Here is a 57671-nt window from a genome sequence, read left to right on the forward strand (position 1 = left end):
ACCGCAGTTGTTACCGTCGGTAAAACCGTAATATGGGGCTGTTGAAATCGAAAAGATCATCCTCATATACAGTAGCAACCTGAACGAATATGAATTTAAGTGGAGACGTTTTAGATGGGTAAAATTATTGGGATCGACCTGGGCACCACCAACTCTTGTGTAGCTATCATGGATGGCACGACTGCTCGTGTACTGGAGAATGCTGAAGGCGACCGCACCACTCCTTCCATCATCGCTTATGCGGCAGATGGCGAGACTCTGGTAGGTTCTCCGGCTAAACGTCAGGCAGTGACCAACCCGCAGAACACCTTGTTTGCGATCAAACGCCTGATTGGCCGTCGCTTCCAGGATGAAGAAGTACAACGCGATAAAGGCATCATGCCTTACCAGATCGTAGGCTCCGACAACGGCGACGCCTGGATCGACATTAAAGGTCAGAAAATTGCACCTCCGCAGATCTCTGCTGAAGTGTTGAAGAAAATGAAGAAAACTGCTGAAGATTATCTGGGCGAACCAGTAACTGAAGCTGTTATCACCGTACCTGCATACTTCAACGATGCACAGCGTCAGGCAACGAAAGACGCCGGCCGTATCGCAGGTCTGGAAGTCAAACGTATCATCAACGAACCCACCGCTGCGGCACTGGCTTACGGCCTGGATCGCGAAATCGGTAACCGCACTATCGCGGTATACGACCTGGGTGGTGGTACTTTCGATATCTCTATTATCGAAATCGACGAAGTTGACGGTGAAAAAACCTTCGAAGTTCTGGCAACCAACGGTGATACTCACCTCGGTGGTGAAGACTTCGACAGCCGTCTGATCAACTATCTGGTTGAAGAGTTTAAGAAAGAACAAGGTATGGATCTGCGTAATGATCCGCTGGCAATGCAACGTCTGAAAGAAGCGGCTGAAAAAGCGAAGATTGAACTGTCTTCTGCTCAGCAGACCGACGTTAACCTGCCGTATATCACTGCGGATGCAACCGGTCCAAAACACATGAACATCAAAGTGACCCGTGCAAAACTGGAATCTTTGGTGGAAGACCTGGTTAACCGTTGTATTGAACCACTGAAAGTGGCTCTGAAAGACGCAGGTCTGTCTGTATCTGACGTTCAGGACGTGATCCTGGTCGGTGGTCAGACGCGTATGCCAATGGTTCAGAAGAAAGTGGCTGAATTCTTTGGTAAAGAACCACGTAAAGACGTGAACCCGGACGAAGCTGTGGCAATCGGTGCAGCAGTTCAGGGTGGTGTGTTGGCGGGTGATGTTAAAGACGTTCTGTTGCTGGACGTGACTCCGTTGTCTCTGGGTATCGAAACCATGGGCAGCGTGATGACTCCGCTCATCACCAAAAACACCACTATCCCGACGAAACACAGCCAGGTGTTCTCTACTGCGGAAGACAACCAGTCTGCAGTAACCATCCATGTGTTGCAGGGTGAACGTAAACGTTCGAGTGACAACAAATCTCTGGGTCAGTTCAACCTGGACGGTATTCAGGCAGCGCCACGCGGTCAGGCACAGATCGAAGTGACCTTCGACCTTGACGCCGACGGTATCCTGCATGTGTCTGCGAAAGACAAAAATACCGGCCGTGAGCAGAAGATCACCATCAAGGCATCTTCTGGTCTGACGGAAGAAGAGATCCAGCAAATGGTCAACGATGCTGAAGCGAATGCTGAAGCTGACCGTAAGTTTGAAGAACTGGTTCAGACCCGCAACCAGGCGGACCACCTGATCCACGGAACCCGTAAGCAACTGGAAGAAGCCGGCGACAAACTGCCAGCTGAAGACAAAACTGCGGTTGAAGAAGCCCTGAAAGCACTGGAAGTTTCTGCTAAAGGTGAAGACAAGGCTGATATCGAAGCGAAAATCCAGGCGCTGGTTCAGGTTTCCGGCAAACTGATGGAAATGGCTCAGCAGCAAGGCCAGACCGAAGGCAGCGATAACAGCGCGAAGAAAGATGACGACGTTGTTGATGCTGAATTCGAAGAAGTTAAAGACAAGAAATAATCGCCCTTTAGCGGGCACAGTAAGAGTTCATTACTGAAAACCAGCACGGGCGTCGAGGAAACTCTACGCCCGTGCACGCATGTTGAGGGCAGGAAAAAGCATGGCGAAGCAAGATTATTACGAGCTGTTGGGCGTTTCCAAAACGGCCGATGAGCGCGAAATCAAAAAGGCCTACAAGCGCCTGGCAATGAAGCATCACCCTGACCGTAATCAGGGCGATAAAGAGTCTGAAAGCAAATTTAAAGAAATTAAAGAAGCTTACGAAATTCTGACCGATGCGCAAAAGCGCGCGGCCTATGACCAGTACGGTCATGCAGCCTTTGAACAGGGCGGCATGGGCGGTGGCGGTGGTTACGGCGGCGGCGGTGCAGATTTCAGCGACATCTTTGGTGACGTCTTTGGCGACATCTTTGGCGGCGGTCGCCGTCAGCGTGCCAGCCGGGGTTCAGATCTGCGTTACAACATGGATCTGACTCTGGAAGAGGCCGTTCGTGGTGTCACCAAAGAAATCCGCATCCCGACACTGGATGAATGTGACGTTTGCCACGGCAGCGGCGCGAAAGCGGGTAGCTCACCAACGACCTGTCCAACCTGTCACGGTGCGGGCCAGGTGCAGATGCGTCAGGGCTTCTTTACTGTGCAACAGGCGTGTCCGACCTGTCAGGGGCGCGGTAAAGTTATCAAAGATCCGTGCAACAAATGTCACGGTCATGGCCGCGTAGAACGTTCGAAAACGCTGTCCGTGAAAATTCCTGCGGGTGTAGATACCGGTGACCGTATTCGTCTGGAAGGTGAAGGCGAAGCGGGCGAGCATGGCGCACCGTCAGGTGATCTGTACGTTCAGGTTCAGGTCAAAGCGCACAAAATCTTTGAGCGTGAAGGCAACAACCTGTACTGCGAAGTGCCAATCAATTTTGCGATGGCAGCACTGGGTGGCGAAATTGAAGTGCCAACGCTTGATGGCCGCGTGAAACTGAAAATTCCAGCTGAAACGCAAACCGGTAAATTATTCCGTATGCGTGGACGTGGTGTGAAATCAGTCCGTGGCGGCGCGCAAGGCGATTTACTGTGCCGCGTTGTGGTTGAAACCCCGGTGAGCCTGAGTGAAAAGCAAAAGCAATTGCTGCGTGATCTCGAAGAAAGCTTTGGTGGCGTGTCGGGCGAAAAAAACAGCCCGCGCTCTAAAAGCTTTCTGGACGGCGTGAAAAAGTTTTTCGATGATCTGACACGTTAACCGGTTCCTGCGAACAGGAACGGCAGTCCAGATAAATCCCCGGCAGCAATTCGCGCCGGGGATTTTTTTATGGTTTTTTTTTGAAAGTAAGCAAAAATCACTGAAGCCAATGATTCGTAAAAACCGAAGTATAATTCAGAAATAATCGAGTTTTTACGAAGTGAGTCAGTGCGTATAATTCGCGCATTCCATTGTGGCGCACCATTTTCAGCCACGCTTATTCTACAGGAGAGTCAGAATGTCGAATTTAATTCGTCGTTTTTTGCGTATGGAAGCCGCGGGCGGAGTTGTGCTCATCATTGCTGCCGTCGTGGCACTGGTTATGGCGAACAGCCCGTTGCAGGGTGTTTACCAGGCTTTTTTAGATATTCCGGTCACGCTGCGTTTTTCTGAATTGCTGATCGACAAACCGCTTCTGCTGTGGATTAACGATGGCCTGATGGCGGTGTTTTTCCTGATGATTGGCCTGGAAGTAAAACGTGAAATGTGTGAAGGCGCACTGGCTAATCGCGAGCAGGCGCTGTTTCCGGCAATCGCTGCGCTGGGTGGTATGATCGTTCCGGCGCTGATTTATCTGTTGTTTAACGGCAATGACGAAATTGCGCGTCAGGGCTGGGCCATCCCGGCGGCAACGGATATCGCTTTTGCATTGGGCGTTATGGCGCTGTTGGGATCACGGGTACCGACCGGACTAAAAGTTTTCCTGCTGGCGCTGGCCATCATTGATGATCTGGGTGCCATCGTGATTATCGCACTGTTCTACAGCCACGATATCTCGATGATGGCGCTGGGGTTGTCGGCAGTTTGCATCGCCGCGCTGGCCTGCCTGAACTGGCGCGGGGTCACTAAACTGACGCCATACCTGCTGATTGGCGCAATTTTCTGGGTATGTGTTCTGAAATCAGGTATCCATGCGACATTAGCGGGTGTGATCCTTGGCTTCCTGATCCCGCTGAATACCAAAGAAAATAAGGCTTCACCGGCACGCCGCCTGGAGCACGGTATTCATCCGTACGTTGCCTGGTTTATTTTGCCAATTTTTGCTTTTGCGAATGCGGGGATTTCTTTGCAGGGCGTGACGGCTTCCGGGGCATTTTCCCTGCTGCCGATGGGGATTGCGGCGGGCCTGCTGCTGGGTAAACCGCTGGGCATCATGTTGTTCAGCTGTGCGGCACTTAAACTGGGCATCACCCGTTTACCGTCAGGGATTTCATTCGGCCAGATTTCAGCCGTTTCCGTGCTGTGCGGCATTGGCTTCACCATGTCGATTTTCATTGGTTCACTGGCCTTCGCCCTGAGGGATCCGGCACTGCTGACTTACGCGAAAATGGGCATCCTGATGGGGTCGGTGGCTTCGGCGCTATTGGGATATGCGCTGTTGAATCGTGCTTTGCCAAAGAAAGTTGTTAAACACTGACTGACAGGCTGCGCGCTGAGTCGTGCAGCCTGATAGCAATCTCGCGCTTCAGAGAAGGATGAAAACATGCCTCATATTAATTACAACCATTTGTATTATTTTTGGCACGTGTGTAAATCAGGTTCTGTAGTGGGGGCCGCCGAGGCGTTATATCTGACCCCGCAGACGATTACCGGCCAGATCAAATCACTGGAAGAAAGGCTGGGCGGAAAGCTTTTTAAACGGCAGGGCCGCGGGCTAGTCCCTTCTGAGCTGGGCCAGCTGGTCTATCGCTATGCGGACAAAATGTTCATCCTCAGCCAGGAAATGCTGGATATCGTGAACTATCGCAAAGAGTCTAGCCAGTTGTTTGATGTTGGCGTTGCGGACGCGTTATCTAAGCGGTTGGTCAGCCGGGTATTAGAGGCAGCCGTTCCCGACAACGCACAAATCCATCTACGCTGTTTCGAATCGACGCATGAAATGCTGCTGGAACAACTGAGCCTGCATAAGCTGGATATGATTCTGTCTGATTGCCCGGTGGACTCCACGCAGCAGGAAGGGTTGTTCTCGGTGAAGTTGGGTGAAAGCCCGGTCAGCTTCTTTTGCTGTAATCCGCCGTCAGGTATGGATTTTCCTGCCTGTCTGGAACAACGTTCATTGCTTATCCCTGGTCGCCGTTCGATGCTTGGGCGTAAATTGCTAAACTGGTTTACCACGCAGGGGCTGAACGTCAATATTCTCGGTGAGTTTGATGATGCGGCGCTGATGAAGGCCTTCGGCATGAACAACGATGCCATTTTTATCGCCCCGGCTATCTACTCATCAACAGAATTTCAGGACGAGAAAATAGAAGAAGTCGGGCGGGTAGACGGGATTATGGAAGAGTATTACGTGATTTTTGCGGAAAGGATGATTCAGCATCCTTCGGTACAACGGATTTGTCACACTGATTTTTCGGCGCTATTTTCCTGAAACTTAACAGCCTGAAAAGACTCAAATTTCAGATATAAAAAAACCGGCATAAGCCGGTTTTTTTATCAAGCATTTCAGCGTAATGCGATTATTGCATTGCGTTGATTTGCGCAGTCAGGTTTGACTTATGACGCGCTGCTTTGTTTTTGTGGATCAGGCCTTTGCAAGACTGACGGTCCACAATTGGTTGCATTTCGTTAAATGCATTTTGTGCAGCAGCTTTGTCGCCTGCTGCAATAGCCGCGTATACCTTTTTGATAAAGGTACGCATCATAGAACGACGGCTCGCGTTGTGCTTACGGCGTTTTTCTGACTGTACGGCGCGTTTCTTAGCTGATTTGATATTAGCCAAGGCCAACTCCCAAATATTTTTCTATTGATGAACAATTCAAAGGCCGAGGAATATGCCTTTTCGGTCTTCTTTTGTCAACGGATTTGTGCAAATAAGCGGCGCTTTTAAGCGTGAACTTTAATCGTCGCTTGTTACGTTGTGATGGCGCAGGATTTTAACAGCTTCCGGCATCGGAATACAGTCTTTCGCGAGAAAAATCGACAGGAGAGTGTACAAACTGCCCACTGCGGCCATTAACGCTTTGTTTATGCGAAAAGTCACGCATTCCCTGCATGCAACGAAAGATTTTCATCGCCACGCCGCCATTTGAACCGCAATATCTGCCGTATGCAAGAGAGAATGGTGTGATCCTGCTAATCGCTGGTTAACCTTGGAGGCTGTACAAGGTATAATCCGCCGATTTCCATCGTTATGAGTCAGCATTGGATTTGAGCCAGCTATGGAGCTAATTCGCGGAATACACAATATTCGAGCACGTCATCATGGATGTGTGCTGACTATTGGCAATTTTGATGGTGTACATCGTGGTCATCAGGCCCTGATTGAACAGCTGAAGCTGGAAGGTCAACGTCTGGGACTGCCGGTGATGGTAATGATTTTTGAGCCACAGCCGCTTGAGTTGTTCGCAGGCGACAAAGCGCCGGCGCGGCTGACCAGTTTGCGTGATAAAGCCAGATATCTGGCCGAGTGCGGGGTAGATTACTTGCTATGTGTGCGTTTCGAACCCCGGTTCGCGGCGCATATGGCACAGGAATTTATCTCGGCATTACTGGTTGAGAAGCTGGGTGTCAGGTTCCTCACTGTTGGGGATGACTTCCGCTTTGGTGCAAACCGTCTGGGGGACTTTGAGCTGCTACAAAAAGCCGGTGAAGAATACGGTTTTGAAGTGATCAGCACGCAAACTTTCCGTGAAGGTGCTAATCGAATCAGCAGCACGGCAATACGCAATGCGCTGCGTGACGATGATTTGTCACTGGCCGAAAATTTGCTGGGCCACCCGTTCAGCATCTCTGGCCGGGTTGTTCACGGCGATAAGCTGGGGCGTACCATCGGTTTCCCGACGGCCAACGTGCCGCTGAAACGCGTGGTTTCGCCTGTGCGCGGTGTTTATGCCGTGGATGTTTTCGGTCTCGGGCCTGAGCCTTTACCGGGCGTAGCCAACATTGGCATACGGCCAACGGTCGGCGGTGTGCGCAAGCAGTTGGAAGTGCACCTTCTCGACACCACATTAGATCTATACGGGCGCCACATTGAGGTGGTGCTTCGCGCGAAATTGCGCAACGAACAGCGTTTTTCCTCGCTTGATGCTTTGAAGCAACAAATTGCGAACGATGAGGTGACGGCCCGGGAATTCTTTGGGTTAAAGACACCACGCTAAACATGTACTGACAGGCGTGTAACAAAGCCTGGAATCCAGCCGAAAAACGGAACCGAGAATCTATGAGTGACTACAAGAACACCCTGAATTTGCCGGAAACAGGGTTCCCGATGCGTGGCGATCTGGCCAAGCGTGAACCTGACATGCTGAAAAATTGGTATGACCAGGATCTGTACGGGATTATTCGTGCTGCCAAGAAAGGCAAAAAAACCTTTATTTTGCATGACGGCCCTCCGTATGCGAACGGCAGCATTCATATTGGTCACTCAGTAAACAAAATTCTTAAAGATATGATTATCAAGTCCAAAGGGCTTGCGGGCTTCGACGCGCCGTATGTTCCGGGCTGGGATTGTCATGGTCTGCCGATTGAGCTGAAAGTTGAACAACTGATCGGCAAGCCGGGTGAGAAAGTGACGGCGGCTGAGTTCCGTGAAGCGTGCCGTAAATATGCCGCAGAGCAGGTTGAAGGCCAGAAGAAAGATTTCATCCGTCTGGGCGTGCTGGGCGACTGGGATCACCCGTACCTGACTATGGACTTCAAAACTGAAGCCAACATCATCCGTGCGCTGGGCAAAATCATCGGTAACGGTCACCTGCATAAAGGGGCGAAACCTGTTCACTGGTGTACCGATTGCGGCTCTTCACTGGCTGAAGCGGAAGTTGAGTATTACGACAAAACGTCCCCGTCTATCGATGTGACGTTTAACGCCACTGACGCAGCGGCTGTGGCAGCGAAATTCGGTGCGGCTTCCTTTAATGGCCCGATTTCTCTGGTCATCTGGACCACCACCCCGTGGACCATGCCTGCAAACCGCGCAATTTCCCTGAATCCTGAATTCTCTTATCAGCTGGTTCAGGTGGAAGGTCAGTGTCTGATTCTGGCAACCGATCTGGTTGAAAGCGTCATGAAACGCGCCGGTATCGCAGAATGGACTGTGCTGGGCGAATGCAAAGGTGCAGATCTTGAATTACTGCGCTTTAAACACCCGTTCCTGGGCTTCGACGTTCCGGCTATTTTGGGCGATCACGTGACGCTCGACGCCGGTACAGGTGCTGTACATACCGCGCCGGGCCACGGTCCTGATGACTTTGTTATCGGCCAGAAGTACGGCCTGGAAGTGGCTAACCCGGTTGGCCCGAACGGTTGTTATCTGCCGGGAACTTACCCGACGCTGGACGGCAAGTTTGTCTTTAAAGCCAATGATTTGATCGTCGAACTGCTGCGTGAAAAAGGCGCATTGCTGCACGTTGAGAAAATCACGCACAGCTACCCTTGCTGCTGGCGTCACAAAACGCCAATCATCTTCCGCGCAACGCCGCAATGGTTCATCAGCATGGATCAGAAAGGCCTGCGTAAGCAGTCACTGGAAGAGATCAAAGGCGTTCAGTGGATCCCAGACTGGGGTCAGGCGCGTATTGAAAACATGGTCGCTAACCGTCCTGACTGGTGTATCTCCCGTCAGCGTACCTGGGGCGTACCGATGTCTCTGTTTGTCCACAAAGACACTGAGCAACTGCATCCGCGCAGCCTTGAGCTGATGGAAGAAGTCGCAAAACGCGTTGAAGTTGACGGCATTCAGGCGTGGTGGGATCTGAACCCTGAAGATATTTTGGGTGCGGACGCCGCCGATTACGTCAAAGTGCCGGATACGCTGGATGTGTGGTTCGACTCCGGTTCTACGCATTCTTCTGTTGTGGATGTGCGCCCTGAGTTCAACGGCCATTCCCCGGATCTGTATCTGGAAGGCTCCGACCAGCATCGCGGCTGGTTCATGTCTTCACTGATGATTTCGACAGCGATGAAAGGCAAAGCGCCTTACAAACAAGTTCTGACGCACGGTTTCACCGTGGACGGTCAGGGCCGCAAAATGTCCAAATCCATCGGCAACACCATTGCGCCTCAGGACGTGATGAACAAGCTGGGTGGCGACATCCTGCGTCTTTGGGTCGCGTCAACGGATTACACCGGTGAAATCGCCGTGTCCGACGAAATCCTCAAACGCGCTGCTGATTCTTACCGTCGTATCCGTAACACCGCGCGCTTCCTGCTGGCGAACCTTAACGGTTTCGATCCGGCGCTGCACAGCGTGGCTCCGGAAGACATGGTGGTTCTGGACCGCTGGGCCGTTGGCCGCGCGAAAGCTGCACAGGAAGAGATCATTGCCGCGTATGAAGCCTATGATTTCCACGGTGTGGTTCAGCGTCTGATGCAGTTCTGTTCCATCGAGATGGGTTCTTTCTATCTGGATATCATTAAAGATCGCCAGTACACCGCAAAAAGCGACAGCGTTGCACGTCGCAGCTGCCAGACCGCGCTGTATTACATCAGCGAAGCTCTGGTCCGCTGGATGGCGCCGATCATGTCCTTCACAGCGGATGAAATCTGGGCCGAATTGCCGGGCCAGCGTGAGAAATTCGTCTTTACTGAAGAATGGTTTGACGGTCTGTTTGGCCTGACCGGTAACGAATCCATGAACGATGCGTTCTGGGATGAGCTGCTGAAAGTTCGTGGCGAAGTGAACAAGGTGATTGAACAGGCGCGTGCCGATAAACGTCTGGGCGGTTCTCTGGAAGCGGCGGTTACGCTGTATGCCGATGACGCTCTGGCGGCCGATCTGCGCTCACTGGGCAATGAACTGCGCTTCGTACTGCTGACTTCCGGTGCGAAAGTGGCTGCGCTGTCAGAAGCTGACGGATCCGCTCAGCCAAGTGAATTGCTCAAAGGCCTGAAAATTGGTCTGGCAAAAGCAGAAGGCGACAAGTGCCCGCGCTGCTGGCATTACACGACTGACGTCGGCCAGAACGCGGAACACAGCGAACTCTGTGGCCGCTGTGTGACCAACATTGCCGGCGACGGCGAAGAGCGTAAGTTTGCATAATGAGTAAATCGATCTGTTCCACCGGACTCCGCTGGCTCTGGCTGGCGGTCGTGGTCATCATCGTGGATCTGGGCAGTAAGTTCCTCATCATGGGGAACTTCCAGCTTGGCGAATCCATGCCGCTGATCCCGTATTTGAACCTGTTCTATGCGCAAAACCACGGGGCAGCGTTTAGCTTCCTGGCGGATAAAGGCGGCTGGCAGCGCTGGTTCTTTGCTGTGATTGCACTGGCAATCGTCGTGGCGCTGGTGGTACTGATGTACCGTGGTACCGCGAAGCAAAAACTCAATAACATCGCGTTTGCGATGATTATCGGCGGGGCGTTAGGTAATTTGTTCGACCGCCTGTATCACGGTTTCGTGGTCGACTTTATCGACTTCTATGTCGGCAACTGGCATTTCGCGACGTTCAATCTGGCTGACAGCTTTATTTGCGTCGGTGCAGCGCTGGTCGTGCTGGAAGGTTTTCTGGCAAAACCTAAAGAAGCGGAAAAGAGCAAAGGATAAGTATGATGTCTCAACAGGTGAAACATGACAGCGCCGTGCTGGTGCATTTTACGTTGAAACTGGAAGACGGTTCGACGGCAGAATCGACCCGCGCGAACGGCAAACCCGCGCTGTTTTGCCTTGGCGATGGCAGCTTGTCTGACGCGCTGGAAAATCAGCTGTTAGGCCTGACGGTGGGCGACAAGCGCGCATTTACCCTTGCACCTGAATCGGCGTTTGGCGGCAAAAGCCCCGATCTGGTTCAGTTCTTTTCACGCCGTGACTTCCAGGAAACAGGCGTGCCGGATGTCGGCACGATTATGCTGTTTTCCGGGCGTGATGGCAGCGAAATGCCGGGCGTGGTGCGTGAGGTGACGGAAGATTCGATCACTGTAGATTTCAATCATCCGCTGGCGGGACAGCATATCGATTTCGATATTGAAGTGCTGGAAATCGATCCGCAACGGGAGGAGAAGCATGCAGATATTGCTGGCTAATCCGCGAGGATTTTGTGCGGGCGTTGACCGTGCAATCAGCATCGTAGAACGCGCGCTGGAAATTTACGGCGCGCCGATTTACGTTCGCCATGAAGTGGTGCATAACCGCTATGTGGTTGACAGCCTGCGTCAGCGCGGCGCTGTTTTTATTGAGCAAATCAGCGAAGTGCCCGATGGCTCGATTCTGATTTTCTCCGCTCATGGTGTGTCTCAGGCCGTTCGCGCAGAAGCGAAAGCGCGTGACCTGACCATGCTGTTTGACGCCACTTGTCCGCTCGTGACCAAAGTGCATATGGAAGTTGCACGTGCCAGCCGTAAAGGCACCGAAGCGATTCTGATTGGTCATGCCGGTCACCCGGAAGTGGAAGGCACGATGGGCCAGTACAGCAACCCGAACGGGGGAATGTATCTGGTCGAGGCGCCGGAGGATGTCTATAAATTGCAGGTGAAAGACGAAAATAACCTGTGCTTTATGACACAAACCACGCTTTCTGTTGATGATACTTCTGCGGTGATTGATGCGCTGCGCGATCGTTTCCCGAAAATTATCGGGCCGCGTAAAGACGATATTTGCTATGCGACAACCAACCGTCAGGAAGCCGTGCGTACGCTGGCGGATGGTGCGGATGTCGTGCTGGTGGTCGGCTCAAAGAACTCTTCCAACTCCAACCGTCTGGCAGAACTGGCACAGCGTGTGGGGGTTCCTTCTTATCTGATCGACTCTGCGGCAGATATCCAGGAAAGCTGGCTGAAAGACGCCAAAAGCATCGGGTTAACCGCGGGTGCGTCAGCGCCGGATATTTTGGTACAAGATGTGATCAGCAAGCTGAAGGCTTTTGGCGGGCTTGATGTGATTAATATCGAAGGGCGCGAAGAAAATATCGTGTTCGAAGTGCCGAAAGAGTTGCGTATGGATGTACGTCAGATCGACTGATGAAAAGCATAAAAATGAAAAACCGGCTCATGTAGCCGGTTTTTTTTCGTCGTTTGTCAGGCACCCGTTAATGATTTTCGAGCCTGAACAAATTCTGCGGCGCGCCGACGGTCGTCGTTTTGGCGTGCAGCAAAGCGCCTTCCAGTGAGTGCGGGGCATCAAGATTTTTGCGCGCCGACGTGATAAATATTTCCGTCATATCCGGGCCACCAAAGGTGCAGCAGCTGGGCTGCGTGACGGGAACCGGCAGAGTGTCCAGCGTCAGCAATTCTCCCTGATTAATTTGCTGGCGTAGCAGGCACTTTGAGCCCCAGCAGGCAGTGATAAGCCAGCCGTTTTGCGTCAGTGCTGAACCGTCGGGGATTTTGTCGCCGGAGGAGAAACAGGAAATTTTCAAAGGATTAATGCGGCGGGCGTTAGCGGAATAAAAGCGGTTTTTCCGGCTGTCTGCAAACCAGACTTTGCCTTCATGCCAGACCAGCGTATTGGTTGTCCCCACGTTATCGAGCATGATTTCAGGCTTTTCAGCCCCGGCCTCAAAACGATACCACGCGCCGGTCATCTGCTCTTCTTCAATATCCATCGTGCCAAACCAAAGTGAGCCATCAGGCGCGACAGCGGCTTCATTCGGACGCGTGCCTTCCACCCCGGGGTAATCGCAGAGTTTTTGCCGGGTTTGAGATTCATAATCGTAGAGATGAACGCCATCCTGAGAAACCAGCAAAAAGACATTTCGCTTTTGCGTGAGTAACACACCGCTGGTCAGCGTCGGAAGATCATGAATTTCAGTCAATCCGCTGGCGGGCCAGTAGCGCAGAACGCGCTGAGCCAGAATATCGACCCACAGCAAAGATTGTGTGCGCTGGCACCAGACGGGAGTCTCACCCAATTCGGCTCGATAGTCGCCAATGGCTGTTATGTCGGACCGGAAAAATGCTGACATCGCAAAGCTCTCCTGCTGGCTGTAAAAAGGATACAACGAAATACTCGGTATATTGAGTCTAGTCCGGCTTTGCCCTCCGGTAACAGAACAAATGGTGTAAAAAGAAAGGGCCTGCCCGTCAATAAGACGTAAAGCTGGCCCCAAAAGTTCAGTGGCTAAGACTTAGAAATCGTATCTCAGACGGATCAGGTTCATATCACCGAGGTTATCGGTAGAGGATGTGAACACATGTTCGTAATCAACACGGAAGCCGTAATCCAGCTGGAACGAAATGCCCAGACCGTTATCGATGCGCTGATAGTCACGGCCGGTCACATAGGTTATACGGTCACCCATGAAGTAAGGCTGAATGGTTTTCACCGCATACTGGTTGATTGGGAATGCATAGCCCAGGAAGTATTCCAGACCGTACGCATCACCCGCGAAGAAGTGATCTACGTTTTTCTGGCCAGTCATCGTGAAGTCGTGGTAGTAACCGCCACCGAAGGATGCTGTCCAGTTGCCCGGTTTCCAGCTCAGAGCGGTACCCATGATGCTCTGGTTGTATTCTTTGGATGTGTTCGCGCCAGGGTTTCTCATTTCTGCGTCGGTGTAGTTGTACGCAGTACCCCATGTCAGGTCTTTGGTGATGTGGTAATCCACACCCACAGAACCGCCACCCTTACGTTTGTAACGCAGGCCGTTTTTACCGGTCAGCAGCTCACTGTCTGCGAACAGATAAGAAGCATATACATCGGCGTTGCCGAAGGTATTTTTATATTTAAGCATCTGACGGGAGCGGTAAGAACCATCGTAGTCACCGTTAACACCGTTGCCTGGTGCTTGAGCAACCATGTCGTAGTCCCAGATATCAGTTTTCGCGCCAACAACATCATAATAAACGCTGTTCTGCTGGCCGAAAGTCAGCTGACCGTAGGTTTTGCTTTTCAGACCGGTGTACAGCATACGACGGCTCGTGTTACGTGCACCTTTCTGGTAGTGATTATCCCAGCCAGTCAGCGCAGGAATGTTAACACCCAGCTCGTAGTAGTTAATCCAGCTGATATCATCAAACAGATAATAATCAGTTGAGAAACGGAAACGTGTACCACCGTCAAAACCGTTGGTTTTGTAGTTTTTAACGCCATTCTGGAACTGGAACTGCGGACGAATACTCCCGCCAACCTGGAATTGCAGACGGCTCAGCGGATCGTTAGGCTGTGGGTCTTGTTTAATCAGTGTGATTTCTGCGTGTGAAGCAAAAGATGCCAGACCAAACAGCAGGCCAGCGGTCGCCACTTGCGTGACTTTGTTAAGTTTGAATTTCATGTTATGTCCCTGTGCCAATATACTGATCCGAATAAATCAGCAACAAAATTGGCAGCGTATTTTTTAATATTTCCCCTCACTCATGACTGTCTGGTAAGGGTGAAGACGCGCCTTATGGTGCCAGGCTACCCATCTTAGCTATCCTTAAATCAAATTTAGATAGTTAAAATTAGGTGGCTATTTATTATCACAATCATTGATTTTATCAATATTATTTCGCCACATATAATAAAAATTTAATGTTTAAAATCTAAGAAAAGGAGGATTTGCGGCGTTTTTCGGCACAGGGGGATAAGGGGAAAGAGGACGAGACCCTGAGTGTTTATCCTCAGGGCAGTTTTTCAAACGTGTGACCAATAATCCGAGCTGTTAATCAGGTGCATATTTTCTTTCATCTGCTCGGGCTGCATTGCCGATACATCTTGCCCGGCAGAAAACACCGCCATTGCTTCCACGAGAAGCTGTACCTGGGTACTTTCAAGATACTGACCATCATCAAGCATGATTTTTTTATTTTGATAATTTGCACCATTGAACCAGTTTTCGAGAGTCACTGAGTCAGCTGACCCGATCTCGCAGATCAGTAAATTTTTGTTTGTCTTCGAAAACCAGAGGTCATGTGTTTGGGCGTCGGTGAAAAGTAGGGTATCGCTTTCACCTGCCGTACTGAGAGAGTCATATACCACATCCTGCCCATGCCCTTTTGCAAAAAGATAGGTATCTGAGCCTGACCCACCATTCAGGGTGTCATTACCCGTGCCGCCGTCGAGGATATCGCTGCCCGCGTTGCCATAAAGAGTGTCGCGACCGGCGCCGCCGGTCAGGATATCCGCAGTATACCAGCCGTTGAGGGAGTCATTGCCCTCTGTCCCGTTCACCACCATCAGCATGGTTTCAAGGTCGGCGACGCCGAGGGTTTTGTCCTCAAAGGCAAAGCGGAGGAGACGGTGACTGGCATAGTTGAAATAGTCGGGAAGGGTGACGGCATCGTCGTCGCCGTAAGCCTGAATAATCAGATTGCTGCCCTGCTTGCTGAAACGTGCCTCAGCGGCGCGGGCCCCGGCGAAGCGCAGGGTATCTGCCTGTTCGTCCTTCGTGGCAGAATCAATGACGGAATCCTTCCCGTGACCGGCGGCGAAGAGATAGGTATCAGACTCATTGGTGCCACCGTTCAGGGTGTCATTGCCCGCGCCGCCGTCAAGGATATCGCTGCCTGCGTTGCCGTTCAGGGTGTCATTGCCTGCGCCACCGGTCAGGATATCTGCCGCATACCAGCCGTTAAGATAGTCATTGCCTGCCGTACCGTTCACCACCATGAGCTTGGCTTCAAGGTCGGCGACGCCGAGGGTTTTGTCCTCAAAGGCAAAGCGGAGGAGACGGTGACTGGCATAGTTGAAATAGTCGGGAAGGGTGACGGCATCGTCGTCGCCGTAAGCCTGAATAATCAGATTGCTGCCCTGCTTGCTGAAACGTGCCTCAGCGACGCGGGCCCCGGCGAAGCGCAGGGTATCTGCCTGTTCGTTCTTCGTGGCAGAATCAATGACGGAATCCTTCCCGTGACCGGCGGCGAAGAGATAGGTATCAGACTCATTGGTGCCACCATTCAGGAAGTCATTGCCCGCACCGCCGTCGAGGATATCGTTGCCCGCGTTGCCATAAAGAGTGTCGTTACCGGCACCGCCGGTCAGGATATCCGCGGTATACCAGCCGTTGAGGGAGTCATTGCCTGCCGTACCGTTCACCACCATCAGCATGGCTTCAAGGTCGGCGATGCTGAGGGTTTTGTCCTCAAAGGCAAAGCGGAGGAAACGGTGACTGGCATAGTTGAAATAGTCGGGAATGGTGACGGTATCATCGTCGCCGTAAGCCTGAATAATCAGGTCGTTCCCCTGTTTGCTGAAGCGGGCCTCAGCGGCGCGGGCCCCGGCGAAGCGCAGGGTATCGGCCTGTTCCTCTTTATCCGCAGTTTCAGAGATCGTATCCTGGCCATGCCCGGCGGCGAAAAGGTAGGTGTCAGATTCGTAGGCGCCGCCGTTCAGGCGGTCATTGCCCGCACCGCCGTCAAGGATATCGTGGCCTGCGTTCCCGTAGAGGTTATCGTTACCCTCACCGCCGGTGAGCATATCGCCCGCATACCAGCCGTTGAGGGAGTCATTGCCCTCTGTCCCGTTCACCACCATCAGCATGGCCTCAAGGTCGGCAGTGCCGAGGGTTTTGTCATCAAAGGCGAAGTGGAGGAAACGGTTGCTGGTATAGCTAAAATAACCGATGAGGGTGACGGCATCTTCGGCACCATAAGCCTGAACGATCAGGTCGTTTCCTTCTTTGCTGAAGCGTGCGCTGGCAGCATTTGCTCCGGCAAAACGCAGGGTATCGGCCTGCTCCTCTTTAGTTGCAGTTTCAACGATCGTATCCTGGCCATGACCGGCAGCGAAGAGATAGGTGTCTGCGCTATAGGTATGCCCCGCAAGCCTTCCATCTGTCGAGTCACTCAGTATATAAAATTGGGAATATGAAGATAATAAATCTATCTCCTCATAGAATTGAGGCATATATGTCAGCAGGCTGGAAGCCGTCGAGGTCAGGCTGATAAAATACAAAGGATCGCTTTTCTTAATGGACTCAAGGAAGCTATTGAACGTATTGAAATTAAGTGAAAAACCACTGAGATCATTTTTGATAGTGGGTGTAATAAGTGAAAATTCTTCTTTGTAGATTGTTTGGTAAAGCAGCTGGGCAAGGATGTACTGATGAAATTTTTGGTACTCATCGGTAAGAACTGCACCGGCCTGACTTAAAGGGTTAACGGTATTATTTGTTTTGTTGAGATAATTTTCGCCTGATGCCATTTCTAACACAGCCAGTTTTTTAGCATCTACATAGATTCCCCTTGAGCCATTTTCAACATGATTAATACCCGACCAGGAATAGATTATCTCATCTACGAGAGTATTAATGTTGCTACTGGTAGGGCTGGAAATAAAGCTATCTACAAGGGCCTTAAGTTCTGTATTTTTTGCAATTGCAACGTGGAGATCTACAATGTTTCCAAATCCTCTGATATAGGGCATAGCAAGGACTTCACTCGATAAGTCTGCTTCAGGGATATAATGAGTATTACCTCTATCCATTTCAAACCAGACATCTGACGATTCGCCTGTACTCCCCTCGGTGAACATGAAATGACCATTTTGGCTATGGCTATTTCCATTCTTGTCAACTGCTGATGATGTAGTATAACTGGTTGAAATAGAGTCTACTTTCAATTCACGCAAAGACAATAATTCCCCGGTGTCTACTTTACCGTTACTGTTTTTATCCTGCCAGATATTGAGTTGTTGCCATATAGCATCGGCACTGTCGATTTTCCCATTATGATCATCATCTAACTCCTGTAATGCAAGATAGCCGTTTTTTGCTAACGTTCCATCCTTAAGATAAGTGTTATTACCAAACAGCTCACTGCCGGAATCTATATTACCATCATGGTTAATATCAAGAACCAACAAGCCATCATCTTTTCCAACCCAACCTGTTTTTTCGGCAAAGCTATTGTTGTCATGGTCAAAATAAACACCATCGGATAAGCTGATGGTTTCAACACCGTCGCCGTCGAGATCCAGGATAATTGGGGATGTAGTACGTTCAGCATCTGACAAGCTTGGTCCAAACAATTTTCCTAAGAAGAACCCTGCCGCAGCGAACGGAAGCATGTCTGGGGTTAGGTGTGGATTGTCGTGAACAAATTTATTCGTTTCTTCAAGTGCATTTTGCAGATTATATTTTTTGCGTTTGATGTAGTCATAAATGTCCCGGCCAAGCTTAGCAAGGAGGGTACCCGCCCCATTTTTTTCGAGTTCATCAGCAGCATTAAGCAACGCATTAAAGTAGTCAATAGCGCTATTTTTATTGTCGTTTATTTTATCTAATTCTGGTTTCAATGTTGGAATATATGAAGAGAGTTGCCCCGCAAGTTCGATTATTTTATCGGAACCATAATTTTTAATGTTATCTATTTCATCTTTTATATCAAGAGCTGTCTCGAGGGAAAATATAGGATCACTTTTAGGTGTTTTACTGGGATCCATAATATTGGAGTTTGGTAGTCTATCCGTATTGTCAATACGATTGCTGACCGCATATGGGTTTTGCAGACCATCCAGATAGTGAATTCCGGATTGGGAAAGAACATAGCCTGCGGCAGTTGTGCAGTTGAAATCGCCTTCGTTGTCTGGGAAAATGTCATAGTTATGTTTGCCATTTTCAAAAGCTAGAGCATTCTTAATAATATCACTATATTGTTTATCTGTGACCTCTATGATTATTTGAGAGGTCGGAACTCGGTTTTCCATTAAATCATCTGTCATGTGCCCTTCGGCATCTAGGCCTGCGAGGCTACTTGTCGTGCTATTGGAGAAACTGAAATATTCAAGACCGGAGGATGGATCTTCTAATTTTATCCATGTATGAATAAATCCAACTCCATCTAATATTTCAGAGTCGTTCATTATAGTAATATGCCTAGTCATTTTTTATTCTCCGAGTTTTATTTAACAAAAACTTTCCTGTGAATTGAAAAGCTGTAAGTTGTATTAATTTTATCATTTGATTCAACATTTATATTAGGAGTTATTAGATATTGGGATTTTGATTTCAATGGTATTATAAACAAAACCCCGGGCGTGTTCATCATTCGGCCACTAAATAAGTTTTTATTCTCACGATTTAAATTTACCTCTGCAATTAGCTTGTCATTTCGTATGTCATAAATTGTAATATTCCCGTTTGGTCGTAAAAATTTATCTTCATCAATTCTACTGTTACTTTTATTGTTATTGGGGTAAATGCCAAAGATATAATCACCCGGCGCGTCAGTATCTATAATTATCTGAGTGAGCTTTAATTCTTTAGTTGGGCTGATAGGTAGAGGTGTGGTTGCTATTTCGTTTTGAGATGAAGAAACAGTAGTCTCATTTTTTAATGATTCCTTACTCGGGACTATGATATCTTTCTGTCCTTCTCCCTGAATTCCATTAACTGCTGAACTGACAGGCTCTGCTAACGCATAGGGATTAAAAAATAATGCAATGCACAATAGAGCATTTACTTTCGTTAAAGACAACATTTAAAAATCCTTTTGTAATTAAATTCAGTCTAAAACTTATCGGCATTAAAATTTAAAATCAATATAATTCATCGTTGAAATTTTTTGAAATAATAAGCAGGTGATTCATATCTATTAAAATAATTAATAAATATACATGTGGCTTAATTTATTGATTGTTTGTATATATCAATCCTCCGGAAATAACAGATTGACGGACAGGATGAATGCCTCATAAGATAATTTTATTACCCGTTTAATAATATTTTTTTTATAACAATAAAAATGGAAATAACGTGATTGATATATTAGGCAACGTGAGTGATGATGTTAAAAAACAACCGGGGGATTTTTCTCTCTCCGGCCTTCTTATCCTGGCCCGTTATCATGGAATTGCGGTAAACCCTGAAGATATCAGGCATCAGTTCAGTGATAACAATGACTCACTTAATTCAACACAGTGGCTTCTGGCTGCAAGATTTTTAGGTTTAAAATCAAAGTTAGTCAGCAAGAAAATAGACAGGCTTCACTTAGTCAGTCTTCCTGCCATGGTTTGGCGTGAAGATGGTTCGCATTTTATTTTAGCGAGAATCGATAACGACAAGTATTTGGTTCAGGATATTGCCCTCGGCAGGCCAGTCGTACTGGATAAAGACGTTTTTGAGTCACGCTATTCCGGCAAACTGATGCTTGTGGCCTCCCGCGCTTCGGTTCTGGGGAACCTGGCTAAGTTTGATTTCACCTGGTTTATCCCGGCCGTTATTAAGTATCGAAAAATTCTGCTCGAAGTGGTGGCTGCCTCTGCCGTTATCCAGTTTTTCGCATTGATCACACCGTTATTCTTCCAGGTAGTAATGGATAAGGTATTAGTCCATCGCAGTTTTAGTACGCTCGATGTCGTTGCCGCTGCTCTGTTTATCGTCATTATTTTTGAAGTGATGCTTGGCGGATTGCGCACGTATATTTTCGCTCATACCACCAGCCGGATAGATGTTGAGCTGGGCGCCCGTTTGTTTCGTCATCTGTTTTCCCTTCCTTTGGCCTGGTTCGAAAAACGTCGTGTGGGGGACACAATTGCGCGTGTAAGGGAACTGGAACAAATTCGGACTTTCCTTACCGGGCAGGCGCTGACCTCGGTTATGGATCTCTTTTTTTCGTTCATCTTCCTGATTGTCATGTGGTTTTACAGCAGTTGGTTAACGTTGGTCGTTCTGGCGTCCTTGCCTTGTTACGCAATCTGGTCAGCCTCTGTCAGCCCGGTTTTACGGGCGCGTCTGAACGAGAAATTTGCCCGTAACGCTGACAGTCAGTCTTTCCTGGTGGAGTCTGTCACCTCCGTAGGTACGATAAAATCAATGGCCGTTGAGCCCCAGATGATCCGCAACTGGGATCAACTCCTTGCCTCTTATGTGCATGCAGGATTGCGGGTTACCCGCCTTGCTACCATCGGGCAGCAAGGCGTTCAGCTGATTCAGAAACTGGTGATGCTCGCAATACTCTGGCTGGGGGCACGTTTAGTCATTGATGGTGACTTAACCGTTGGTCAGCTGATTGCTTTTAATATGCTCTCCGGACAGGTCGCGGCGCCTGTCATTCGCCTCGCGCAGTTATGGCAGGATTTTCAGCAGGTTGGGATCTCGGTTGCACGCCTTGGCGATATATTGAATACCCCCACAGAGTTGTCCGGGAGTCGCGCTGTTTTACCTGAGATTAAAGGTCAAATCGATTTTGAGCAGGTGACATTCCGCTACAGGCCGGATGGTTCCGAAGTCTTGCATGATTTGACCCTGAGTATTAACGCGGCTGAGGTTGTCGGTATTGTTGGTCGGTCTGGTTCCGGGAAAAGTACCGTAACTAAACTGGTGCAACGCTTGTATACCCCTGGTCGGGGGCGGGTTCTCGTCGATGGCAACGACATAGAGCTTGCTGACCCGGCATGGCTGCGACGCCAGATTGGCGTGGTTTTGCAGGACAATATTTTACTTAATCGCACCGTGCGGGAAAACATCGCGCTGTCTGAGCCGGGAATGCCACTTGAACAAATAATGGCTGCTGCAAAACTGGCCGGAGCACATGACTTTATTATGGAACTGGCCGAGGGTTATGACACGGTTGTCGGGGAGCAGGGTTCCGGTCTTTCTGGCGGACAGCGGCAGCGGATTGCTATCGCGCGGGCTTTAGTGGGGGATCCTAAAATCCTTATTTTGGATGAGGCTACGAGTGCTCTGGATTATGAATCAGAGCGCGCAATTATGCAGAATATGCAATTAATTTGCCGTGAGCGTACCGTACTGATTATTGCTCATCGTCTTTCTACTGTCAGGTTTGCACAAAGAATTATTGCGATGGATAAAGGAGAAATCATTGAGCAGGGCAGCCATGACGAACTCCTGAAAATAGAAAATGGTTATTATCGTTATTTACATGAGCTTCAGTCATTATGAATATCTGGTTACCCGCATCAGCAGAGCTTCTCAGAAAGTATTATCATATCTGGAAAGAAGTCTGGAATATCCGTGAGAAACTAGACCCGCCTAAACGCGAGGGGGATGAAAGAGTATTTCTCCCTGCGAATCTCGAAATCACCGAGACGCCTGTTTCAGTCGCGCCGAAATACATTGCCCGTCTGATTATGTTGTTCACCGTGATTGCCTTTCTATGGGCAGTGTTAGGGAATATCGACATTGTTGCTGTGACACAAGGCAAAACGATCCTCAGCGGGCGAAGTAAGCAAATTCAGGCACTGGAAACGTCGGTGATTAAAAACATCTATGTTGAAAATGGGGATTATGTTCACGCCGGACAGACGCTCATGCAACTTAATGGCCTCGGGGCTGACAGCGATTCTGAACAAACGCATCGGGCATTAGAAGCTTCACAACTGGCAAAACTGCGCAATGAAGCCATCATTGGCTCTTTTGAAAAAGAGGGCAGAGTAGAAATCAACAGGGTTAAAGCGGAACAAATAGGGTTGAGTCAGGAGGAAGTGTCTGCTGCACAATCATTAGCAATAAATCAGTATCAGGCATGGTCAGCTGAGGATGAGAAACTCCAGGCAATTTTAAACCAGCATCAGGCCGAGCTACGTTCTAATCAGGATCAGGTTTATAAACTTGAGCAGATCCGGAAAATAGAAAAACAGCGATCGAAAGATTATCAGGCACTGCTTGAGAAAAAATATCTCTCGCAGCATGAATACTATGAGCAAGACAGTAAAACTATTCAAAATGAACAAGACTTAAGAAGTTTAAATAATCAGGCTCAGCAGATTAAGGAAAGTATTCATCAGGCTGAACAGGAAAGGTTGCAGAATAAACAAACATTTATGAGGGATATTCTAGACGCTCTCCGCCAGGCGAACGAACAGATCCCGCAGTTAAAAGGTCAGATGGAAAAAGCACTGCAGCGCCAGCAGTTTATGACATTGAAAGCCCCGGTTGATGGGACGATACAGCAGCTAAGCTTCCATACGGTCGGTGGCGTGGTATCTGAAGCGCAGCCCATCATGACTATCGTTCCCCTCGACGATAAAATCGAGGTGGAATCGATGGTTGCCAATAAAGATATCGGTTTTGTCAGTGCAGGGCAGGATGTTGTTGTCAAAATTGAATCTTTTCCTTATACCCGTTACGGCTATATTACCGGGAAAGTTACGAGCGTGAGTTTTGATGCCATCGAACATGAGAAATTGGGGCTGGTGTTTAACGCGAATATTGTGCTGGATAAAAATTATCTGATCATTGAAGGCAAGCGCATCAATCTCGTTGCCGGGATGAACGTTAGCGCTGAAATCAAAACGGGTAAGCGTCAGGTGATTGATTATCTTCTCAGCCCGCTTCAAACAAAAGTCGATGAAAGCTTTAAAGAACGTTAGTATCAGATGCAGATATGCATAAAGGTGAATGCTTATGCAGTTCGGCATGATTGCTGTTTAAAAGCCTGTTTAGCATGCCCGAGTTCCAATTTTACGAACCGTTTAACACAAAATCCTAGATTACGTAACCTGAAATCAGATGGCTTTTACTGATGTTAACGGACCTATATCATAATTTTCTAATTATGAGGCAATTTCTCTGGCTCCTGGATCGCAGGGTCGATAACCTGATTCTGTTTCACGGCAGAACGACTATAAGAAGAGAGTAGTAATTATGAGTAACGCTGATATTCGCATGGCTATCGTTGGCGCAGGCGGTCGTATGGGCCGGCAGCTGATTCAGGCCGTATCTGATGCCGAAGGCGTGGTGTTAGGCGCAGCGCTGGAACGTTTGGGTTCTTCATTAGTCGGCGCCGATGCGGGCGAACTGGCAGGCACAGGAACTTTAGGCATTAAAGTGCATGCCGACCTGGATGCTGTGGTCAATGACTTCGATATTCTTATCGACTTCACCCGCCCTGAAGGCACGCTGGCGCATCTGGCTTTTTGCCAGAAACACCATAAAGGTATGATTATTGGCACTACGGGCTTCGACGACGCCGGTAAGGCCACAATTAAGCAAGCTTCAGAAAGTATTCCTGTGGTTTTTGCCGCGAACTTCAGTGTGGGCGTGAACGTCGTGCTCAAGTTGCTGGAAAAAGCGGCGAAAGTGATGGGCGACTACACGGATATTGAGATTGTAGAAGCGCATCACCGTCATAAAGTTGATGCACCATCAGGTACCGCACTGGCGATGGGCGAGGCAATTGCCGACGCATTGGGTCGTGATCTGAAAGAATGTGCAGTGTATGCCCGTGAGGGATATACCGGCGAACGTGATCCCAAAAGCATTGGTTTTGCGACAATTCGCGCCGGGGACATTGTGGGTGAGCATACTGCAATGTTTGCAGATATTGGTGAGCGCGTAGAGATTACGCACAAGGCTTCCAGCCGTATGACTTTCGCAAATGGTGCGGTTCGTGCAGCAAAATGGCTTTCTGCGCATAAAAGTGGTCTTTATGACATGCGGGATGTGCTTGGATTAGATGATTTGTAGAATTTGATTTAGATGTGATGTGGTTGTTTTGGTCATAATCTTTTGATAAAAGGGCAGTTCCTTGATTGCCCTTCTCTTTTTATTTATAAATACTCATCTTTATTTAATTTTTTTCTGTAGCTCTCATTTTTATGAGTTTCGTGCCTAAATTTTCCGTTACCTGTGTGTTTTTTGAACACGACACCTTCTGCGACTTGCGATAACCTCGTTTACATCACCAATTTTCAGACATCACTCTCCGCAAACGGTTACTATACTGACTTAGGCTATGTTTTTATGGCGGTAAGAAGGCCTTTTCGCTGAGTTGTGCAAAAAACAGAGAAATAATGGTGCTTTTGGTGGACAAACCTCATCGCCCTCTCTAAAATGCCGCCGTTTGCCAAAAATTGGCTTCGGGAGCGATTTTTGCATTGATTTAGATCTCGTTATCTGAATTAATATGCAGATATTGTGATTTATTATTCTTGGAGGATGCTTTGATAAAGTCAGCGCTATTGGTTCTGGAAGACGGAACCCAATTCCACGGTCGGGCCATCGGGGCAGAAGGGTCGGCAGTGGGGGAAGTGGTCTTCAATACGTCGATGACCGGTTATCAAGAAATCCTCACTGATCCTTCCTATTCGCGCCAAATTGTCACTCTCACTTATCCCCATATCGGTAATGTCGGCACCAATGCCGCTGATGAAGAATCCTCCGCAGTACACGCTCAAGGTCTGGTCATTCGCGATTTACCTCTGATTGCCAGCAACTACCGCAGTGAAGAAAACCTCTCTGATTACCTTAAGCGCCATAACATCGTGGCCATCGCCGATATTGATACCCGTAAACTGACCCGCCTGCTTCGTGAAAAAGGTGCGCAAAATGGCTGCATCATCGCGGGCGATTCACCGGATGCTCAGCTGGCGCTGCAAAAAGCCAAAGCATTCCCGGGGCTGAAAGGAATGGATCTGGCAAAAGAAGTCACCACCGCGGAATCCTACAGCTGGCAGCAAGGTAGCTGGACGCTGGAAGGTGAGTTGCCTGAAGCGAAGAAAAATGAAGAATTACCGTTCCACGTTGTGGCTTATGACTACGGCGCGAAACGCAACATCCTGCGCATGCTGGTGGATCGCGGTTGCCGCCTGACGGTGGTTCCGGCGCAAACTCCGGCTGCCGACGTGCTGAAACTCAATCCGGACGGCATCTTCCTGTCCAACGGCCCGGGCGACCCGGAGCCTTGCGATTACGCCATCGCCGCGATTAAAACTTTCCTCGAAACCGACATTCCGGTGTTCGGCATCTGTCTCGGCCATCAGTTACTGGCGCTGGCAAGCGGCGCGAAAACGCTGAAAATGAAACTCGGCCACCACGGCGGTAACCACCCGGTTAAAGATATCGATAACAACGTGGTGATGATTACGGCGCAGAACCACGGCTTTGCGGTAGATGAAAATAATCTGCCAGCGAATCTGCGCGTGACGCACAAATCGCTGTTTGACCACACCGTTCAGGGCATTCACCGCACCGATAAAGCGGCGTTCAGCTTCCAGGGACACCCTGAAGCCAGCCCGGGCCCGCACGATGCGGCGCCATTGTTCGACCATTTCATCGAACTGATTAACGCTTACCGCGCTTCTCATAACAACAACGCCACTCTTATAAGCAAATAAATCAGGAGCGAATAAAAAATGCCAAAACGTACAGACATAAAAAGCATCCTGATTCTGGGCGCAGGCCCGATTGTCATCGGCCAGGCGTGTGAGTTTGACTACTCCGGCGCACAGGCGTGTAAAGCGCTGCGTGAAGAGGGTTACCGTGTCATTCTGGTGAACTCTAACCCGGCAACGATTATGACTGACCCGGAAATGGCCGATGCGACATACATCGAGCCGATTCACTGGGAAGTTGTGCGCAAGATTATTGAGAAAGAACGTCCGGACGCTGTGCTGCCTACCATGGGTGGCCAGACTGCACTGAACTGTGCACTGGAACTGGAACGTCAGGGCGTGCTGGCAGAATTCGGCGTGACCATGATTGGCGCGACCGCAGACGCCATTGATAAAGCCGAAGACCGTCGCCGTTTCGATATCGCGATGAAGAAAATCGGCCTTGATACCGCACGTTCAGGCATTGCGCATACCATGGAAGAAGCGCTGGTGATCGCGGCTGACGTCGGTTTCCCGTGCATCATTCGTCCTTCATTCACCATGGGCGGCACCGGTGGCGGTATCGCGTACAACCGTGAAGAGTTTGAAGAGATTTGCGAACGCGGTCTGGATCTTTCCCCAACCAAAGAGCTGCTGATTGATGAGTCGCTGATTGGCTGGAAAGAGTACGAGATGGAAGTGGTGCGTGACAAAAACGACAACTGCATCATCGTCTGTTCAATCGAAAACTTCGATGCGATGGGCATCCACACCGGTGACTCCATCACCGTTGCGCCCGCGCAGACCCTGACCGATAAAGAATACCAAATCATGCGTAACGCCTCGATGGCAGTACTGCGTGAAATCGGCGTAGAAACCGGCGGTTCAAACGTCCAGTTCTCGGTGAACCCGAAAAATGGTCGCCTGATTGTTATCGAAATGAACCCGCGCGTTTCCCGTTCATCAGCACTGGCATCTAAAGCAACCGGCTTCCCGATTGCAAAAGTCGCTGCGAAACTGGCGGTGGGTTACACCCTCGATGAACTGATGAACGACATCACTGGCGGCAAAACGCCTGCGTCGTTCGAACCGTCTATCGACTACGTTGTGACGAAAATTCCCCGCTTCAACTTCGAGAAATTTGCCGGTGCAAACGACCGTCTGACCACGCAGATGAAATCCGTCGGCGAAGTGATGGCGATTGGCCGCACCCAGCAGGAATCTCTGCAAAAAGCCTTGCGCGGTCTGGAAGTTGGCGCAAGCGGCTTCGACCCGAAAGTGAACCTGGATGACCCGGAAGCGCTGACGAAAATCCGCCGCGAGCTGAAAGAAGCGGGCGCGGAGCGTATCTGGTACATCGCTGACGCCTTCCGCGCCGGGATGTCCGTTGACGGTATCTTTAATCTGACCAACGTCGACCGCTGGTTCCTGGTGCAGATTGAAGAGCTGGTGAAACTGGAAAATGAAGTTGCCGAAGGCGGTTTCAACATCCTGACCCATGACTACCTGCGCATGCTCAAACGCAAAGGCTTTGCTGACCTGCGCCTGGCTAAGCTGGTCGGTGTATCCGAAAGCGAAGTGCGCAAACTGCGCCACAAATACAATCTGCATCCGGTTTACAAACGTGTGGATACCTGTGCGGCGGAATTCTCGACTGACACGGCGTACATGTACTCCACGTACGAAGAAGAGTGCGAATCTAACCCGACCAACGACAAGCCAAAAATCATGGTGTTGGGCGGTGGTCCGAACCGTATCGGTCAGGGCATTGAGTTCGACTACTGCTGCGTACACGCTTCACTGGCGCTGCGTGAAGACGGTTACGAAACCATCATGGTCAACTGTAACCCTGAAACAGTTTCTACCGACTACGATACCTCTGACCGTCTGTACTTCGAATCCGTCACGCTGGAAGACGTGCTGGAAATCGTGCGCATCGAGCAGCCGAAAGGCGTCATCGTGCAGTACGGCGGCCAGACTCCGCTGAAACTGGCGCGTGAGCTGGAGGCCGCTGGCGTACCGATTATCGGCACCAGCCCGGATGCCATTGACCGCGCTGAAGACCGTGAACGTTTCCAGCAGGCGGTTAACCGTCTGGGCCTGAAACAACCGGCTAACGCCACGGTAGCAACCATCGAACAGGCTGTCGAAAAAGCAGCCGGTATCGGTTATCCGCTGGTGGTTCGTCCGTCGTATGTTCTTGGCGGCCGCGCGATGGAAATCGTTTATGACGAAATCGACCTGCGCCGTTACTTCCAGAATGCCGTCAGCGTGTCCAACGACGCACCCGTGCTGCTGGATCGCTTCCTGGATGACGCAATCGAAGTGGACGTTGACGCAATCTGCGACGGCGAACGCGTGCTGATTGGCGGCATCATGGAACACATCGAACAGGCGGGCGTTCACTCCGGTGACTCCGCATGTTCCCTGCCTTGTTACACGCTGAGCCAGGAAATTCAGGATGTGATGCGTCAGCAGGTCGAGAAACTGGCCTTCGAGCTGAGCGTTCGCGGCCTGATGAACGTCCAGTTCGCGGTGAAAAACAACGAAGTCTACCTGATTGAAGTTAACCCGCGCGCCGCACGTACCGTACCATTCGTGTCCAAAGCGACCGGTGTGGCACTGGCGAAAGTGGCGGCCCGCGTTATGGCCGGCCAGACGCTGGCGCAGCAGGGCGTGACCAAAGAAGTGATCCCGCCTTACTACTCCGTCAAAGAAGTGGTGCTGCCGTTCAACAAATTCCCTGGCGTTGACCCGATTCTCGGGCCGGAAATGCGTTCAACCGGTGAAGTCATGGGCGTTGGCCGCACCTTCGCAGAAGCATTCGCGAAAGCGCAGCTGGGCAGCAACTCCGGCATGAAGAAAGGCGGTCGCGCGCTGTTGTCAGTGCGTGAAGGCGACAAAGGCCGCGTCGTGGATTTGGCCGCGAAACTGCTGAAACGCGGCTTCGAGCTGGACGCGACGCACGGGACTGCCGTTGTGCTGGGCGAAGCCGGGATTAACCCTCGCCTGGTCAACAAGGTGCATGAAGGTCGTCCGCACATTCAGGACCGTATTAAAAACGGTGAGTATGTTTACATCGTCAACACCACGGCTGGCCGTCAGGCGATTGAAGACTCCAAGCTGATCCGCCGCAGTGCGCTGCAATATAAAGTGCATTACGACACCACGCTGAACGGTGGTTTCGCCACGGCGATGGCGCTGTCTTCTGACCCGACAGAGCAGGTGACGTCGGTGCAGGAAATGCACGCGAAAATCAAAGGCTAATGGCATAATTGGTTGGCAAAAGGCGTGGCGAAAGCTGCGCCTTTTGTCTTTTATACCCGTCATACTTCATTTCGCAGATGCGTTGGCTGCATTCAGTCACCCGAATCACTTACCTGAGTAAGCTCATCGGGATTCCATCACTTGCCGCCTTCCTGCGAACCGAATTATTTGGGTATAACGTATGGGCTTTTTTCCAGAAAGCTAAAAATTGCGTATGCTGAAGTAAATGAAATAAGACAAGAGACCTGCATGATATTAATAATTTACGCCCATCCTTATCCGCGCCATTCGCGGGCTAATCAGGGACTGCTGTCAGCAGTAAAAGACTTACCGAACGTGGAAATCCGTTCGCTGTATGACCTCTACCCCGATTTCAACATTGATGTCGATGCTGAGCAGAAAGCGGTTGAACGCGCCGATCTGGTGGTATTTCAACATCCGGTCCAGTGGTACAGCCTGCCACCGCTGATGAAATTGTGGATAGATAAAGTGCTGGAACACGGCTGGGCATACGGCCACGAAGGCAATGCGCTTAATGGAAAACATTGCCTGTGGGCAGTGACCACCGGCGGCAATGAGCACCACTTCGAGCTGGGCGATCACCCGAATTTCGATGTGCTGGCGCAGCCGTTGCAGGCGACGGCCGTTTACTGCGGCATGCACTGGCTGCCGTATTTTGCGGTGCATAACACGTTCATTTGCGACGAAGTGGCGCTGAAAGCAGCCGGTGAGGAATACCGCCGGCGCCTGACGGCCTGCCTGAGTTTGAAAGAAGGCTGCCCGCCGGAGGTGAATCATGGATAACCATAACCTGATGATTGAGGGGCTGATTTATCTTGGCTCCGCGGCGCTCTTTGTGCCGATTGCCGTCCGCCTCGGGCTGGGTTCTGTACTGGGCTATCTGATCGCAGGCTGCATTATCGGGCCGTGGGGATTGAAACTGGTTTCTGACGCCGAGTCGATTCTGACGTTTGCGGAAATCGGCGTGGTGCTGATGCTGTTTGTGATAGGTCTTGAACTGGACCCGAAACGCTTATGGACAATGCGAGCCTCCGTTTTTGGCGGCGGCAGTATTCAGATGGCCGGTTGCGGCATCGTGCTCAGCGCGTTTTGCTATTTCCTCGGGCTGGACTGGAAAATTGCGCTGCTGATCGGCCTGACGCTGGCGCTGTCTTCCACTGCGATCGCCATGCAGGCGATGAGTGAACGCAGCCTGACGCCGTCACCGATCGGCCGCAGTGCGTTTGCCGTGCTGCTGTTCCAGGATATTGCCGCGATCCCGCTGGTGGCGATGATCCCGCTCCTCGCCAGCACGGGCGAAGCCACTACGCTGATGAGCTTCGGCCTGTCGGCGGCAAAAGTGGCCGGTGCGCTGGTGCTGGTCGTGCTGCTCGGGCGTTATGTCACGCGGCCTTTGCTGCATTTTGTGGCCCGTTCCGGCATGCGTGAAGTGTTCAGCGCCGTCGCGCTTTTCCTGGTATTCGGCTTCGGCATCCTGCTGGAAATGGCCGGCATGTCGATGGCGATGGGCGCGTTTCTGGCGGGCGTATTGCTGGCGAGCTCTGAGTATCGCCACGCGCTGGAAAGCGATATTCAGCCGTTTAAAGGTTTGCTGTTGGGGCTGTTCTTTATCGGCGTCGGGATGTCTATCGACTTCGGAACGCTGGTGCATCAGCCGTTGCTAATCGCTACGTTGCTGGTGGGCTTTATGGCGCTCAAGGCGGCGATGTTGTGGCTGATTGCACCGTGGCTGGGTGTACCGAAAAAACAGCGTGGTCTTTTTGCGATCTTAATCGGGCAGGGCAGTGAATTCGCCTTCGTGATTTTCAGTGCTGCGAAAATGGCTGGCGTGATGCCTGACGAATGGTCGAAAGCGCTGACGCTTGCCGTTGCGCTTTCAATGGCTGTAACGCCGCTGCTGCTGGTGATTGCGAACCGCATGGAGCGCAATGCGCCGAAAGATGACCGTCCGCAGGATACCATTGACGAAGAAAATGCACAGGTCATTATCGCCGGGTTTGGTCGTTTTGGTCAGATTGCCGGTCGTTTGCTGCTGGCCAATAATGTTCATACCGTCGTTCTGGACCACGATCCGGATCATATCGAAACGCTGCGAAAATTCGGCACCAAAGTGTTTTACGGTGACGCGACCCGCGTGGATTTACTCGAATCTGCAGGCGCAGCGCAGGCCAAAGTGCTGATTAATGCCATCGACGATGTCGACGCTAATCTCCAGCTGACGGCGCTGGCGAAAGAACATTTCCCTCATCTGAAAGTTATCGCCCGTGCCCGCGATGTCGATCACTGGTATCAGTTGCGCCAGTTAGGCGTGGAAGCGCCTGAGCGTGAACTGTTCGAAGGCTCTCTGCGCGTTGGCCGCGATGTGCTTGAAGCGCTCGGGCTGGATGCCTACGAAGCCCGAGAGAAGGCCGATCTGTTCCGCCGCTATAACCTCAAAATGCTGGAAGCCACGATCGAGAATTACGAAGATACCGAGTTCCGGATCGCCAGTATGCAACGTGCGAGAGATATGCTGAGTTCAGCCATTGAGCAGGATCAGGAGCGTCTGTCATCAGTTCACTCAGGCTGGCGTGGGAGTATTGACGGTAAAGCGCCGGAAAAGGATGTGATAGAAGCGAAGGGATAAACTTAGGAATAAATAGAAAACCGGTGCCAGATGCACCGGTTTTTCTTTGTGATTCAGCTCAGAGCGACTTTAATGCCTAAACCAATCAGCACGCCGCCCAGCAGTTTATCGATAATTTTCTGCGCTTTTGCCAGACCACGGCGAACCGGTGCACTCTGGATTAACAACGCCAGCGAAGGCCACCAGATAGCAGACAAGCCGACGATAATCGACGCATACCACAGCTTTTCGCCAAGGCTTGAGTTGATCTGTAAAACCTGTGTAAACATCGCCAGGAAAAACAGTGTCGCTTTCGGGTTCAGCAGATTGCACAGATAGCCCTGTACGAATGCAGTACGCAGTTTGACCTGCTGTGGCTCCAGCCCGTCGAGATTCATCTTACTGTTGCTGCGCGAGAACAGCGCCTGAATACCGACCCAGATCAGATAGGCGGCACCGACGTATTTCAGCAGATCGAACAACCACGGCGTTGTTGTGATCACCACCGCCAGACCGGCCACACAGTAAGACATATGTGTTATCACGCCACAAATCACGCCCAATGACGTCATAAGTGCAGCGATGCGCGGATAGCGGGCCGCATTTTTGATGACCAGAAAGAAATCAGGGCCAGGAGAGAGCATGCCGAGAAAGGCGATACTGGCAACAAAAAGGGTGGTTTCAAGCATGAAAATAACCGTCGTCAATGTTCAGAACAAAAGAAGGCGGCATGATACGCCAATCCTCAGTAAGTTAAATCACTCTTGCCGATTTTTTTGGGCAGCTATACTGAGGGAGTCTGTGGCTGTGTATCGTAAACACCCCGTTGTGTAAGCGTTGTTGTACAACACGGACAGACAGCAAAAGGTGCAGGTGGCCGGATTCAGAATTTTCGACTGAATTAATGACAAACTATCCTGATTTTAACCGCACTTTACGACAGAGGCTGGCACTTTAGCGTGGGAATATCCCGTCAGGCTAAAGGCTCCCTTATATCTTTGTAAAGCGTGGGTCTCCCTATCGACGGCTGATGGGGCTTTCCGTATAGTGTCACCTCTTTTTTCGAGTCACGCACCAATTCCTTATTTACACAGGGCTTCACAATGATTATTAGCCTGATCGCCGCACTGGCGACCGATCGCGTTATTGGCATGGAAAACGCTATGCCTTGGCATTTACCCGGTGATCTGGCCTGGTTTAAGCGTAATACGCTCAACAAACCTGTCATCATGGGGCGCAAGACGTTTGAGTCAATCGGACGCCCGTTGCCTGGCCGGCTGAATATCGTCATCAGCTCTAATCCGGGCGGACATGAAGGTGTGACCTGGGTGACGTCTGTTGATGCCGCACTGAGTGCTGCCGGAGATGTGGAAGAAGTGATGGTGATGGGCGGCGGACGTGTTTATGAGCAGTTGCTGCCAAAGGCAGATCGTTTGTATCTGACCCATATCGATGCCGAAGTCGAAGGGGATACCCACTTCCCGGATTACGAGCCTGACGACTGGGAAAGCACTTTCAGCGAATTCCATGACGCTGACGAGCAAAACTCACACGGCTACTGCTTCGAGATCCTCGACCGCCGCGCCTGACAGGCCCTCTGTGTAAAATAAAAGGCACCTTTTACGGGTGCCTTTTTGCCATTCTTATCTTCACTATCCGGTCAGCCAGTGATTCGCGCAGACATCATCAGGTAGCTTTTGGGATTTCTGCCTGCTCTTTCTCATCCTGGCGATTTGAAGGCTGAGTGAAGTAAGTTTTGTCTTCCCACCGCAACATCGTTAAATCACCGCCCCAGCAGCAACCGGTATCGAGCGCATAAATGCCTTCCGGAGCCCCTTTCCCTTCCAGCGATGCCCAGTGGCCAAAAGCAATGCTGTAGCCCGCTTCCTGCAACGGTCCGGGGATATCAAACCAGGGTTTCAGAGGTCTTGGCGCATTTTCTGGCACATCTTTGCAGATCATATCCAGTTGCCCGTTTGGAAAACAGTAACGCATGCGGGTGAGCGCATTGGTGCTGAAACGCAGGCGTGCCAGACCGCTGAGCTCAGGATGCCAGTTGTTAGGCATGTCGCCGTACATCGCATCCAGAAACAGCGGATAGGTATCGCTGCTCAGAACGGCTTCGACTTCCCGTGCGCACATTTTTGCGGTTTCAAGATCCCATTGCGGCGTGATGCCCGCGTGAGCCATCACCAGTTTCAGATCCTCATCGACCTGCAGAACCGGCTGGCGTCGCAGCCAGTTGATGAGCTCATCGGCGTCTTCTGCTTCGAGTAAAGGCGTGATGCGATCTTTCGGCTTGTTAAAGCTGATGCCCGCATATACGGCCAGCAGATGTAAATCGTGATTCCCCAGCACCATTCGCACGCAATCGCCCAAACCACTGACAAAACGCAGGACTTCATGAGAAGAGGGGCCGCGGGCAACCAGATCGCCTGTCAGCCAGAGAGAATCATTTTGCGGATCAAAATCCACCTGCGCCAATAGCGCCTTGAGTTCATCGATGCAGCCGTGAACATCACCAATAAGATATGTCGACATGAGGATTAATTTATCAGCGTAGGGATGGCGAGGCGGAAGACCGGAACGGGCACACGGAAGGCCTCGCCGTCATGTGCAACCATTTCATAATGGCCTTCCATCGTGCCCAGCGGTGTTTCTAAAATCGCGCCGCTGGTGTAGTGAAATTCATTGCCAGGCAGGATCAATGGCTGTTCACCAATCACCCCTTCTCCCTGAACTTCGGTCTGACGACCGTTACTGTTGGTAATCAGCCAGTAACGGCGAAGCAGCTGCACATTAAAACGCCCCAGATTGCGGATCGTGATGGTGTAGGCGAAAACAAAACGTTCTTCTTCCGGTATCGACTGTGACTCAACGTAGATACTTTGCACCTGAACACAAACTCGGGGCGAATTAAGCATAACGCTACTCCTGAGGTTCCGGGGTTTTAGGTCGTGTAGACAACCAGTTAGCCAGTTTACAGAATTGCTCAACCGAAATATTTTCAGCACGCATGCTGAGATCCAGACCCAGCTCGGTCATTTGTTCTGGTGTGAACAAATGACCGAGACTGTTACGTACAGTCTTACGGCGCTGGTTAAAAGCATCCGTGGTCAGGCGGCTCAGAATACGAATATCAGATACCGGGTACGGAATACTTTCATGCGGTACTAAGCGTACTACCGCAGATTCTACTTTTGGCGCTGGCGTGAAGGATTCCGGTGGAACTTCCAGTACCGGGATCACGCGGCAATAATACTGCGCCATCACTGTTAAACGACCATACGCTTTGCTGTTCGGGCCTGCAACCAGACGGTTCACCACTTCCTTTTGCAACATGAAGTGCATGTCTTTGATGGCGTTGGTATAGGTAAACAGATGGAACATTAACGGTGTGGAGATGTTATATGGCAGGTTACCGAAAACGCGCAACGGCTGCCCCAGCTCTTCAGAGAGTTCGCCAAAATTGATTTTCATGGCATCGGACTGAATGACCCGCAATTTACCCTGAAATTTAGGATTGGTTTCCAGTCGTGCAGCCAGATCACGGTCAAGTTCGATCACCGTCATACTGTCCAGACGGGAGGCGACAGGCTCTGTCAGCGCCGCCAGACCGGGGCCGATCTCGACGACGGCCTCGCCCGGCATAGGGTGAATGGCCGATACGATGCTATCGATAACAAACTGATCGGTTAAGAAGTTTTGCCCAAAACGTTTACGGGCAAAGTGACCTTGGTGGACTCTACTATTCATTGTTGTTATTTATCGTTGCTGTTATTTGCCATGCGAATGGCGAGATTTATTGCTGTCTTGAAACTGCCTGCATCGGCGGTGCCGGTGGCGGCGAGTTCAAGGGCGGTACCGTGATCAACGGAAGTCCGGATAAAAGGAAGGCCAAGCGTGATATTCACTGCGCGACCGAATCCCTGATATTTTAGCACCGGAAGGCCCTGATCGTGATACATCGATAAAACAGCATCGGCATGTTGCAGATATTTAGGCTGGAATAACGTATCAGCGGGCAGCGGGCCGATAAGATTCATCCCTTGCTGGCGTAGTTCTTCCAACGCCGGAATGATGGTATCAATCTCTTCATGGCCCATGTGGCCGCCTTCACCTGCATGTGGATTCAGACCACAGACATAGATTTGCGGCTCGTCAATACCGAATTTAGTTTTCAGGTCGTGATTGAGTATGGTGATCACTTCATGCAGGCATTGGCGGGTAATTGCGCCCGGCACCGCCAGTAATGGCAAATGCGTGGTCGCCAGCGCCACGCGCAATTCTTCCGTTGCCAGCATCATGACGACACGGTCGCAATGGCTGCGGTCAGCAAAGAATTCGGTATGGCCTGTGAAAGGGATCCCTGCATCGTTGATAATACTTTTTTGCACCGGACCGGTTACCAACGCAGCGAATTCACCGCTGATAGCACCGTCGCAGGCCCGGGCCAGCGTTTCCACGACGTAGTGGCTGTTGGCGACGTCCAGCTTGCCAGCTGTAACAGGCACGGCGGTGCTGACTGGCAAAACGGTTAACGTCCCCGCGGCCTGAGGTTCTGCCGGGCTGTCTTTTTGGTATTCGCGCAGCTGAATCTTCAGACCCAGTTTTTCAGCGCGTTCAAGCAGCAGGGCCGGATCGGCACATACCACCAGCTCAACAGGCCATGCCTGCTGAGCCAGCGCCAGTACCAGATCCGGCCCAACCCCGGCAGGCTCGCCGGGGGTGATGACGACAGATTTCGTTGTCAGAGGTTTATTGTCCATTACCGTCCATAATTTTCACATACGCTTCCGCACGTTGTTCCTGCATCCACGTCTGGGCTTCTTCCGCAAATTTACGGTTGAACAACATACGGTAAGCACGTTCTTTCTGTGCAGCATCGGTTTTATCAACCTGACGGGTATCAAGCATTTGAATCAAATGCCAACCGAATGATGAGTGAACCGGTGCACTGATCTCGCCTTTTTTCAGGTTCATCAACGCGTCACGGAACGCAGGATCGTACATATCCGGTGACGCCCAACCTAAATCGCCGCCCTGATTAGCAGAACCCGGATCCTGAGAAAGCTGTTTAGCTTCATCCGCAAAGTTAGCTTTACCGCTCTTAATGTCAGCAGCCACTTGTTCGAGTTTTGCACGTGCTTGCGCATCGGTCATCACGACAGAAGGTTTCAGCAGGATATGGCGGGCGTGCACTTCAGTCACAGAGACTGTTTTGCTGTCGCCACGGATATCGTTCACTTTCAGGATATGGAAGCCCACGCCTGAACGGATTGGACCAATGATCTGGCCTTTCTGCGCAGTGCTTAATGCCTGAGCAAACAGGGATGGCAATTCCTGCAGTTTGCCCCAGCCCATATTACCGCCTTTCAGCGCCTGGGAATCAGCAGAGTAAGTAATCGCCAGCTTGCCGAAATCGGCACCATTATTCAGATCAGAAACGATCTTCTTGGCCAGCTGTTCCGCTGAATCAACCTGATCCTGCGTCGGGTTTTCCGGCAATGGCAGCAAAATATGGCTGAGGTTAAATTCAGCACCGCTGCCGTTCTGAGCCGCAACCTGTTTGGACAGCTGATCGACTTCCTGAGGCAGGATCGTGACGCGACGGCGAACTTCACTGTTACGCACTTCGCTGATGATCATTTCCTTGCGGATTTGTGCACGGTAAGTGCTGTAATTCATTCCATCATAAGCAAGACGGCTGCGCAGCTGATCAACAGAAATGTTGTTCTGCTGCGCGATACCGGCAATGGCTTTATCGACATCTTGATCCGTCGGGGCAATACCCATACGGGTCGCCATCTGCAATTGGATCTGATCCATAATCAGGCGATCAAGAATCTGATGACGTAAGGTCGCGTCATCCGGCAGCTGTTGGTTAGCCTGCTGAGCTTGCTGTTTAACAGAGTTAAACAGGCTGTCTACGTCACTTTGCAACACGACGCCGTTGTTCACGACGGCGGCTACTTTATCAACTTCCTGAGGGGCCGCAAACGCAGTGCTGGCACAAAGCGTCACGCCGAGGAGAAGTGTTCTCCAGTTCTTCATACTTTTTCCATTTGTCTAATCCGCAAACGCGGGTTTCAAGTTCACTGAGTTCGTAGTGTCTTCACTAAATAACGTGTTTGACAAAATAAATAGCGTTGTCAGGCTTAGAAAGCTCGTTGATAAGGCAGTATGCCACTGGCCAACATTTCTTTCGTTCCGAGGGTTTGATTGTTCCCAAGGCCTCTAAGTTCAATGTTGAAGCCAATCTTATTGTCATACTTACTTTCTGACTTCGTTGTATCGTAATTGGTTATCTTACGTTCGTAGCCGACATTGATTGCCCAGCAGCAGGTATTGTATTGCAGGCCAATGAGCTGATCTGCTGTTTGCTGCGCTTTAGTATCATAATAATAGGCACCGACAATCGCCCAACGATCGGCAATCGGCCAGCTGGCAATTCCGCCTACCTGAGAAATACCGTCCTGATACCCCGGGTTGGTGACATCTGGCAATGTAGCCTGAATATATTCCGGGCTGGCATAACGGTAGCTCAACTGAACCATTCTTTCTGAGTCAGCGCGATACTCCAGAACCGTATCCGCCAGAGCGACTGAATCCAGACGTGTGTCGTACTGAATCCCTCCGCGAATACCCCAGAAGTTATTGATTTTGTAATAACTATCACCGGCCCAAACCAGGCTGCCCGTGTCGTCATTTTTGTCCAGTACGCTGTTCGTGTCACCCGTACGCGGTGGCTGGAAATAATAAATCTGACCGGCAGACGCATTGAAACGTTCTTCCAGGTTTTCATCGTAAATACGCGTCGTTAAGCCACCGGCCACCTGGTTTGCGGAGGCAATCCGGTCCAGGCCGCTGTAGCTTTTATCGCGGAACAGGCCGGTATAGTCGGACTGCAACAGCGTCGAGTCGTAGGTATTGATTGAGCTTTGATTACGGTACGGAATGTACAGGTATTGCAAACGCGGCTCGAGGGTCTGGGTATAGTCGCTGTTCCAGTCCATCGTCCGGTCAAACACCATTTTGCCATCGCTTTTAAACTCAGGCATTACGCGGTTCACGGATGAACGTAGTTTGGTATCGGCATTATTATCGTAATAAGCGTCTGGAATATCCTGCTGATAGTGTGTGGCCATCAGCTTCACTTCGTTATCCAGGCTTCCCCAGCCATTGCTGAGAGGCAGGCTGAGGGTCGGTTCAAAGTGAGTACGGACAGCTTCAGGATTATCCGGGTTAACGCTGGTGAATTTCGCCGCCTGGCCATAAAGATGCAGGTCGAACGGACCCAGGTCATTTTTATAATAGTTAATGTCCAGCTGTGGCTGGGCACGGTAAGCATTACTGTTACCGTAATCCGAGAACACCTGGAACTGCTTACTGGCCAGCGTGACATCCCAGTTCTGGTCAGCATACCCTACGCTGAATTTTTGCGTGGAATAGCCGTCAGTGCTCGAACCGTATTTCGAATCAAAATCGGTGAAGTAGTAGGGGTCGCTGACCTTGGTGTAGTCGACATTGAAACGCCATACCTGATCGTATACACCAGCGTGACGCCAGTAATACATCCAGCGTTTAGTCGTATCGCTGGTACGGTTTTGATCCTGAACATACTGGTCATCGATTTTCTTATCGTTGCCCAGATAATCAAATTCCATCAGGCCGGCACCGGCAACGGTCAGATAGCGGAATTCGTTCTGTAACTGCAGGCCACGGTTGCTCATGTAATTCGGGGTGATCGTGGCGTCATAGTTTGGCGCGATGTTCCAGTAATAAGGAACGGTAAGACCTACCCCATTGTTACTGCTGTATTTCGCATTCGGGATAAGGAAACCTGAGCGGCGCTTATTACCAATTGGCAACTGCATATACGGGCTGTAAAACACCGGAACCGGTCCGATATGGAATCGGGCATTCCAGATTTCAGCCACTTCTTCCTGGCGATCCTGAATCACCTCGGAACCGACGACGCTCCAGCTGTTATCGCCTGGCAGACACGTCGTAAAGGTACCGTTATCCATGATGGTGTAGCGGTTGTTGTCACGCTGCTTCATTTTGTCAGCCTGACCGCGACCCTGGCGGCCGACCATCTGGTAGTCACCATCCTGAACGTCAGTATCTTTGGTTGTCAGGTTTGCAAAACCTTTTGGCCCGTTCAGCTTGATTTGGTTATCGTTATAACGCACGTTGCCGGTTGCTGTTGCAGTACGGGTCGGTGTCGGCTGGTTGGGATTGGGAATTTGGTTAAGCTGAACCTGATCGGCATCCAGCGTGCTGTTGCCTTGGACAACGTTAACGTTGCCACTAAACAGTGCGCTGTCAGGATAGTTGCCCGTTGCCTTATCGGCATTGATGGTCACAGGCAGTGAATTCGGATCACCCTGCACCAAAGGTTTGTCATAGGTCGGAACGCCGAGCATACATTGTGCTGCGAGATCGGCCATTGCGCCGTGACTGTACAATACTGACCAAATTGTCGCGGCCAGCACTGTCGGTAAGCGTGTTTTCAGACGTCTGTTTTTCATACGTAAAATGGTGTTCCGTCATCAGAGGCATCATGCCGGCAAACGGTCAGAGACTATCTCACTCATCATGGTTGCGCTAGTGTTAAATCCAACCTGTTACGCTGCCGCCGTTAGGCACAACGATAAATGCCGGTTATGATAAAGCAATTTTTAAGCGACGGCATGGCGAATTGAGGAGTATATGCAGTATTGGGGAAAACTGCTCGGACTTATCCTGGGCTTATGGTCCGGTTTAGGCTTCTGGGGAATTGTGTCAGGGCTGTTGATAGGGCATATGTTTGACACCGCGCGTTCAGCGAAACGCAGAGGGTATTTTGCCGATCAACAGACGCGTCAAACCATTTTTTTCCGCACCACTTTTGAGGTGATGGGAAATCTGACTAAATCAAAAGGGAGAGTTACCGAAGCGGATATTCAGATCGCCAGTCTTTATATGGAACGTATGCAATTGCACGGTGAGCAGCGCGAAGCCGCGCAGCGTGCCTTCCGCGACGGAAAAGAAGCGAGCTATCCTCTGCGGGAAAAAATGCGTGAATTGCGCAGCGTGTGCTTTGGCCGTTTCGACCTGATCCGGACCTTTCTGGAAATCCAGATCCAGGCTGCATATGCCGATGGTTCATTGCATCCGAACGAGCGCGAAGTACTGTATGTGATTGCTGAAGAACTCGGGATTTCCCGCATGCAGTTCGATCAGTTCCTGCGCATGATGGAAGGCGGACAACAGTTCGGTGGAAGTCAGCAGGGCGGTCACTCTTATCGCGGCGGTTATCACCAGACACAGCAAGGCCCGACGCTGGCCGATGCCTGTAAAGTGCTGGGCGTGAATGCTACGGACGATGCGACCACCATCAAACGTGCGTACCGCAAGCTGATGGGTGAGCATCATCCGGACAAACTGGTCGCGAAAGGTTTGCCGCCGGAAATGATGGAAATGGCGAAAGAAAAAGCGCAGGCGATTCAGGCAGCGTATGACCTGATCAAAAGAGAGAAAGGTTTTAAGTAGTCTTCTCCGACGCAAAAGTAAAAGGCGCTGATTTCAGCGCCTTTTTTGCATTTCCGGAAACGTTAAAAATCCGGCTCACAGTTGAATACCAGCGGCGCGTCCGTGATCGGATGGTAAAACGACAGCTCCTGCGCGTGCAGTTGCAGACGGTCGGCGGCGGCCAGCGCCTGCGGATGTGCGTAAAACTTATCGCCCAGAATCGGATGTCCGAGTGCCAGTAAATGCACGCGCAGCTGGTGTGAGCGCCCGGTAATCGGCCGGAGTTTGACCCGCGTCGTGCCGTCTTCATCCCACGACATCACTTCATACTGCGTCAGCGCTTTCTTCCCGGTCTCATGGCAAACTTTCTGTTTTGGCCGGTTGGGATAATCGCAAATCAGCGGCAAATCAATAATGCCGTAATCTTCTTCGACCCGTCCCCAGACGCGCGCGATATAGACTTTCTTGGTTTCGCGTTCGCGGAACTGGCGTTTAAGTTCACGTTCAGCTTCTTTGGTCAGCGCCACCACAATTACGCCGCTGGTCGACATATCCAGACGATGCACCGATTCCGCTTCCGGATATTGCTGCTGAATACGCGTCATCAGGCTGTCCTGATGCTCGGCTAATTTACCCGGCACTGAAAGCAACCCGCTTGGCTTATTCACCACCATGATGTGTTCATCCTGGAAAATCACCTGCAACCAGGGATCGGTCGGCGGATTGTAATTCTCCAGCGGCCGGGTTTTGGACGGTTCAGGCATTGTCGGTTGATGTTCGCTCATAGCGGTTTCAGTCTGCATTCAGGGTGAAATAAAAGAAGGGATGCAGAAGCGGCTGCATCCCGACAGGCTTACTGGTGGCTGACGACCACCAGACGGATTGCATCCAAACGCCAGCTGGCGTCGTTCAGATTGGCCAGCACCTGCTTACGGTTTGAGTCTACCGATTCCAGTTCGTCATCGCGAATGTTCGGGTTCACTTCTTTCAGTGCTTTCAGACGATCCAGCTCTTTCGTCAGTTGCTCATCCGCTTCAACTTTCGCCGCTTCAATCAGCGCACGCGCCTGCTCAGCAATTTCCGCTTCAGCCTGTTGCAGCATGGCGTGAACGTCCTGCTGCACGGCATTCACCAGCTTGCTGGAGTTATGGCGGTTGATGGCGTTCAACTGGCGGTTAAAGCTTTCGAATTCTACCTGCGCGGCAAGGTTAGTGCCTTTGCGATCCATCAGCATGCGCACCGGCGTCGGTGGCAGGAAGCGTGTCAGCTGCAGGTGTTTCGGCGCCTGACATTCGACCACGTAAATCAGCTCTGCCAGCAGCGTACCGACCGGCAGCGCTTTGTTTTTCAGGATCGACACCGCACAGCTGCCGGTATCACCGGAGAGGATCAGATCCAGACCGTTGCGCACGATCGGATGTTCCCAGCTGATGAACTGCGCATCTTCACGCGACAGCGCCTGTTCACGGTCAAACGTCACCGTACAACCGTCTTCCGGCAGGCCCGGGAAATCCGGCACCAGCATGTGATCGGATGGTGTCAGAACGATCAGGTTATCGCTGCGGTCGTCCTGATTGATGCCGACGATATCGAACAGATTCAGCGCGAAATTCACCAGATTGACGTCGTTATCCTGTTCGCCAATTTCCTTCGCCAGTTGCTGCGCACGTTCGCCGCCGTTGGAATGCATCTCCAGCAGACGGTCGCGGCCATTTTCCAGCTTCTCTTTCAGCGCGTCATGTTCCGCGCGGCATTTGAGAATAAAGTCGTCCAGACCTTCCTGCTCAGCCGGTGTGGCGAGGAACGTAATCAGCTGATCGTAAGCGCTGTCATAAATAGTCCGGCCAGTCGGGCAGGTATGTTCGAATGCATCCAGACCTTCGTGGAACCAGCGGACCAGCACGGACTGCGCGGTTTGCTCAAGGTAAGGCACCATGATGTCGATATTGTTTTGCTGGCCGATACGGTCCAGTCGGCCAATACGCTGCTCGAGCAGATCCGGGTTGAACGGCAGATCGAACATCACCATCTTGCTGGCGAACTGGAAGTTACGGCCTTCGGAGCCGATTTCAGAACACAGCAGTACCTGCGCACCTTCTTCCTGCGAAGCGAAATACGCGGCGGCGCGGTCACGTTCGATGATCGACAAACCTTCGTGGAACACGGCGGCGCGGATCGCTTCGCGTTCACGCAGAACCTGCTCCAGTTGCAGCGCGGTGGCGGCTTTGGCGCAAATCACCAGCACTTTTTCGTCACGGTTGGCGGTCAGATAACCGAGCAGCCATTCCACGCGCGGATCGAAGTTCCACCAGGTGGCGTTTTCGCCTTCGAATTCCTGATAAATCTGCTCCGGATACAGCATGTCGTGCGCACGGGCTTCGGCGGTTTTCTTCGCACCCATAATGCCCGAGACTTTAATCGCGGTCTGATATTGCGTCGGCAGCGGCAGTTTCACCGAATGCAGATGACGCTCCGGGAAACCTTTGACGCCGTTACGGGTGTTACGGAACAGCACGCGGCTGGTGCCGTGGCGATCCATCAGCATGGAAACCAGCTGTTTCGCGGCGGCTTCGTCACCTTTATTGGCGGCGGTCAGCAGCGCGTCGGTGTCTGCATTACCAACGCTTTCGCCCAGCAAGGCCAGCGCTTCCGGCGTCAGTGGCTCTTTATTAAGCAGCAGCGTCACGGCATCCGCGACCGGCTGATATTGCTGCTGTTCTTCAATGAATTCTTCGTAATCGTGAAAACGATCCGGATCCAGCAGGCGCAGACGCGCAAAGTGACTTTCCTGGCCCAGTTGCTCCGGCGTGGCGGTCAGCAGCAGGACGCTCGGGATTTGCTGAGAAAGCTGCTCGATAACCTGATATTCGCGGCTTGGCGCGGCTTCGCTCCAGACCAGATGGTGTGCTTCGTCGACCACCAGCATGTCCCAGGAGGCGTCACATAACTGCTCGAGGCGGGACTTGTTGCGGCGTACAAAATCAAGTGAGCAGATAACCAGTTGCTCGGTTTCAAACGGGTTCGTCGCTTCATGCACGGATTCAGCATAGCGGTCGTCATCAAACAGAGAGAAACGCAGGTTGAAGCGACGCAGCATCTCGACCAGCCACTGATGTTGCAGAGTTTCAGGCACCACAACCAGCACGCGTTCGGCGCGGCCGGACAGCAATTGCTGATGAATAATCATGCCGGCTTCGATGGTTTTACCCAGACCCACTTCATCGGCCAGTAAAACGCGCGGCGCATGACGCTGGCCGACTTCGTAAGCGATGTGCAACTGGTGCGGGATCAGGCTGGCACGCATACCGCGCAGGCCGCCGAACTCGAGACGAAACTGCTCGCGCTGATATTTACGTGCGCGGAAACGCAGGGCAAAACGATCCATACGGTCAATCTGACCGGCGAACAGACGATCCTGAGGTTTACTGAACGTCAGTTTGCTGTCGAGCAGCACTTCGCGCATGGCAACGCCGGTTTCTTCCGTATCCAGACGGGTACCGATATAGGTCAGCAGACCTTTGTCTTCAATGACTTCTTCGACTTGCAGTTGCCAGCCTTCGTGACAACTGATGGTATCACCGGGATTAAACATTACGCGGGTGATCGGGGAATCATTTCGGGCATACAAACGGTTTTCACCGGTGGCGGGGAAAAGCAAAGTCACCATGCGCACATCCAGCGCAACTACGGTTCCTAATCCTAATTCGCTTTCCGTATCGCTTATCCAGCGTTGACCCAATGTAAACGGCATAATCTCTCTCTGTGTTGTTTGCTCTGTGTACGACAACTGCGGCAGCGGCTGTGCATTGCTCGCTATGCCTCTGATAATACTTGGGCAATAGTTTTCTTTTCCCGTCAGATGGCGGGAAGTGATTCACTGTGTGAGGATGTTTCAGAAATGGGAAAGGGCGCTATGGTAATGGAAGGTAAACGATTCGTCACCTGCGAATCACATCAGCCGCCCCTTCTTTTGCTTAGAATAGCCCCATCTGACCTGTAATGAGTGTAGCAAAATCGTCATGAAGGAAAGGCAAAATACCATCGGCCACGGGTTCCAGCTGACGCTCGATGTAGTGATCGTAATCGACCGGTGACTGACGGTTCTCCAGCGGCTCCGGCCCGGAGGTGGTCATCACATAGCTTATCCAGCCGCCATTCTGGTACTGCTTTGCGCGGCCATGCTGCACATTATACTCATCCGCCAGCCGGGCGGCGCGGACGTGAGGCGGCACATTTTTCTCGTAATCACTGAGCTTGCGGCGCAGGCGTTTTCGGTACACCAGCTTGTCGTCAAGTTCACCATTGAGCGTGCGCGCCACATAATCACGGACATAATCCTGATACGGCTGCTGATGAAAAATCCGCTGATACAGCTCCTGCTGGAACTCCTGCGCCAGCGGCGTCCAGTCGGTGCGGACCGTTTCCAGCCCCTTATAAACGATGTGTTCGCCGTCGGCATCTTTCACCAGCCCGGCGTAACGTTTTTTACTGCCGGTTTCGGAACCTCGGATTGTCGGCATCAGAAAACGCTGATAATGGGTTTCGAATTCCAGCTCCAGCGCGCTTTCCAGCCCGTATTCCTGCTGTAAATGCAGTTTCCACCAGGCGTTCACCTGCTCCACCAGACGGCGGCCAATCACATTGGCATCTTCCTGCGTATGCGCTTTATTGAGCCAGACAAAAGTCGAATCCGTGTCGCCGTAAATCACCTGATAACCTTCGGCCTCAATCAGCTCGCGGGTCTGGCGCATGATGTCGTGCCCGCGCAGCGTAATAGACGACGCCAGACGTGGATCGAAAAACCGGCAGCCGCTCGAGCCGAGCACGCCATAAAAGGCGTTCATGATGATTTTCAGCGCCTGCGACAGCGGTTTGTTGTTGTGTTTTTTCGCGGCTTCGCGCCCCTGCCAGATCTGGCTGACGATTTCCGGCAGGCAATGTTTTTCCCGCGAAAATCGGGCGTTGCGATAGCCTGGAACAGAATGTTCATCGTCCGGCTGTTGCAGCCCGGCCACAAGCCCGACCGGGTCGATCAGGAATGTGCGGATAATCGACGGGTACAGACTTTTATAATCGAGCACCAGTACGGAATCGTATAAGCCGGGGCGGGAATCCATCACGAATCCGCCGGGGCTCATTTCACCTTCCAGCTCGCCCAGATTCGGCGCGACATAGCCGGCTCGGTGCATGCGCGGTAAATAAAGGTGGGTAAAGGCGGCGACTGAACCGCCGCTGCGGTCGGCGGCCAGCCCGGTTACCGACGCGCGTTCGAGAAGAAACGGCATCAGCTCTGTTTTGGCAAAAATGCGCGTCACCAGCTCACAGTCTTTCAGGTTATAACGTGCCAGCGCGGGTTTGTTTTCACGAAAACGTTGTTCGATTTCGGCCAGACGCTGATACGGGTTATCGCTGGATTTCCCTTCGCCTAACAAACTTTGTGAGACGAATTCCAGGCTAAAGGAATTGAAGTTCCAGAAGGCGGATTTCAGGGCTTCGATACCATCGATAATCAGGCGGCCTGCGGCGGCGGCAAAAAAATGGCCTTGCTTGAAACCGTGTTCGCGCCATTCCAGTTCACTGCCGCCGCGCCCAAGTTTGAGCGGGATTTTGTAGCGGTCTGCATGCTTTTGTAAAACGCGCAGATCGAACTGTATGACGCTCCAGCCAATAATCGCATCCGGATCGTAAGTTTCCAGCCACTCGTTGAGCTTTTCCAGCAGTTGCGGGCGGCTGTCGACGTATTCCAGTGTAAAATCGAACTGACTGTCCGGATCGCCGTTCGGCGGCCCGAGCATATAAACGTGGCGCTGCCCACAGCCTTCCAGCCCGATGCAATACAACTCGCCGTTGCCGCTGGTTTCGATATCCAGAGAACAGAGTTTCAGCGGCGGGCGGTACTCCTGCGCCGGTTTCATCTTCGTTTCGAGCAGCAAATTGCCCGGTCCCGGTTTGCCGCTGAACCACACCGGCGCGGTGATATAACGCTCCATCAGAAAACGTTCAGGCGGGCGGATATCCGCTTCATAGACCCTGACGCCATTCTCTTTTAACAGCTTTTCAATGCGCATTAACTGCCGGTGTTGCGGGCAATACAGGCCGAGAACTGGCCGGGAATGAAAATCCTGCAACGGTAATTCGCGCAAACTGGCATTTTTTTCATCGGCCAGCAACCGCTCAGCCCGCGCCTGCTGCTCCGCCGGAATAAAGGCCACTGACTCCTGCAACGGCAGGCGAACTTTCTGCGGGCCATTGTCGGTCGCCAGCCACAGTTCCACTTCCGTGCCACGCGGCGTGTCGCGCCAGTGGCGGGTCAGCACGAATCCCTGACGCGGTGACATGTCAGTGGTGCGTGTGGCGGAAGGAGTCGATTGTGCGTTAATAAGCGCCTCGGAAGCGGAATGAAAAATCAATGACAGAGTATGGTTATTTATACAGTCTTTGTCCACGACTCTGGATTTTGCCAAATACGCATACAATTACTGGGTTGACGGCAATAGTTCGTGCGCTGACAATTCAGCCGCTTGATGTATTTACTACAATCAAAGTTCAGAAAACTGACACTAATCTCATTATTTATTCGTACTGATGCTCTACGCCTTTTGCGTCACAATTACTGGGAATTTATGGAAGCCTATTTACAACATCTGGTCGCTCAGTCGGTGGGCTTTGCTTTAATTATTGTCGCCGTGGTGGCTTTTTTCGAATCACTGGCGCTGGTGGGGCTGATTCTGCCCGGCACGGTGATGATGGCGACGCTCGGGACGCTGATCGGCAGCGGCCAGGTCGGCCTGTACGAAGCGTGGCTGGCGGCCGGGCTCGGTTGCTTCTTCGGCGACTGGGCATCTTACTTCATCGGGCGGCGCTTTAAAGAACCGCTGCATCAGTGGAAATTCCTGCAACGCTATCAGTCATTGCTCGACAAAACCGGACACGCCCTTGACCGTCACAGCTTTGCTACGGTGATCCTCGGCCGTTTCATCGGGCCGACCCGTCCGCTGGTGCCACTGGCCGCCGGTATGCTTAATTTGCCTCCGTATAAATTTGCGCCGCCGAACATCGTCGGCTGCATCACCTGGCCGCCGGTGTATTTTCTCCCCGGCATACTGGCTGGCGTGGCGATTGATATTCCGACAGGCCATAACAGCGCGGTCTTCAAATGGATGTTGTTTGCGGCCTTCGTGCTGATCTGGCTGAGTGCCTGGCTTCTCTGGCGCTGGTTCCGTGCCGGAAAAGCTGCGCCGGACGCGATGACAAAATGGTTACCGCTGCCGCGCCTGCGTGTGGTTTGCGTGCTGAGCCTGGCCGCAACGGCCGTGAGCATCGTGATGCTCAGCAAACAGCCGATGATGCCGGTCTATGGTCATCTGTTGTGGAAAGTGATTACCCGCTGACGGGGCGGATGCCTAACACTCTGGCTTCCGGTGCGGTGCCATCCGTCAGCGCCTGCGTCGGGCCATCGTAGAAAATCCGGCCATCCACAATCAGTAAGGTGCGCGGTGCAATCCGCGCTGCATCATCCAGATTGTGCGACACCATCAGCAGCGTGAGATTACGCTGCTCACACACGTTATCCAGTAAACTCAGCATTTCGCTGCGCAGCGCCGGATCGAGCGCGGAAAACGGTTCGTCGAGCAGTAAAATCGGCTGGCTGCGCAGCAGGCAACGCGCCAGTGCCACGCGCTGACGCTGCCCGCCGGAAAGCTGCGACGGCAGGCGTTCCAGACACTCTTCCAGACCGACCTGCCGGGCGATGTCCTCCAGTTCCTGCTTTTGCTGCGTGCTGATTTTCAGCCCCGGATGCAGCCCCAGCCCCATGTTCTGGCGTACGGTCAGGTGCGAGAACAGATTGTTTTCCTGAAACAGCATCGACACCGGACGTTTAGCCGGTGGCGTTGCGCTGTGATCGGCACCGTTCAGTAAAATTTGCCCGCTGACCGGTGTCAGAAAACCCGCTACAAGGCTGAGCAGGGTGCTTTTTCCCGCACCACTCGGGCCGAGTATCGCCACGCGCTCACCCGCCGCGATACGCAAATCAAAGCGCATCGGCAAATGCTCGTACAGGTAAGTCAGTTTATTCAGCGTCAGCATGGCGGCCCGGTAATTTCTCAATCAGGGTAAATAACAGGAAGCATAGCAGCAGGAGTAAAAGCGCCGTCACCGCACCATCCTGGCTGCGATAGGAACCTATCTGCTGATACAGATAAAACGGCAGCGTGCGGAAATTCTCGTTGCCAAACAGCGCAATCACGCCGAAATCCCCGAGCGACAGCACGCAGGCGAACGCCAGCGCCTGCGTAATAGGGCGTTTCAGTGCGCTGAGTTCCACGCGGCGCAACCGCTGCCACCCGTGCATATCCAGCGAAAGGCACAGCGGATTGTAGCGTTCGGCCACGTCGCGCATCGGGTTATCCAGCACTTTTAAAGCGTAAGGCACGGCCATCAGCGCGTTGGTTAAAATGACCAGCGGCCACGGCGATTGCGGCAATCCGGTGGTGTCGCCGAGTAGCAGGAAAAAGCCGGTCGCCAGCACGATGCCGGGCATCGCGAGGATCAGCATTCCGCTGAGATCCATCGCCTGCGCCCAGCCATTTTTCTGGCGTAAACGCAGCTCGCGGCTGCTCCACAGCAACATCATCGTCAGCAGAACGCACAATAATCCGCTGCCCAGCGCGATACGGACTGACGTCCATAAAGCCTGCCACAGCGCGGGCTGTTGCAGCACGCTGATGGCGGCGCGATTTACACCATCGAAAACCACGGCCAGCAGCGGCGGCAGGATCAGCAGTAAAGCCAGCCCAATCAGCAGGCCGTCGGTAATGCGGCGCAGCGGGGAATCGTCCGGATTGCGCCAGCGCTGAGCCTGCGTTTGCCCGACCGGCAGCGCCTGACTCAGTTTCTGACTGAGCAAGACCAGCGCCAGACAGCAAAAAAGCTGGATCAGCGCCAGCGTGGCGGCACGGCCTAAATCGTAGTCGTAACTCAGCGCCTGATAGACAGCCAGCTCAATGGTGGTCGCCTGCGGGCCGCCGCCAAGGGAAAGGACGGTCGCAAAGCTGGCGAAGCACAGCATAAAAATCAGCGCCGCCGCCGGGAAAATCTGGCGACGCAGCGCGGGCCATTCGACAAAGCGAAACTGCTGCCACGCGTTCATCCCCAGCTGAGCCGCCAGCTGACGCTGCTCAACTGCAATATTTTCCAGCGCCTGCAATAAAAGACGGGTTGCCAGCGGCAGATTGAAAAATACGTGCGCCAGCAAAATGCCCTGTAAACCGTACGGCGAAAAATGGTAATCCACGCCCAGCCAGCGGCAAATCTCCGCCAGCCAGCCTTGTCTTCCGTATACGCTGAGAATGCCGAACACTGCGACTAAAACCGGCAATACCAGCGTCATCGCGCACAATCGTAATAACAGCTGACGGCCGGGAAAACGGCGGCGGAAGAGGGCGCGCGCCAGCAAAATGGCGGGCAGCACCGAGCAGGACGCCGAAAGCAGCGCCTGCCAGAAGGTGAAGCGGATGACGTGCCGGAGATACGGATCCTGCCACGCGGACGCGCCGCTCATTTGTGGCGCATGACGCCACAGCGAACCTAATGCCAGCGCGGCGACCAGCAGCATCGCCAGTGACGCCACCGCGCCCGGCCACAGCCAGCGGGGGATCAACGGCTGACGGCGTTCTGCCATGCCTGAATCCATTCGCTGCGGTGAGAAGCCACATCCTGTGCGCTGTATTGCAGGGATTTTGCCGGTACGGTCAGCTGTTTAAAGGCATCAGGCAGTGGCGTGCTGATCACCGGATACATCCAGTTACCGGTCGGGATGACTTTCTGGAAATCTTCGGTGGTGACGAATTTCATGAACTGTTCAGCCAGTTTTGGCTGTTTGCTGCTGGCCAGTTGGCCCGCGACTTCCACCTGCATGTAATGACCTTCGGTGAAGTCAGCGGCGGCATAATTGTCTTTCTTCTCTTCGACAATGTGATACGCCGGAGAAGTGGTGTAGCTCAGCACAAGATCGCTTTCGCCTTTGAGGAACAGGCCATAAGCCTCGCTCCAGCCTTTGGTGACGGTCACGGTTTTCGCCGCCAGTTTTTGCCACGCTTCAGGCGCTTTGTCGCCATAGACTTTTTGCATCCACAGCATCAGGCCGAGACCCGGCGTGCTGGTGCGCGGATCTTCGTAAATCACTTTCCATTTCTGGTCGCTGTTGATCAGCTCATCAAGGCTTTTTGGCGGGTTTTTCAGTTTGTTTTTGTCATACACGAACGCGAAATAACCGTAGTCGTAAGGCACAAACGTCGTGTTATTCCAGCCACCCGGCACCGTCAGTTTAGCGTCGGTTTTCGGCGCTTTGGCAAACAGACCGGTTTGCTCAGCGGCCTGCAACAGGTTGTTATCCAGACCGAGCACCACGTCCGCTTTAGTGTTTTTGCCTTCCATCCGCAGACGGTTCAGCAGCGACACGCCATCTTCCAGCGCGACATATTTCAGTTCGCAGCCGCACTGTGCCTCAAAGGCTTTTTTGATGGCCGGGCCGGGGCCCCAGTCGGCCGAGAAGGAATCGTAGGTATAAACCGTCAGAACGGGCTTTGCAGCAAAGGCAGGTGCAGAAAGTAACAGCAGGCAGGACAATAATTTTTTCAACTTTGCGCTCCAAAAAAGAAAAGGGGCAAAGGATTTTGAGTGAGCATTGCACAGTCTCAAATCCCTCCGCCGGGGTTAACCGGATCAGGTTCGACGGGTATCAGGTCTCAGCCATATTTAAACGTGCTGCGCGTGTGTTGATCGGGCGTCGTGCAGTGCTCGAAATGCTCACGTACTTTGTGTACGCTCCGCTTTCTGTGCGCTGGACTTCACCCGCTGAACACGCGCTCGCGGCGTTTAAAAATCGAGGTCATTCTTTATTACAAAAGAAGTCACTCGGGCACCCCGTTGAGAACGGATGTCATTCTAGTGATTAACGGTGCAATGCGATAGTCCGATTAGCTGTCGGGTGGCGCGAACCAGGCAGATTTGAAGTCGAACCAGCCGAGAGTGTTCATCCGCACGCCGCGCATGCTGCGTTGCCCCTGCAAAACCAGCCAGTGGTGGAACAGGGGATGGATATGATGGGTGGCTACCTGTTTCTCGCCCCATTTTGCTATCGGGAGCTCGCCGTCGTGCCATAACGTGGCATCTTCTGCAAGGTCATAGCCGAAGCAATGCGCCGTGAGCGGCAATTCAAAGAACGTGGCAAACAGGGAGAATTCCAGCGGTAACGTGAAGTTTGCGCTACCAAGCCACAGATCGCTTTGGGCATCGCCACGGTGCCAGACGGCGTAATCCACAATCTGAATAATCAGCTCGATCCCTTCCGCAGCCAGTATTGGCCGCAGCGCGTTACAGATTGCGTGATGTTCGGAATGTTCGCTATAAAACGTCAGGGTAATCTGCGTCAGATTCTCGGGTTTCGCAGGACGTGTTTGAAGATTTTTGTGATGCCAGCGGGGTAACAGGCCGTATGCCGGTGACCAGTAGCGCTGATAGATTGGCTCGGCGGCATTCAGTAAGGCAATCGGACTGAGTAAATCACATAACCATGCCCGTATTTCACTGTTCTGACCGATGGCCGAACGCTGGTCGAACAGCAGGAAGTAGCAGCCTTCCTCAAGGCGGCTTTCCAGCTCACTTTTACCTGATTCATCGGCCTGAAGTTGCACACCGGAATGCACCAGTTCCTCGCTGAGTTCAGGGAAAACCCAGATGTTGACCTCATCGATCAGCGCCCGGAATCCAAAATATTCGTCGAACGCGCGGATCCGCAGCTGCGTTTTCTGATTTCGCACCACGGCATACGGGCCGGTTCCCACCGGATGGCGGGCAAAATCGGGCAATGACTCCCACTCCTGCGGCAGGATCATGGCGTGGATATTCCCGAACAACCAGGCCAACCAGCGATCGGGCGCGTTCAGATGAATGTCGATGACGTTGGGCGTCGGCGATGCAACCGACGCAAGATTGCTGAACAGCCGGTGTGATTGCATCAGGCGTGTGAAGGTGGCGATGATATCCGCCATCTCCAGCTCACGGCCATGATGAAAATGAATGGCCGGGCGCAGATAAAACCGCCAGTGCAGCGGAGATATTTCCTGCCAGTGATGGGCTAAATCGCCTTCGACTTCCCCATTTTCCTCATTTATGCGCGTCAGCCCGCTGAAAATCTGTCGCGCTATGTGTGTTTCTGAACGCCGCAACATCGTTCCCGGTAGCAGATTAAACAGCGGACGATAGTACAACACGCGCAGGATATGTTTGCCCTGACGGAAGCTTCGCCCCAACTGGGATAACAGCATCTGGCGAACGCTGCTTTTATCACCCACCAGTTGCACTAACTGATCGATATTATCCTGTTCAAGCAGTTCTTCGGCCCGCTGTTGCTGGAGTGCCAGGCCGGTATAAAGGAAACTCAGCGTCGAACGTTTACCGCGCCCGGCTTCGGCGTCCCACGTCAGCCACCCCTGTTCCTGCATGGTGCTAAGCAATGATCGCATATGTCGCCGGGAACAATTCAGTACTTGCGATAACGCCTGCAGCGTCGTCTCTGTTTCTTCACCGTGGCAGGATTGCCATAACCGGATGAATTGTTGCTGTAAGCGGGATGAAGCCATAAAAGAGGAACTCCGTGGCGATTTTCATCAATTTATCTTTCCTCATATTACTCTGATACTTCTCTTCAACGAAAGCCCGTCATGAAGGTCCGGAGGTCATCATGAAAAATATGCTAACTGCCCGTTTCTACCAACGCTACTTCGCTGCCATCAGCAGAAATGCGGTCAGAAATCATGCTGACTGGCTGTCATGGGTTCCGGTGGAATACCGTTTAGACATTCTCTCCCGCCTGACGCAGTGGGACATCGCCTCGCAGGACGATGAACAATACCGCCGTCATTTATAACCCGCAGTCGCGGCCAGATTCGATTTTCTGAGTAATGGTGTAATGTCACCAGCCAGTGGGGTAACTCACTGGTTTTTTTCTATTGATTATCCCCTTCACACTTCGAGCCGCAGATGTGTTGGCCGCTCTTGCTTACCCGAATCACTGACTCATGTCAGCTCAACGGGATTCGCGCGTTTGCCGCCTTTCTGCAACTCGAATTGTTTTGGGTATACACTGTATGTTTCGTTGTAAGACTTTCATTTCTCAGGGATGGCGTTATGTCTAAACCTCGTATTAATGCAATTTATGTCACCTTTCTGGTGGTGTCCTTGCTGTGTGGTGTCGCGGGCGCGTTGCAGGCGCCGACGCTTAGCCTGTTTCTGACCAATGAAGTGAAAGTGCGGCCAATGTGGGTCGGCTTCTTTTATACCGTCAATGCGATTGCCGGGATTGCGATCAGCTTTCTGCTGGCTAACCGCTCGGATAACAAAGGCGACCGCCGAAAGTTGCTGATGTTTTGCTGCCTGATGGCGATAGGCAACAGCCTGGTGTTTGCTTTCAGTCGCGATTATCTGGTGCTGATCACCGTCGGTGTTTTGCTGGCGGCGATCGGGAACGCGGCGATGCCACAGCTGTTTGCGCTGGCGCGTGAACACGCCGACCGTTCATCCAGCGAAGTCGTCATGTTCAGCTCAATGATGCGTGCAATGCTTTCGCTGGCGTGGGTGCTGGGTCCGCCGCTGTCGTTCATGCTGGCGCTGAACTACGGTTTTACGCCGATGTATCTGAGTGCGGCCGCGGTGTTTGTCGGCAGCATACTGATGATTGCGTTTTTCCTGCCGTCCGTGCCGCGTCTTGAGCAACCGGTGGATGAGAAAGTCGTACAGGTCAGCGCGTGGCGGAACAAAGATGTGCGTCTGCTGTTTTTCGCGTCATTGCTGATGTGGACGTGCAATATCATGTACATCATTGATATGCCGCTGTATATCACCAGCGAGTTAGGTTTGCCGGAAGGGCTGGCGGGCTTATTGATGGGAACGGCGGCAGGGCTGGAAATTCCGGCGATGCTGGTGGCCGGCTATCTGGTCAAACGTTTTGGTAAACGCAAACTGATGCTTTATGCGGTGGCTAGCGGGGTAATTTTCTATGCCGGTCTGGTGGCGTTCCCGTTCAAAGCTGCACTGATGATCCTGCAACTGTTTAACGCGATTTTCATTGGCATCGTGGCGGGTATCGGGATGCTATATTTTCAGGATCTGATGCCGGGTCGCGCAGGTTCGGCGACCACGTTATTCACCAACAGTATCTCGACCGGCGTGATTTGCGCAGGTTTGCTTCAGGGCGTGATCGTGGAGAATTTCGGGCATTATCCGGTGTATTGGGTGGGAACTGTACTTGCGGTTATTGCATTTGGCCTGATGGTTAAAGTCAAAGACGTCTGACCGCACTGAAAAGAAAAACCCGCGAAGTTCGCGGGTTTTTTATGCCAGACGCACGGTCATCAGTGCATAAATGCGGGCTGATTTTTCTCGTAGCCCGAGATGTTCTCTTCGTGCTGCAAGGTCAGGCCGATGCTGTCCAGACCGTTAATCATGCAATGACGGCGGAAGCTGTCGATGACAAACGGATAGCTTTTGTCACCGGCTTTCACGGTTTGCGCTTCCAGATCCACTTCAAACTGAATGCCTTCGTTGTCTTTCACCAGCTGGAAAAGCTCGTCGACTTCCGCTTCGCTCAGCGTGATGGGCAGCAACTGGTTGTTGAACGAGTTGCCGTAGAAAATATCGGCAAAGCTCGGCGCGATGACTGCGTGGAAACCGTAGTCGGTCAGCGCCCACGGCGCATGTTCACGGGAAGAACCACAACCAAAGTTTTCGCGCGCCAGCAAAATACTCGCACCTTTGTAGCGCGGTTTGTTCAGCACGAAGTCCGGGTTAGGCTCCTGACCGGCGTCGTCCAGAAAACGCCAGTCATTGAACAGATGCTGGCCGAAACCGGTGCGGGTCACTTTCTGCAAAAACTGTTTCGGGATAATTGCATCGGTATCGACGTTTGCTGCATCCAGCGGAACCACCAGACCGATGTGTTGGGTAAATTTAGCCATGGTGTTTTCCTCAGTTCAGTTCACGGATATCAGCGAAGTGGCCGGTGACCGCTGCTGCGGCAGCCATTGCCGGGCTGACCAGATGCGTGCGTCCGCCACGACCCTGACGGCCTTCGAAGTTACGGTTGCTGGTAGACGCGCAACGCTCGCCCGGTTCCAGACGGTCGTTGTTCATCGCCAGACACATGGAGCAGCCCGGCAAACGCCATTCAAAACCGGCTTCGATGAAAATCTTATCCAGACCTTCTTCTTCCGCCTGCGCTTTGACCGGACCGGAGCCTGGCACCACAATCGCCTGCACGCCGGTCGCTACTTTGCGGCCTTTGGCAATGGCTGCGGCGGCGCGTAAATCTTCGATACGTGAGTTGGTGCATGAGCCGATGAAAACTTTGTCGATGGCGACGTCGGTCAGTTTAATGCCCGGCTGCAAATCCATGTACGCCAGCGCTTTCTCAGCGGAAGCGCGTTCTACCGGATCGGCAAATGAAGCAGGATTTGGAATCACCTGATTAACGGCCATCACCTGACCCGGGTTGGTGCCCCAGGTCACCTGTGGGGCAATTTCAGAGGCATCCAGCGTCACAATGGTGTCGAACTTCGCGCCGTCTTCGGTTTTCAGGGTTTTCCAGTATTCTACCGCGGCGTCCCAGTTCTGCTCTTTTGGCGCAAACTGACGGCCTTTCAGATAAGCAAACGTGGTTTCATCAGGCGCAACCAGGCCGGCTTTCGCACCCATTTCAATCGCCATGTTGCACAGGGTCATACGGCCTTCCATGCTCAGCGCTTCAATCGCTTTACCGCAGAATTCCACCACGTGGCCGGTACCGCCCGCGCTGCCGGTTTTACCGATAATTGCCAGCACGATGTCTTTCGCCGTGATGCCCGCAGGGGCTTCGCCGGTAACTTCAATTTTCATGGTTTTCGCGCGGCCCTGTTTCAGGGTTTGCGTCGCCAGAACATGCTCAACTTCAGAGGTGCCGATACCGAAAGCCAGTGAGCCGAATGCGCCGTGCGTGGCGGTATGGGAGTCGCCGCACACGATGGTCATGCCCGGCAACGTCATACCCTGCTCAGGGCCGATGACGTGAACAATGCCCTGGAACGGGTGGTTCAGGTCATACAACTGCACGCCAAACTCCGCACAGTTTT

43 protein-coding genes and 1 riboswitch (1 of these 44 only partly in view) are annotated in these 57671 nt (G+C 52.0%); of the genes, 21 read left to right on the forward strand and 22 right to left on the reverse strand.

The genetic code is table 11. The annotated features are described in order from the left end of the window. Nucleotides 1-114: 114 nt before the first annotated feature. Together dnaK and dnaJ are read left to right on the forward strand one after the other, a co-directional pair. Nucleotides 115-2016 (forward strand): molecular chaperone DnaK, encoded by a 1902-nt coding sequence (gene dnaK / locus CWS43_RS01570; RefSeq protein WP_101075111.1) that lies wholly within the window; start codon nucleotides 115-117, stop codon nucleotides 2014-2016. Nucleotides 2017-2116: 100 nt separating this feature from the next. Then, the gene (gene dnaJ / locus CWS43_RS01575; protein WP_101075112.1) at nucleotides 2117-3250 is read left to right on the forward strand and encodes a molecular chaperone DnaJ; all 1134 of its coding nucleotides are present in this window, start codon (nucleotides 2117-2119) and stop codon (nucleotides 3248-3250) included. Here dnaJ and CWS43_RS01580 read toward each other — a convergent pair. Then, nucleotides 3247-3465, reverse strand: a complete 219-nt coding sequence (locus CWS43_RS01580; RefSeq protein WP_101075113.1) for a hypothetical protein — start codon at nucleotides 3463-3465, stop codon at nucleotides 3247-3249. The genes dnaJ and CWS43_RS01580 overlap by 4 nt on opposite strands. Before the next feature lie 23 nt (nucleotides 3466-3488). Here CWS43_RS01580 and nhaA point away from each other — a divergent pair, with 23 nt between their 5' ends. Both nhaA and nhaR read left to right on the forward strand, forming a co-directional pair. Continuing rightward, nucleotides 3489-4667 carry a Na+/H+ antiporter NhaA gene (nhaA, locus tag CWS43_RS01585; RefSeq protein WP_101075114.1) on the forward strand — a complete coding sequence of 393 codons (1179 nt, stop codon included), beginning with the start codon at nucleotides 3489-3491 and terminating at the stop codon, nucleotides 4665-4667. A 66-nt stretch (nucleotides 4668-4733) separates the two neighbouring features. After that, nucleotides 4734-5621, forward strand: coding sequence for a transcriptional activator NhaR (nhaR, locus tag CWS43_RS01590; RefSeq protein WP_101075115.1), 888 nt, complete (start codon nucleotides 4734-4736; stop codon nucleotides 5619-5621). Nucleotides 5622-5709: 88 nt separating this feature from the next. Here the strand turns inward: nhaR and rpsT are convergent, their stop codons facing one another. Further along, nucleotides 5710-5973: a 30S ribosomal protein S20 gene (gene rpsT / locus CWS43_RS01595; protein WP_013577064.1), complete on the reverse strand. Its 264-nt coding sequence runs from the start codon at nucleotides 5971-5973 to the stop codon at nucleotides 5710-5712. A gap of 439 nt (nucleotides 5974-6412) precedes the next feature. On the opposite strand from rpsT, the gene ribF reads away from it, so the two are divergent. The 5 genes from ribF (at nucleotide 6413) to ispH (ending at nucleotide 12146) form a co-directional block, all read left to right on the forward strand. Beyond that, complete coding sequence (ribF, locus tag CWS43_RS01605) at nucleotides 6413-7351, forward strand: bifunctional riboflavin kinase/FAD synthetase (RefSeq protein ID WP_101075116.1); 939 nt, start codon at nucleotides 6413-6415, stop codon at nucleotides 7349-7351. 62 nt (nucleotides 7352-7413) lie between these two features. Next, nucleotides 7414-10230, forward strand: coding sequence for an isoleucine--tRNA ligase (gene ileS / locus CWS43_RS01610; protein WP_101075117.1), 2817 nt, complete (start codon nucleotides 7414-7416; stop codon nucleotides 10228-10230). Next, nucleotides 10230-10736 carry a signal peptidase II gene (gene lspA, locus CWS43_RS01615; protein ID WP_101075118.1) on the forward strand — a complete coding sequence of 169 codons (507 nt, stop codon included), beginning with the start codon at nucleotides 10230-10232 and terminating at the stop codon, nucleotides 10734-10736. The genes ileS and lspA overlap by 1 nt, the downstream gene beginning before the upstream one ends. Nucleotides 10737-10741: 5 nt before the next feature. After that, complete coding sequence (gene fkpB / locus CWS43_RS01620; RefSeq protein WP_101075769.1) at nucleotides 10742-11212, forward strand: FKBP-type peptidyl-prolyl cis-trans isomerase; 471 nt, start codon at nucleotides 10742-10744, stop codon at nucleotides 11210-11212. Further along, the gene (ispH, locus tag CWS43_RS01625) at nucleotides 11193-12146 is read left to right on the forward strand and encodes a 4-hydroxy-3-methylbut-2-enyl diphosphate reductase (RefSeq protein ID WP_101075119.1); all 954 of its coding nucleotides are present in this window, start codon (nucleotides 11193-11195) and stop codon (nucleotides 12144-12146) included. Before fkpB ends, ispH begins: the two co-directional genes overlap by 20 nt. Nucleotides 12147-12213: 67 nt before the next feature. Here ispH and CWS43_RS01630 read toward each other — a convergent pair whose 3' ends face one another. The 4 genes from CWS43_RS01630 to CWS43_RS01645 form a co-directional block, all read right to left on the reverse strand. After that, the gene (locus CWS43_RS01630) at nucleotides 12214-13089 is read right to left on the reverse strand and encodes an SMP-30/gluconolactonase/LRE family protein (RefSeq protein ID WP_101075120.1); all 876 of its coding nucleotides are present in this window, start codon (nucleotides 13087-13089) and stop codon (nucleotides 12214-12216) included. Nucleotides 13090-13251: 162 nt separating this feature from the next. Next, a complete protein-coding gene (locus CWS43_RS01635; protein WP_101075121.1) occupies nucleotides 13252-14397 on the reverse strand; it encodes a porin in 1146 nt (381 codons plus the stop codon). A gap of 341 nt (nucleotides 14398-14738) precedes the next feature. Beyond that, a complete protein-coding gene (locus tag CWS43_RS27720) occupies nucleotides 14739-18905 on the reverse strand; it encodes a calcium-binding protein (RefSeq protein WP_198555753.1) in 4167 nt (1388 codons plus the stop codon). A gap of 38 nt (nucleotides 18906-18943) precedes the next feature. Beyond that, entirely contained in the window at nucleotides 18944-19522 is a 579-nt protein-coding gene (locus CWS43_RS01645) for a hypothetical protein (RefSeq protein WP_101075123.1), read from the reverse strand. Nucleotides 19523-19797: 275 nt separating this feature from the next. Here CWS43_RS01645 and CWS43_RS01650 point away from each other — a divergent pair, with 275 nt between their 5' ends. The 7 genes from CWS43_RS01650 to kefC all read left to right on the forward strand — a co-directional run bounded on the left by CWS43_RS01650 (nucleotide 19798) and on the right by kefC (nucleotide 32010). Then, nucleotides 19798-21945 carry a type I secretion system permease/ATPase gene (locus tag CWS43_RS01650; protein WP_304528640.1) on the forward strand — a complete coding sequence of 716 codons (2148 nt, stop codon included), beginning with the start codon at nucleotides 19798-19800 and terminating at the stop codon, nucleotides 21943-21945. Next, nucleotides 21942-23375, forward strand: coding sequence for an HlyD family type I secretion periplasmic adaptor subunit (locus CWS43_RS01655; protein WP_101075124.1), 1434 nt, complete (start codon nucleotides 21942-21944; stop codon nucleotides 23373-23375). Before CWS43_RS01650 ends, CWS43_RS01655 begins: the two co-directional genes overlap by 4 nt. Before the next feature lie 274 nt (nucleotides 23376-23649). Next, nucleotides 23650-24471: a 4-hydroxy-tetrahydrodipicolinate reductase gene (dapB, locus tag CWS43_RS01660; protein ID WP_101075125.1), complete on the forward strand. Its 822-nt coding sequence runs from the start codon at nucleotides 23650-23652 to the stop codon at nucleotides 24469-24471. A 476-nt stretch (nucleotides 24472-24947) separates the two neighbouring features. Continuing rightward, on the forward strand, nucleotides 24948-26120 hold the full coding sequence (gene carA / locus CWS43_RS01665) for a glutamine-hydrolyzing carbamoyl-phosphate synthase small subunit (protein ID WP_101075126.1): 1173 nt from the start codon (nucleotides 24948-24950) through the stop codon (nucleotides 26118-26120). Nucleotides 26121-26138: 18 nt separating this feature from the next. Further along, nucleotides 26139-29363 carry a carbamoyl-phosphate synthase large subunit gene (gene carB, locus CWS43_RS01670; protein WP_101075127.1) on the forward strand — a complete coding sequence of 1075 codons (3225 nt, stop codon included), beginning with the start codon at nucleotides 26139-26141 and terminating at the stop codon, nucleotides 29361-29363. A gap of 249 nt (nucleotides 29364-29612) precedes the next feature. After that, a complete protein-coding gene (gene kefF / locus CWS43_RS01680) occupies nucleotides 29613-30167 on the forward strand; it encodes a glutathione-regulated potassium-efflux system oxidoreductase KefF (protein WP_101075129.1) in 555 nt (184 codons plus the stop codon). Beyond that, a complete protein-coding gene (kefC, locus tag CWS43_RS01685) occupies nucleotides 30160-32010 on the forward strand; it encodes a glutathione-regulated potassium-efflux system protein KefC (RefSeq protein WP_101075130.1) in 1851 nt (616 codons plus the stop codon). The genes kefF and kefC overlap by 8 nt, the downstream gene beginning before the upstream one ends. A gap of 53 nt (nucleotides 32011-32063) precedes the next feature. On the opposite strand, the gene CWS43_RS01690 is transcribed toward kefC, so the two are convergent. Next, nucleotides 32064-32678: a LysE family translocator gene (locus CWS43_RS01690; protein ID WP_101075131.1), complete on the reverse strand. Its 615-nt coding sequence runs from the start codon at nucleotides 32676-32678 to the stop codon at nucleotides 32064-32066. A 414-nt stretch (nucleotides 32679-33092) separates the two neighbouring features. On the opposite strand from CWS43_RS01690, the gene folA reads away from it, so the two are divergent. Next, nucleotides 33093-33578, forward strand: a complete 486-nt coding sequence (folA, locus tag CWS43_RS01695; RefSeq protein ID WP_101075132.1) for a type 3 dihydrofolate reductase — start codon at nucleotides 33093-33095, stop codon at nucleotides 33576-33578. A 97-nt stretch (nucleotides 33579-33675) separates the two neighbouring features. On the opposite strand, the gene apaH is transcribed toward folA, so the two are convergent. The 6 genes from apaH to lptD all read right to left on the reverse strand — a co-directional run bounded on the left by apaH (nucleotide 33676) and on the right by lptD (nucleotide 40523). Continuing rightward, nucleotides 33676-34530, reverse strand: coding sequence for a bis(5'-nucleosyl)-tetraphosphatase (symmetrical) ApaH (gene apaH, locus CWS43_RS01700; protein WP_101075133.1), 855 nt, complete (start codon nucleotides 34528-34530; stop codon nucleotides 33676-33678). Between the two features lie 5 nt (nucleotides 34531-34535). Beyond that, the gene (gene apaG / locus CWS43_RS01705) at nucleotides 34536-34913 is read right to left on the reverse strand and encodes a Co2+/Mg2+ efflux protein ApaG (RefSeq protein WP_101075134.1); all 378 of its coding nucleotides are present in this window, start codon (nucleotides 34911-34913) and stop codon (nucleotides 34536-34538) included. Between the two features lie 4 nt (nucleotides 34914-34917). Further along, entirely contained in the window at nucleotides 34918-35745 is an 828-nt protein-coding gene (rsmA, locus tag CWS43_RS01710; protein WP_101075135.1) for a 16S rRNA (adenine(1518)-N(6)/adenine(1519)-N(6))-dimethyltransferase RsmA, read from the reverse strand. A gap of 5 nt (nucleotides 35746-35750) precedes the next feature. Continuing rightward, nucleotides 35751-36758 (reverse strand): 4-hydroxythreonine-4-phosphate dehydrogenase PdxA, encoded by a 1008-nt coding sequence (gene pdxA / locus CWS43_RS01715; protein WP_101075136.1) that lies wholly within the window; start codon nucleotides 36756-36758, stop codon nucleotides 35751-35753. Further along, nucleotides 36748-38043, reverse strand: a complete 1296-nt coding sequence (gene surA / locus CWS43_RS01720; protein ID WP_101075137.1) for a peptidylprolyl isomerase SurA — start codon at nucleotides 38041-38043, stop codon at nucleotides 36748-36750. The genes pdxA and surA overlap by 11 nt, the downstream gene beginning before the upstream one ends. A gap of 104 nt (nucleotides 38044-38147) precedes the next feature. After that, entirely contained in the window at nucleotides 38148-40523 is a 2376-nt protein-coding gene (gene lptD, locus CWS43_RS01725; RefSeq protein WP_101075138.1) for an LPS assembly protein LptD, read from the reverse strand. A 181-nt stretch (nucleotides 40524-40704) separates the two neighbouring features. On the opposite strand from lptD, the gene djlA reads away from it, so the two are divergent. After that, complete coding sequence (djlA, locus tag CWS43_RS01730) at nucleotides 40705-41526, forward strand: co-chaperone DjlA (RefSeq protein WP_101075139.1); 822 nt, start codon at nucleotides 40705-40707, stop codon at nucleotides 41524-41526. Between the two features lie 62 nt (nucleotides 41527-41588). Here djlA and rluA read toward each other — a convergent pair whose 3' ends face one another. The 3 genes from rluA to CWS43_RS01745 form a co-directional block, all read right to left on the reverse strand. After that, on the reverse strand, nucleotides 41589-42290 hold the full coding sequence (gene rluA / locus CWS43_RS01735) for a bifunctional tRNA pseudouridine(32) synthase/23S rRNA pseudouridine(746) synthase RluA (protein ID WP_101075140.1): 702 nt from the start codon (nucleotides 42288-42290) through the stop codon (nucleotides 41589-41591). Between the two features lie 68 nt (nucleotides 42291-42358). Beyond that, the gene (rapA, locus tag CWS43_RS01740) at nucleotides 42359-45256 is read right to left on the reverse strand and encodes an RNA polymerase-associated protein RapA (RefSeq protein ID WP_101075141.1); all 2898 of its coding nucleotides are present in this window, start codon (nucleotides 45254-45256) and stop codon (nucleotides 42359-42361) included. Between the two features lie 223 nt (nucleotides 45257-45479). After that, on the reverse strand, nucleotides 45480-47843 hold the full coding sequence (locus CWS43_RS01745) for a DNA polymerase II (protein WP_101075142.1): 2364 nt from the start codon (nucleotides 47841-47843) through the stop codon (nucleotides 45480-45482). A 285-nt stretch (nucleotides 47844-48128) separates the two neighbouring features. Here CWS43_RS01745 and CWS43_RS01750 point away from each other — a divergent pair, with 285 nt between their 5' ends. After that, nucleotides 48129-48896 carry a DedA family protein gene (locus CWS43_RS01750; protein ID WP_101075143.1) on the forward strand — a complete coding sequence of 256 codons (768 nt, stop codon included), beginning with the start codon at nucleotides 48129-48131 and terminating at the stop codon, nucleotides 48894-48896. Here CWS43_RS01750 and thiQ read toward each other — a convergent pair. The 4 genes from thiQ to sgrR all read right to left on the reverse strand — a co-directional run bounded on the left by thiQ (nucleotide 48886) and on the right by sgrR (nucleotide 54149). Continuing rightward, nucleotides 48886-49593 carry a thiamine ABC transporter ATP-binding protein ThiQ gene (gene thiQ / locus CWS43_RS01755; RefSeq protein WP_101075144.1) on the reverse strand — a complete coding sequence of 236 codons (708 nt, stop codon included), beginning with the start codon at nucleotides 49591-49593 and terminating at the stop codon, nucleotides 48886-48888. The two genes, CWS43_RS01750 and thiQ, sit on opposite strands and share 11 nt — an antisense overlap. After that, entirely contained in the window at nucleotides 49577-51187 is a 1611-nt protein-coding gene (thiP, locus tag CWS43_RS01760) for a thiamine/thiamine pyrophosphate ABC transporter permease ThiP (protein WP_101075145.1), read from the reverse strand. Before thiP ends, thiQ begins: the two co-directional genes overlap by 17 nt. After that, entirely contained in the window at nucleotides 51163-52146 is a 984-nt protein-coding gene (gene thiB, locus CWS43_RS01765; protein WP_101075146.1) for a thiamine ABC transporter substrate binding subunit, read from the reverse strand. The genes thiP and thiB overlap by 25 nt, the downstream gene beginning before the upstream one ends. Nucleotides 52147-52189: 43 nt before the next feature. Continuing rightward, a riboswitch (TPP riboswitch) is annotated at nucleotides 52190-52444 on the reverse strand. A gap of 40 nt (nucleotides 52445-52484) precedes the next feature. Beyond that, on the reverse strand, nucleotides 52485-54149 hold the full coding sequence (sgrR, locus tag CWS43_RS01770; protein ID WP_101075147.1) for an HTH-type transcriptional regulator SgrR: 1665 nt from the start codon (nucleotides 54147-54149) through the stop codon (nucleotides 52485-52487). Between the two features lie 101 nt (nucleotides 54150-54250). Here sgrR and sgrT point away from each other — a divergent pair, with 101 nt between their 5' ends. Both sgrT and CWS43_RS01785 read left to right on the forward strand, forming a co-directional pair. Next, nucleotides 54251-54436, forward strand: coding sequence for a glucose uptake inhibitor SgrT (sgrT, locus tag CWS43_RS01775; RefSeq protein WP_101075148.1), 186 nt, complete (start codon nucleotides 54251-54253; stop codon nucleotides 54434-54436). A 260-nt stretch (nucleotides 54437-54696) separates the two neighbouring features. Further along, entirely contained in the window at nucleotides 54697-55860 is a 1164-nt protein-coding gene (locus CWS43_RS01785; RefSeq protein WP_101075150.1) for an MFS transporter, read from the forward strand. A gap of 59 nt (nucleotides 55861-55919) precedes the next feature. On the opposite strand, the gene leuD is transcribed toward CWS43_RS01785, so the two are convergent. Beyond that, a complete protein-coding gene (gene leuD, locus CWS43_RS01790; RefSeq protein ID WP_101075151.1) occupies nucleotides 55920-56522 on the reverse strand; it encodes a 3-isopropylmalate dehydratase small subunit in 603 nt (200 codons plus the stop codon). A gap of 10 nt (nucleotides 56523-56532) precedes the next feature. Then, nucleotides 56533-57671, reverse strand: the 3' portion of a protein-coding gene (gene leuC / locus CWS43_RS01795; protein ID WP_101075152.1) for a 3-isopropylmalate dehydratase large subunit. The gene runs 262 nt beyond the window's last position; only the last 1139 of its 1401 coding nucleotides appear in the window; the start codon falls outside the window, past its right edge; the stop codon is at nucleotides 56533-56535.

The organism is Rahnella sp. AA (genome assembly GCF_002834385.1).
Lineage (GTDB): Bacteria > Pseudomonadota > Gammaproteobacteria > Enterobacterales > Enterobacteriaceae > Rahnella.

Coding starts and splice junctions, on each gene's coding strand:
- lptD (WP_101075138.1), bottom strand. CDS start 40,523: ATGAAAAACAGACGTCTGAAAACACGCTTACCGACAGTGCTGGCCGCG.
- lspA (WP_101075118.1), top strand. CDS start 10,230: ATGAGTAAATCGATCTGTTCCACCGGACTCCGCTGGCTCTGGCTGGCG.
- surA (WP_101075137.1), bottom strand. CDS start 38,043: ATGAAGAACTGGAGAACACTTCTCCTCGGCGTGACGCTTTGTGCCAGC.
- leuD (WP_101075151.1), bottom strand. CDS start 56,522: ATGGCTAAATTTACCCAACACATCGGTCTGGTGGTTCCGCTGGATGCA.
- sgrT (WP_101075148.1), top strand. CDS start 54,251: ATGAAAAATATGCTAACTGCCCGTTTCTACCAACGCTACTTCGCTGCC.
- fkpB (WP_101075769.1), top strand. CDS start 10,742: ATGTCTCAACAGGTGAAACATGACAGCGCCGTGCTGGTGCATTTTACG.
- CWS43_RS01750 (WP_101075143.1), top strand. CDS start 48,129: ATGGAAGCCTATTTACAACATCTGGTCGCTCAGTCGGTGGGCTTTGCT.
- CWS43_RS01645 (WP_101075123.1), bottom strand. CDS start 19,522: ATGTTGTCTTTAACGAAAGTAAATGCTCTATTGTGCATTGCATTATTT.
- CWS43_RS27720 (WP_198555753.1), bottom strand. CDS start 18,905: ATGAACGACTCTGAAATATTAGATGGAGTTGGATTTATTCATACATGG.
- CWS43_RS01655 (WP_101075124.1), top strand. CDS start 21,942: ATGAATATCTGGTTACCCGCATCAGCAGAGCTTCTCAGAAAGTATTAT.
- apaG (WP_101075134.1), bottom strand. CDS start 34,913: ATGCTTAATTCGCCCCGAGTTTGTGTTCAGGTGCAAAGTATCTACGTT.
- kefC (WP_101075130.1), top strand. CDS start 30,160: ATGGATAACCATAACCTGATGATTGAGGGGCTGATTTATCTTGGCTCC.
- CWS43_RS01745 (WP_101075142.1), bottom strand. CDS start 47,843: ATGTCACCGCGTCAGGGATTCGTGCTGACCCGCCACTGGCGCGACACG.
- ileS (WP_101075117.1), top strand. CDS start 7,414: ATGAGTGACTACAAGAACACCCTGAATTTGCCGGAAACAGGGTTCCCG.
- dnaJ (WP_101075112.1), top strand. CDS start 2,117: ATGGCGAAGCAAGATTATTACGAGCTGTTGGGCGTTTCCAAAACGGCC.
- thiQ (WP_101075144.1), bottom strand. CDS start 49,593: ATGCTGACGCTGAATAAACTGACTTACCTGTACGAGCATTTGCCGATG.
- ribF (WP_101075116.1), top strand. CDS start 6,413: ATGGAGCTAATTCGCGGAATACACAATATTCGAGCACGTCATCATGGA.
- rluA (WP_101075140.1), bottom strand. CDS start 42,290: ATGAGCGAACATCAACCGACAATGCCTGAACCGTCCAAAACCCGGCCG.
- djlA (WP_101075139.1), top strand. CDS start 40,705: ATGCAGTATTGGGGAAAACTGCTCGGACTTATCCTGGGCTTATGGTCC.
- nhaR (WP_101075115.1), top strand. CDS start 4,734: ATGCCTCATATTAATTACAACCATTTGTATTATTTTTGGCACGTGTGT.
- sgrR (WP_101075147.1), bottom strand. CDS start 54,149: ATGGCTTCATCCCGCTTACAGCAACAATTCATCCGGTTATGGCAATCC.
- folA (WP_101075132.1), top strand. CDS start 33,093: ATGATTATTAGCCTGATCGCCGCACTGGCGACCGATCGCGTTATTGGC.
- CWS43_RS01635 (WP_101075121.1), bottom strand. CDS start 14,397: ATGAAATTCAAACTTAACAAAGTCACGCAAGTGGCGACCGCTGGCCTG.
- rapA (WP_101075141.1), bottom strand. CDS start 45,256: ATGCCGTTTACATTGGGTCAACGCTGGATAAGCGATACGGAAAGCGAA.
- thiP (WP_101075145.1), bottom strand. CDS start 51,187: ATGGCAGAACGCCGTCAGCCGTTGATCCCCCGCTGGCTGTGGCCGGGC.
- nhaA (WP_101075114.1), top strand. CDS start 3,489: ATGTCGAATTTAATTCGTCGTTTTTTGCGTATGGAAGCCGCGGGCGGA.
- CWS43_RS01690 (WP_101075131.1), bottom strand. CDS start 32,678: ATGCTTGAAACCACCCTTTTTGTTGCCAGTATCGCCTTTCTCGGCATG.
- ispH (WP_101075119.1), top strand. CDS start 11,193: ATGCAGATATTGCTGGCTAATCCGCGAGGATTTTGTGCGGGCGTTGAC.
- CWS43_RS01630 (WP_101075120.1), bottom strand. CDS start 13,089: ATGTCAGCATTTTTCCGGTCCGACATAACAGCCATTGGCGACTATCGA.
- apaH (WP_101075133.1), bottom strand. CDS start 34,530: ATGTCGACATATCTTATTGGTGATGTTCACGGCTGCATCGATGAACTC.
- dapB (WP_101075125.1), top strand. CDS start 23,650: ATGAGTAACGCTGATATTCGCATGGCTATCGTTGGCGCAGGCGGTCGT.
- carB (WP_101075127.1), top strand. CDS start 26,139: ATGCCAAAACGTACAGACATAAAAAGCATCCTGATTCTGGGCGCAGGC.
- pdxA (WP_101075136.1), bottom strand. CDS start 36,758: ATGGACAATAAACCTCTGACAACGAAATCTGTCGTCATCACCCCCGGC.
- dnaK (WP_101075111.1), top strand. CDS start 115: ATGGGTAAAATTATTGGGATCGACCTGGGCACCACCAACTCTTGTGTA.
- kefF (WP_101075129.1), top strand. CDS start 29,613: ATGATATTAATAATTTACGCCCATCCTTATCCGCGCCATTCGCGGGCT.
- rsmA (WP_101075135.1), bottom strand. CDS start 35,745: ATGAATAGTAGAGTCCACCAAGGTCACTTTGCCCGTAAACGTTTTGGG.
- CWS43_RS01785 (WP_101075150.1), top strand. CDS start 54,697: ATGTCTAAACCTCGTATTAATGCAATTTATGTCACCTTTCTGGTGGTG.